At 60.6% G+C, this 57,671-nt stretch carries 44 protein-coding genes and 1 tRNA gene (1 of these 45 running past the window's edge); 12 read left to right on the forward strand and 33 right to left on the reverse strand.

The annotated features are described in order from the left end of the window. Window positions 1-71: 71 nt before the first annotated feature. From PW789_RS03920 to PW789_RS03935, 4 genes are read right to left on the reverse strand one after another with little or no spacing between them, the layout of a single operon-like run. Entirely contained in the window at window positions 72-329 is a 258-nt protein-coding gene (locus PW789_RS03920) for a hypothetical protein (RefSeq protein ID WP_299371679.1), read from the reverse strand. A 13-nt stretch (window positions 330-342) separates the two neighbouring features. Beyond that, window positions 343-2,067 carry a sodium:solute symporter family protein gene (locus PW789_RS03925; protein WP_299371682.1) on the reverse strand — a complete coding sequence of 575 codons (1,725 nt, stop codon included), beginning with the start codon at window positions 2,065-2,067 and terminating at the stop codon, window positions 343-345. A gap of 35 nt (window positions 2,068-2,102) precedes the next feature. After that, complete coding sequence (locus PW789_RS03930; protein ID WP_299371685.1) at window positions 2,103-3,683, reverse strand: ribulokinase; 1,581 nt, start codon at window positions 3,681-3,683, stop codon at window positions 2,103-2,105. Between the two features lie 13 nt (window positions 3,684-3,696). Next, a complete protein-coding gene (locus tag PW789_RS03935) occupies window positions 3,697-4,383 on the reverse strand; it encodes an L-ribulose-5-phosphate 4-epimerase (RefSeq protein ID WP_367182477.1) in 687 nt (228 codons plus the stop codon). Window positions 4,384-4,683: 300 nt separating this feature from the next. Between PW789_RS03935 and PW789_RS03940 the strand changes: the two genes are divergently transcribed. The 3 genes from PW789_RS03940 to PW789_RS03950 all read left to right on the forward strand — a co-directional run bounded on the left by PW789_RS03940 (window position 4,684) and on the right by PW789_RS03950 (window position 9,173). Continuing rightward, on the forward strand, window positions 4,684-5,055 hold the full coding sequence (locus PW789_RS03940; protein ID WP_299371688.1) for a DUF2946 family protein: 372 nt from the start codon (window positions 4,684-4,686) through the stop codon (window positions 5,053-5,055). A gap of 151 nt (window positions 5,056-5,206) precedes the next feature. Continuing rightward, complete coding sequence (locus tag PW789_RS03945) at window positions 5,207-7,714, forward strand: TonB-dependent receptor (RefSeq protein WP_299371691.1); 2,508 nt, start codon at window positions 5,207-5,209, stop codon at window positions 7,712-7,714. Window positions 7,715-7,775: 61 nt separating this feature from the next. Then, a complete protein-coding gene (locus tag PW789_RS03950) occupies window positions 7,776-9,173 on the forward strand; it encodes a PepSY domain-containing protein (protein ID WP_299371694.1) in 1,398 nt (465 codons plus the stop codon). Window positions 9,174-9,229: 56 nt separating this feature from the next. On the opposite strand, the gene PW789_RS03955 is transcribed toward PW789_RS03950, so the two are convergent. From PW789_RS03955 to purS, 8 genes are all read right to left on the reverse strand, one after another. After that, complete coding sequence (locus tag PW789_RS03955) at window positions 9,230-12,787, reverse strand: TonB-dependent receptor (RefSeq protein WP_299371697.1); 3,558 nt, start codon at window positions 12,785-12,787, stop codon at window positions 9,230-9,232. 196 nt (window positions 12,788-12,983) lie between these two features. Beyond that, window positions 12,984-14,588: an FAD-dependent oxidoreductase gene (locus PW789_RS03960; protein ID WP_299371699.1), complete on the reverse strand. Its 1,605-nt coding sequence runs from the start codon at window positions 14,586-14,588 to the stop codon at window positions 12,984-12,986. Between the two features lie 63 nt (window positions 14,589-14,651). Then, the gene (locus tag PW789_RS03965; RefSeq protein WP_299371702.1) at window positions 14,652-15,959 is read right to left on the reverse strand and encodes a helix-turn-helix domain-containing protein; all 1,308 of its coding nucleotides are present in this window, start codon (window positions 15,957-15,959) and stop codon (window positions 14,652-14,654) included. A 14-nt stretch (window positions 15,960-15,973) separates the two neighbouring features. After that, window positions 15,974-16,711, reverse strand: coding sequence for a GDSL-type esterase/lipase family protein (locus PW789_RS03970; RefSeq protein WP_299371705.1), 738 nt, complete (start codon window positions 16,709-16,711; stop codon window positions 15,974-15,976). A gap of 35 nt (window positions 16,712-16,746) precedes the next feature. Continuing rightward, window positions 16,747-18,162, reverse strand: coding sequence for a protoporphyrinogen oxidase (hemG, locus tag PW789_RS03975; protein WP_299371709.1), 1,416 nt, complete (start codon window positions 18,160-18,162; stop codon window positions 16,747-16,749). Continuing rightward, the gene (locus PW789_RS03980; protein WP_299371712.1) at window positions 18,159-19,166 is read right to left on the reverse strand and encodes a ferrochelatase; all 1,008 of its coding nucleotides are present in this window, start codon (window positions 19,164-19,166) and stop codon (window positions 18,159-18,161) included. Before PW789_RS03980 ends, hemG begins: the two co-directional genes overlap by 4 nt. After that, a complete protein-coding gene (gene hemE, locus PW789_RS03985) occupies window positions 19,163-20,263 on the reverse strand; it encodes a uroporphyrinogen decarboxylase (RefSeq protein WP_299371715.1) in 1,101 nt (366 codons plus the stop codon). The genes PW789_RS03980 and hemE overlap by 4 nt, the downstream gene beginning before the upstream one ends. Before the next feature lie 260 nt (window positions 20,264-20,523). Then, window positions 20,524-20,769: a phosphoribosylformylglycinamidine synthase subunit PurS gene (purS, locus tag PW789_RS03990; protein ID WP_299371718.1), complete on the reverse strand. Its 246-nt coding sequence runs from the start codon at window positions 20,767-20,769 to the stop codon at window positions 20,524-20,526. Between the two features lie 133 nt (window positions 20,770-20,902). Between purS and PW789_RS03995 the strand changes: the two genes are divergently transcribed. The 3 genes from PW789_RS03995 to PW789_RS04005 all read left to right on the forward strand — a co-directional run bounded on the left by PW789_RS03995 (window position 20,903) and on the right by PW789_RS04005 (window position 24,149). Beyond that, window positions 20,903-21,439 carry an inorganic diphosphatase gene (locus PW789_RS03995; protein ID WP_299371721.1) on the forward strand — a complete coding sequence of 179 codons (537 nt, stop codon included), beginning with the start codon at window positions 20,903-20,905 and terminating at the stop codon, window positions 21,437-21,439. Window positions 21,440-21,610: 171 nt separating this feature from the next. Continuing rightward, window positions 21,611-21,703, forward strand: a tRNA-Ser gene (locus PW789_RS04000). A 166-nt stretch (window positions 21,704-21,869) separates the two neighbouring features. Next, complete coding sequence (locus tag PW789_RS04005; protein ID WP_299371724.1) at window positions 21,870-24,149, forward strand: Tex family protein; 2,280 nt, start codon at window positions 21,870-21,872, stop codon at window positions 24,147-24,149. Between the two features lie 77 nt (window positions 24,150-24,226). Here the strand turns inward: PW789_RS04005 and PW789_RS04010 are convergent, their stop codons facing one another. From PW789_RS04010 to PW789_RS04060, 11 genes are all read right to left on the reverse strand, one after another. Further along, window positions 24,227-24,397 carry a hypothetical protein gene (locus tag PW789_RS04010; protein ID WP_299371727.1) on the reverse strand — a complete coding sequence of 57 codons (171 nt, stop codon included), beginning with the start codon at window positions 24,395-24,397 and terminating at the stop codon, window positions 24,227-24,229. 85 nt (window positions 24,398-24,482) lie between these two features. Further along, complete coding sequence (locus PW789_RS04015; RefSeq protein WP_299371730.1) at window positions 24,483-25,484, reverse strand: LysR family transcriptional regulator; 1,002 nt, start codon at window positions 25,482-25,484, stop codon at window positions 24,483-24,485. Between the two features lie 171 nt (window positions 25,485-25,655). After that, window positions 25,656-26,420 (reverse strand): ethanolamine ammonia-lyase subunit EutC, encoded by a 765-nt coding sequence (eutC, locus tag PW789_RS04020; RefSeq protein WP_299371733.1) that lies wholly within the window; start codon window positions 26,418-26,420, stop codon window positions 25,656-25,658. Then, the gene (locus PW789_RS04025; protein ID WP_299371736.1) at window positions 26,417-27,811 is read right to left on the reverse strand and encodes an ethanolamine ammonia-lyase subunit EutB; all 1,395 of its coding nucleotides are present in this window, start codon (window positions 27,809-27,811) and stop codon (window positions 26,417-26,419) included. The genes eutC and PW789_RS04025 overlap by 4 nt, the downstream gene beginning before the upstream one ends. Before the next feature lie 9 nt (window positions 27,812-27,820). Continuing rightward, window positions 27,821-29,167, reverse strand: coding sequence for an ethanolamine permease (eat, locus tag PW789_RS04030; RefSeq protein WP_299371739.1), 1,347 nt, complete (start codon window positions 29,165-29,167; stop codon window positions 27,821-27,823). 463 nt (window positions 29,168-29,630) lie between these two features. Further along, entirely contained in the window at window positions 29,631-30,785 is a 1,155-nt protein-coding gene (locus PW789_RS04035; protein ID WP_299371742.1) for a Gfo/Idh/MocA family oxidoreductase, read from the reverse strand. 14 nt (window positions 30,786-30,799) lie between these two features. Then, window positions 30,800-31,858, reverse strand: a complete 1,059-nt coding sequence (locus PW789_RS04040; RefSeq protein ID WP_299371745.1) for a sugar phosphate isomerase/epimerase — start codon at window positions 31,856-31,858, stop codon at window positions 30,800-30,802. Between the two features lie 101 nt (window positions 31,859-31,959). After that, complete coding sequence (locus tag PW789_RS04045) at window positions 31,960-33,543, reverse strand: acido-empty-quinoprotein group A (protein WP_299371748.1); 1,584 nt, start codon at window positions 33,541-33,543, stop codon at window positions 31,960-31,962. Window positions 33,544-33,579: 36 nt separating this feature from the next. Beyond that, window positions 33,580-34,350 (reverse strand): c-type cytochrome, encoded by a 771-nt coding sequence (locus tag PW789_RS04050; protein WP_299371751.1) that lies wholly within the window; start codon window positions 34,348-34,350, stop codon window positions 33,580-33,582. Window positions 34,351-34,539: 189 nt separating this feature from the next. Further along, window positions 34,540-35,385, reverse strand: a complete 846-nt coding sequence (locus PW789_RS04055; protein WP_299371756.1) for an IclR family transcriptional regulator — start codon at window positions 35,383-35,385, stop codon at window positions 34,540-34,542. Between the two features lie 48 nt (window positions 35,386-35,433). Then, window positions 35,434-36,489 carry an MBL fold metallo-hydrolase gene (locus PW789_RS04060; RefSeq protein ID WP_299371759.1) on the reverse strand — a complete coding sequence of 352 codons (1,056 nt, stop codon included), beginning with the start codon at window positions 36,487-36,489 and terminating at the stop codon, window positions 35,434-35,436. 185 nt (window positions 36,490-36,674) lie between these two features. Here PW789_RS04060 and PW789_RS04065 point away from each other — a divergent pair, with 185 nt between their 5' ends. From PW789_RS04065 to PW789_RS04075, 3 genes are all read left to right on the forward strand, one after another. Further along, entirely contained in the window at window positions 36,675-37,799 is a 1,125-nt protein-coding gene (locus PW789_RS04065) for a cellulase family glycosylhydrolase (RefSeq protein ID WP_299371762.1), read from the forward strand. Between the two features lie 298 nt (window positions 37,800-38,097). Continuing rightward, the gene (locus PW789_RS04070) at window positions 38,098-39,156 is read left to right on the forward strand and encodes a sensor histidine kinase (RefSeq protein ID WP_299371765.1); all 1,059 of its coding nucleotides are present in this window, start codon (window positions 38,098-38,100) and stop codon (window positions 39,154-39,156) included. Next, window positions 39,153-39,911, forward strand: a complete 759-nt coding sequence (locus PW789_RS04075; protein ID WP_299371769.1) for a LytTR family DNA-binding domain-containing protein — start codon at window positions 39,153-39,155, stop codon at window positions 39,909-39,911. Before PW789_RS04070 ends, PW789_RS04075 begins: the two co-directional genes overlap by 4 nt. 33 nt (window positions 39,912-39,944) lie before the next feature. Here PW789_RS04075 and PW789_RS04080 read toward each other — a convergent pair whose 3' ends face one another. The 7 genes from PW789_RS04080 to PW789_RS04110 all read right to left on the reverse strand — a co-directional run bounded on the left by PW789_RS04080 (window position 39,945) and on the right by PW789_RS04110 (window position 49,530). Beyond that, on the reverse strand, window positions 39,945-41,105 hold the full coding sequence (locus tag PW789_RS04080) for a phosphatidylinositol-specific phospholipase C1-like protein (RefSeq protein ID WP_299371772.1): 1,161 nt from the start codon (window positions 41,103-41,105) through the stop codon (window positions 39,945-39,947). 90 nt (window positions 41,106-41,195) lie between these two features. Beyond that, complete coding sequence (locus PW789_RS04085; RefSeq protein ID WP_299371775.1) at window positions 41,196-44,543, reverse strand: TonB-dependent receptor; 3,348 nt, start codon at window positions 44,541-44,543, stop codon at window positions 41,196-41,198. Between the two features lie 549 nt (window positions 44,544-45,092). Next, the gene (locus PW789_RS04090; protein ID WP_299371778.1) at window positions 45,093-45,953 is read right to left on the reverse strand and encodes an inositol oxygenase family protein; all 861 of its coding nucleotides are present in this window, start codon (window positions 45,951-45,953) and stop codon (window positions 45,093-45,095) included. 172 nt (window positions 45,954-46,125) lie between these two features. Beyond that, window positions 46,126-47,010 (reverse strand): subclass B3 metallo-beta-lactamase, encoded by an 885-nt coding sequence (gene bla, locus PW789_RS04095; protein WP_299371781.1) that lies wholly within the window; start codon window positions 47,008-47,010, stop codon window positions 46,126-46,128. A 48-nt stretch (window positions 47,011-47,058) separates the two neighbouring features. After that, window positions 47,059-48,081: a LacI family DNA-binding transcriptional regulator gene (locus PW789_RS04100; RefSeq protein WP_299371784.1), complete on the reverse strand. Its 1,023-nt coding sequence runs from the start codon at window positions 48,079-48,081 to the stop codon at window positions 47,059-47,061. A gap of 45 nt (window positions 48,082-48,126) precedes the next feature. After that, the gene (locus tag PW789_RS04105) at window positions 48,127-49,416 is read right to left on the reverse strand and encodes a GRP family sugar transporter (RefSeq protein WP_299371822.1); all 1,290 of its coding nucleotides are present in this window, start codon (window positions 49,414-49,416) and stop codon (window positions 48,127-48,129) included. A 9-nt stretch (window positions 49,417-49,425) separates the two neighbouring features. Continuing rightward, the gene (locus PW789_RS04110) at window positions 49,426-49,530 is read right to left on the reverse strand and encodes a translocated intimin receptor Tir (protein ID WP_299371825.1); all 105 of its coding nucleotides are present in this window, start codon (window positions 49,528-49,530) and stop codon (window positions 49,426-49,428) included. A gap of 319 nt (window positions 49,531-49,849) precedes the next feature. Here PW789_RS04110 and PW789_RS04115 point away from each other — a divergent pair, with 319 nt between their 5' ends. The 3 genes from PW789_RS04115 to PW789_RS04125 all read left to right on the forward strand — a co-directional run bounded on the left by PW789_RS04115 (window position 49,850) and on the right by PW789_RS04125 (window position 54,269). After that, window positions 49,850-53,167: a glycoside hydrolase family 38 C-terminal domain-containing protein gene (locus tag PW789_RS04115; protein WP_299371828.1), complete on the forward strand. Its 3,318-nt coding sequence runs from the start codon at window positions 49,850-49,852 to the stop codon at window positions 53,165-53,167. Window positions 53,168-53,272: 105 nt separating this feature from the next. Then, on the forward strand, window positions 53,273-53,608 hold the full coding sequence (locus PW789_RS04120) for a cupin domain-containing protein (protein WP_299371831.1): 336 nt from the start codon (window positions 53,273-53,275) through the stop codon (window positions 53,606-53,608). 7 nt (window positions 53,609-53,615) lie between these two features. Further along, window positions 53,616-54,269, forward strand: a complete 654-nt coding sequence (locus PW789_RS04125) for a carbohydrate-binding family 9-like protein (protein ID WP_299371833.1) — start codon at window positions 53,616-53,618, stop codon at window positions 54,267-54,269. On the opposite strand, the gene PW789_RS04130 is transcribed toward PW789_RS04125, so the two are convergent. The 3 genes in view from PW789_RS04130 to PW789_RS04140 are tightly spaced (at most 20 nt apart) and all read right to left on the reverse strand, a layout consistent with a single transcriptional unit that may run on beyond the window. Then, entirely contained in the window at window positions 54,264-55,697 is a 1,434-nt protein-coding gene (locus PW789_RS04130; protein ID WP_299371836.1) for an APC family permease, read from the reverse strand. The two genes, PW789_RS04125 and PW789_RS04130, sit on opposite strands and share 6 nt — an antisense overlap. 10 nt (window positions 55,698-55,707) lie before the next feature. Beyond that, on the reverse strand, window positions 55,708-57,213 hold the full coding sequence (gene argH, locus PW789_RS04135) for an argininosuccinate lyase (RefSeq protein ID WP_299371839.1): 1,506 nt from the start codon (window positions 57,211-57,213) through the stop codon (window positions 55,708-55,710). A gap of 20 nt (window positions 57,214-57,233) precedes the next feature. After that, a protein-coding gene (locus PW789_RS04140) for a TonB-dependent receptor (protein ID WP_299371842.1) crosses the window boundary here: on the reverse strand, window positions 57,234-57,671 show its final stretch. The gene runs 2,448 nt beyond the window's last position; the window shows 438 of its 2,886 coding nt (coding positions 2,449-2,886); the start codon falls outside the window, past its right edge; the stop codon is at window positions 57,234-57,236.

Genomic DNA, 57,671 nt, shown 5'->3' on the forward strand with positions numbered 1-57,671 from the left:
ACCAACTGAGATCCCATAAAAGCTGATTTCTAATACTGCATGCGGTCACGCATGGGTGGCGTAGCGCGTGCCTATGGCCTGAAGCGGATGGTGTAGAACCCGCCGAAGATCGTCAGCAGTGCGCCCCACCACAGCGTGGCATGCAGATTCGGTAACACGACAGCCGGCGGATGCGAGAGCTGGTAGATGCCGACAGGGATCAGCACCAGGCCATACATCAGGCAGAGGATGCCGACGAAGAACCAGATGGCGACCGGCTTCTTCGCGCTGGTGGGCGCGGTCACCGACGCGCTTGCGTCGTGGGGAACATGCTTGTGCGGACCGGACATCGGGCCTCCTTATTTACCAGAAGATCACGTTGAGGATGACGAAGACGACGGCGACGACGCCGGCCCAGAAGATCGGCTTCTGCAGCAGCCCGACGGAGCCGTCATCGGGGATCACGGTTGCGCCGTAGACCAGGCCATCCAGCTCGGCGTCGGTTTTGGGCTTGGTCATCAAGCTGACGATGACGGTGATGAGGATGCAGGCCAGCCAGCTCCATAGGGCGCGGTAGATGTTTTCGGCCATCGGCTTGGCATCGGGCGAGAGCGCGATGTAGCGCAGAGCCGAGGGATCGCGCTGCACCCAGATCCACATGCTGATGGAGGAGACGGTGCCGACCAGCAGTCCCCAGAAGCCGCCTGCACCGGTAGCGCGCTTCCAAAGCATGCCAAGGATGACGGTGCCGAAGAGCGGTGCGATGAAGAAGGAGAAGAGCGCCTGCACGTAGTCCATGATGGAGGCCGCGTTCATCACCAGGTAGGCGGTGCCCACGCTTGCCAGCATGCCGACGACGGTCGAGGCTCGCCCCATGAAGACATAGTGCTTGTCCGGGGCGTTCTTCCTGATGAAGGCGCCGTAGATGTCGTAGGTCCACACGGTGGAGAAGGCGCTGACGTTGCCCGCCATGCCGCTCATGAATCCGGCGACCAGCGCGGTGATGCCAAGGCCCAGCAGGCCGGGGCCGCAGTAGCGGACCAGCATCAGCGGCAGCACTTCGTTGTAGCTGTGCTGTCCAGTTGCGGCGGCAACGCTCTCCGGGACGAGGTGCATCAGTGAGCCGTCGGGGTTGCGCAGCACGGCGAGCGCGAGCAGGCCGGGAACGATGACGATAAACGGCACCGCCATCTTGAAGGCGGCGCCGATGACCGGAGCCATCTTGGCGGCGCGCAGGTTGTTGGCCGAGAGCACGCGCTGCACGACGAGGAAGTCCGTTGTCCAGTAGCCGAAGGCTACGACAAAGCCGAGGCCGAAGACGATGCCCGACCAGTGCACGCCCATCGGGTTCGAGGAGAAGCTGCCGAGCGTCGACCACATGTGGGTGTAGTCGTTGGTGCCGAGGTTGGCGGCGATCTGCGCCTTGAGGTTCGTCCAGCCGCCGGCTTCGATGAGGCCGACGATGGGGATCAGCGCGGCGCCCGCCCAGATCAGGACAAACTGCAGCACCTCGTTGATGATGGCCGAGCGTAGGCCGCCGAGCATGACATACAGGCCCACGGTCACGGCGCCCACCCAGATGGAGAAGTTGATGTTCCAGCCGAGCACGACCTTCATCACCAGTGCCATCGAGTACATGTTGACGCCGCTCATCAGCACCGTCATCAGGCCGAAGCTAATCGCGCTGAGCGCGCGTGCGCCTTCGCCGAAGCGAAGCTGCAGGTAGCCGGGGACGGAGTGCGTCTTCGAGATGTAGTAGAAGGGCATCATCACGATGCCGAGGAAGAGCATCGCGGGGATGGCGCCGATCCAGTACCAGTGCGTGGCGAGGATGCCGTACTGATACGCGGCGCCGGCCCAGCCCATCAGCTCCAGCGAGCCGAGGTTGGCAGAGACGAAGCTGAGACCGGCGATCCAGGCCGTCATCTCGCGTCCGGCGAGGAAGAACTCTTCGCTGGTATTCGCCGAGTCCTTCACGTAGAAGCCGATGAAGAGGACGACGACGAAGTAGAGCAGAAGAATCAGAATGTCGACACCCGAGAGCTGGGTGAGCTGGCGGCTGCTGGCAAGAAAGAACGCAAGGGTCATGAATTGGCTCGGAATTACATCGTGATCTTGAAGCGTTATTTGGAACTGCTATGGGCGATCGCTCTCAGCTCGGCCAGTACGTCGCCCAGGGGAACGGCCTTGGCGTCGACGGTGCCGAAGGCGAAGTATACCTTGCGATAAAGCTGATACAGGCGCTCGTAAATGCTGACGGCTTCAGGTTGCGGCAGATAGGTTTTGAACGGCAGGCAGAGCTTCTCCTGCGCGTCGGCGATAGAAGGATAGATGCCTGCCGCGACCATGGCGACGATGCCGGAGCCGAGGCTGGTGGGGATGCCGTCGGGCACCAGCACCGGCTTATTCAGCACGTCGGCGTAGATCTGGTTCAGCACCGTGTTGTTTTGCGGGATGCCGCCGCCGTTGATGATGCGTTCGACGGGTACGCCGTGCTCGGCCATGCGTTCGAGGATGATGCGTGTATGAAAGGCCGTGCCCTCGATGGCGGCGTGCAGCTCGTCCTGCGCGGTGTGGATCAGGTTCCAGCCCAGCGTCATGCCGCCCAGCTCAGGATTGACCAGCACGGTGCGGTCACCGTTGTCCCAGCTCAGGCGCAGCAGGCCGGTCTGTCCGGCATGGTATTGATCGAGTCCGGCGGCGAGGTCCTTCACCTTCATCCCGGCGCGACGTGCGATGGCTTCGAAGATATCTCCTACTGCAGAGAGGCCCGCCTCGATGCCGGTGAGCTTTGGATCGACGCTGCCGGGCACCACGCCGCAGACGCCGGGCACCAGCTCCGTCTTCTCGGCCATGGCGATGATGCAGGTGGAGGTGCCGACGACGTTGACGACATCGCCGGGCTTGCAGCCTGCGCCCAGCGCGTCCCAGTGCGCGTCGAAGGCGCCGACGGGAATGGGGATGCCAGCGGGAAGCCCCATCTTCTCGGCCCACTCCGCGGAGAGGCCGCCATAGATGTGGTCGGAGGTCAGATACTCTCCGCCGATCTTTGCGCGTACGCCTGCGAGAAGAGGATCAACCGCGACAAGGAATTCTTCGGAGGGCAGGCCGTCCCACTTCGGGTTCCACATCCACTTGTGTCCCATGGCGCAGACGGAGCGCTTGAGATCTTTGACGGAGGTGACGCTGGTCAGCGTGGCGGCGACCATGTCGCAGTGCTCGATGGCGGTGCCCAGTTGCGCGCGCAGCTCCTGCGGGCTGTTGCGCAGCCAGTGCAGCAGCTTGGCCCAGCCCCACTCGTGCGAATAGACGCCGCCGCACCATTCGATGGCCTCGAGGTTCAGCTCGTGTGCCTTGCGGGTGATCTCGCGTGCTTCGCGGTGAGCACGATGGTCGCACCAGAGGTAGTATTCGCCGAGCGGCTTCAGGCTCTCATCGACCATCAGCACGCTTGAGCCGGTGGTGTCGAGCGCAAGGGCCTGCACCTTGCTGCCATCGACGCCGGTAGAGGCGAGCACATCTCGCGTGGCCTTTACCAGGGCGGCCATCTGGTCGTCGTGCGACTGCGTTGCGTAGTCGGGATTGTCGCGGCGGCGATGCAGCGGATACTCCGCCGCTGCCGTGCCGAGCCGTCCCCGCTCCGAGTCCACCAGGGTCACGCGTACGCTCAGCGTGCCGAAATCTGCGCCTGCTACGATTGCCATCTTTTGAGCCTCGCTACTTCTGTCCGTAGGTTGCGCTGGCACCGTGCTTGCGGAAGTAGTGCCGGTCGAGCAGCGCATTGGAGACGCCGCTGTTGGGATTGAGCATCACGGTCATGAAGGCCATCTTTGCGACAGCCTCCAGCACGACGGCGTTATGCGCGGCGTCCATCGGTGTGCGACCCCAGGCAAATGGAGCGTGTCCCGCGACGAGGACGCCGGGGATGGCGAGGGGATCGATGCCTTCGAAGCGTTCGATGATGGCGACGCCTGTATTCAGCACGTAGTCGCCGTTGATCTCGTCGTCGGTCAACTCGCGCGTGCAGGGAACCGGGCCGTGAAAGTAATCGGCGTGCGTGGTGCCGAGCGCGGGGATATCGCGGCCCGACTGTGCCCAGGCGGTAGCGTTCTCCGAGTGCGTATGTACGACCGCGCCGATGCCGGGGAATGCCTTATAGAGAGCGAGATGCGTCTTCAGGTCGCTGGAGGGGCGAAGATCGCCTTCGACGATGCGGCCTTCAAGGTCGGTGACGACCATGTGTTCGGGGCGAAGCTGATCGTAGTCCACGCCGCTGGGCTTGATGACGGCCAGCCCCTGCTCGCGGTCGATGCCGCTGGCGTTGCCGAAGGTGTAGAGGACGAGTCCGCGATTGACAAGCTCGAGGTTCGCCTCAAGCGTACGGGCTTTCAATTCTTCCAACATCAGGCCGTTCTCTCCATGCGGGCTGCAGCGTTCGGATGCAGTCCGTCTCTGTGTTTGCGGTCGTTGGTGTGCGAGAGCTTCTTCAGCTGGAGGACGCGGAAGAATGCCTACTCCGAATAATGGTTAACGATCATAGCCGGTCTTAACAACGTTCCATAAGAGGGAATGTTTTGAATGCGATCCGCGCCGGTTTCCTGTGCAGTCTGCGGTGCCGTCTTACGAGGACGCTGGATGGGCTTCGGAGGGCGATCACCGTTTTGTATTTGCGGAAAACCGTGTGCGGGTGGTGAAATAAATCCAATGCGCAGACTCCTGTCCATTCTGCTGTTGGCCATTCTTGGCCTTCCGGTCGCTACGCCGCTGCTGGCGTCGACCCGGCAGGAGGAGTCGAGTCTGCCTGCATGCTGCCGGCGTGGCGGAGCCCATCACTGCATGGGAATGACGCATACGTTGTCCAGCAACTCGCCGCAGTGGGCTGCACCGATGGAACACTGCCCGTACAGCCCGGCTTCAGTCACGGTTGTGCACGGCGATGCCTTTGCCATGCCCGTCTCCGAGGCGGCGTATGCGGGGATCGTCAGCCATCCCGCAGTTCATGTGCAGACCGAGTCGCTGCGTCGCATCTCCCGCGATCGCTCCCGCCAGAAGCGCGGCCCTCCTACCCTCTCCTAGTCGAACTCTTTCCTGCTGTCTGTTTTATCGGCCTTCGTGTCGATGCGTGTCTCTTTCTCTCGTTTGGGAAGGATGAGCACCGCAGACGCAGGAATTCCTGATCGCAATCGCTGATTGCAGGTTCGTCTTTGCACAACTTGAGAGGAAAAAGATGTCCACGGTATGGAGGATGGGCGGCGCGTTCGCGTTGGTCGCCGCAAGTCTGACGGTAGGAGCGCAGAGCGCGGGAGAGGGCGTGCTGTCTGGACAGGTCACTGACCTGGGGAGCGCCGCGATCGTTGGTGCGCAGATCGAAGCGCACGCTGTTCACGGAGGCGCAGTGCTGCATTCGGTCAGCGATCAGCAAGGGCGATTCTCGTTTTCCGGTGTGGCTGCGGGAGCGTATCACCTGCGCGCCGCGCACGACGGTTTCCAGGAGAAGCAGCAGGAGATCGACGTCATCGCAGGCCAGGGGGCCGTGGTGAAGCTGGCGCTTCCCGTCTCCACGCTTACGCAGAATGTGACGGTCGAGGCGCAGCCCGCGCTGATGACCGAGACGCCTGCAAGCCAGACGCAGGCGCAGGTCAGCCGCGAAGACTTCAAGAACTCTCCCGCGACGACCATCGCTGACGTGCTCAGCCTGGTCCCCGGCGTCACCTTTGTGCAGGGCAATGGACCGCGCGATGTGGCGGTCTCGGTGCGCGGAGCCAGCAATCGTCAGATCTACGGCGTGCGTAATGTTCAACTGTTTGAAGATGGGTTCCCCGTCACCCAGCCCGACGGCCTGGGACGCACGGACCTCACCGATCCGCACGCCTACAGCAGCATCGACGTGGTGGAGGGGCCATCGTCGGCTCTGTACGGAAACTATGCGACCGGCGGCGCAATCAACTTTCACACGCGTAGCGGCTCGGAGATTCAGGGGCTCGAGGTGGGCGCTGACTTCGGCAGCTTCGGCTACTACAACGACTATGCGACGTATGGCGCAGGCAACGATCGCTACCAGTTCTCCGGCTTCGTCAGCAACGTTCGAGCCGACCAGGCGACGGTCAACAATCAATACAACACCGTCACGGTCAACCTGCTGGCCACCTTCGCTGCGACGCCGCGCGATCGCATGACCTTCAAGTTCATCAACAATGATCTCGACACCAATCTTTCGATTCGTCTCTCGCGCAATCAGTACCAGCTGAACCCTTACCAGCAGGGCTGCCAGGTCTACAACGCTGGCTTTGCCTCCAACGGTTGCTCCAGCATCAGCGTGTACGCCAACGGTTTCAACGGGACGACGCAGTCGCTGGGCGCAGCGCAGGCAGGGCTCAACCGGCACGACCGCCGCACCATCGTGGGTGCGCGCTACGAGCATGACCTGACGCACAACACCACATGGCAGACGCAGTTCGTCTGGGACAACCGCGATGCCAATCAGCCTACGTCGGCCTCGGCTTATCGTGGAACGCTGCCGTCCTTCAACGTCGTCAGCAACCTGCTGCGCCGCGGCCTCTTCGCGGGGAAGCAGTCGACGACTTATGTCGCGGGCTCGTTCAACTACGAGAACATCAACTCGCAGAGCGCGAACCTGATGCCCGGCGGGAAGGCGGCTCTCGGCGGTACGACACAGATCGTCGTCGGAACCCACAGCAACAGCGGCTTCCGCGTGCGTGAGGAGCTTGCGCTGGCCGAGCGCTGGGTGCTGGTTGCAGGACTCGGCGGTGAGTACACGGCGCTGAATGCGCTGGCGCAGAACTACACCTATCCCGTCGGCGGAACGCCGGCGATCTCGCCGGTGAACGCCGACCGAACCTTCTTCAATCTCGCGCCCGAGGTCGGCGTGCAGTTCCATCCGGATCGCGCACTGCGGCTGCATGCGCGTCTTGGCACGGGTTACGGAACGCCGCAGGCGACGCAGTTGTTTACCAATGCGCAAGGCCAGTTTGGCAATAACATCACGCTGAAGACGCAGCGCAACATCGGCGTCGATGGCGGAGCGGACTGGATGTTCGGATCATCGCTGCAGCTCTCCGCTGCGGTCTTCTACGAGTGGTTTCATAACGAGCAGGTCACGCAGTCGCCGGGAGTCAATCTGCAGAGCTATACCTTCAACGCTCCCGCCTCCGCGCATCGCGGTGTGCAGGCCAGCGTGGACTGGCACCCTCTGCCGCAGACGTTCTCCGGACTGCGGTTGCGCGCGTCGTACCTGTACGACAACCAGATCTACACCGACTACACTGAGCAGCTCACGACGGGCAGCGCAACCAACAGCTTCTCGCGGAGTGGGAATCGAATCCCCGGCGTGCAGCCGCATTATCTGAATGCGCGTGTGGTGTACGACCAGCCTTCGGGGCTGATGCGTGGCTTCGGCGCATACGTGGAGACGAACTGGCGCGCCAACTATGTGCTCGACAACGCGAATCTTCTCTCTGCACCGGGCTACACGCTCTGGAACCTGAGCACGCACTACGATCCACCTGCGGGTCACGGCGCGCTCTCGCGGCTGCGTTTCTTCTTCGATCTGCAGAACCTCACCAACAAAACCTACATCGCCTCGGCGGGCAACCTCACCAATTCGCTGAACGCGCAGGGACAGCAGAACGGCGCAGCGGTGTTGATGAATGCGTCGGGTTCGATCTATGCCGGAACGCCGCGTGCTTCCTACGGTGGCGTGAGGGTGCGCTTTTGACGACAGAAGACAAAGCAGTGGCAGGTGATCCCGGGAACATCCCCTTCTCAAGGAGAGCACGATGGGTACCATGACAACCGATCTGGCAGTGGAGGAGCAGTCGAAACGGATCTATCGCGCTGTCTGGCGGTGGCACTTCTATGCCGGGGTGTTCTGCATTCCGCTGGTGATCTGGCTCTCCTGCACCGGCTCCATCTATCTCTTCAAGCCGCAGATCGAGCGCTGGCTCGACCGGCCGTACGACCATCTTGCGCTGCATGGGCAACGGGCGACGCCGGAGCAGATCGCCAATGCCGCGATGAACGCCGTGCCGGACTCCAGCCTGCACTACTACGAGGTGCCTGCGAATAGGGACGGCGCGGTACGCGTCATCGTCGGCGTCGGGCAGACGGAGTATCGCGTCTACGTTCACCCGGAGACGCTGCGCATTCTGAAGGTCATCGACGAGGATAAGCGTCCCATGCGGCTGATCTTCCATCTGCATGGCGAGCTGCTGGCGGGCGACTGGGGCTCGCGCATCGTGGAGCTGGCGGCATCGTGGGCGATCGTGCTGTTGGTCAGCGGTCTCTATCTCTGGTGGCCGCGGCAGACGGAGAAGCTTGCAGGCGTGTTGTGGGTGCGGCTGGGAAGAGGGAAGCGCATCTTCTGGCGCGACCTGCATGCGGTGACGGGAGTCTGGGTCTCTGCGTTTGCGCTCTTTCTTCTGCTGACGGGACTGCCGTGGGCGAGTGGATGGGGCACGTACTTCAAAGCGATCCGCAAGATGACCGGCACGAACGTGGTGAAGCAGGACTGGACTACGGGCCGCTCCTCGGAGCTGGCTCAGCGCGCGGCGATGAATCGCCCCGCGGCCTCAGACGATGGCGGAGGCCACGCCGACCACATGGGGCACGTGATGCCGCGTATGACCTGGCAGGGAGCGTATGCGCCGCTTGATCGTCTCGTTCCGGCGGCGGATGCGCTGCACCTTGCAGCGCCCGTGCTGATCATGCCAGCGATGCGCATTGATGGGGCATGGACGGTGAAGTCCGATGCGCAGAATCGTACGCTGCGCACGACGGTGATGATGGATCCGCGCACGGCGACCATCATCAGCCGCGAAGACTTCGGCCAGCGCCACATCCTCGATCGCATCGTCGGCTTCGGTGTGGCCGTGCACGAGGGACAGTTCTTCGGACTCGCGAATCAGTTGCTGGGGCTGGCGACGGCGATGGGGCTGGTGCTGCTCTCTGTCAGTGCGCTGGTGCTGTGGTGGAGGCGCAGGCATGTCGGCGTGTTGGGCGCGCCGGTGCCGATGGAGCGGCCACGCTGGCCGGTTGCTGTAGTCGCGGTGGTTGTGGCGCTGGCGCTGTACCTGCCCGCGATGGCGGCGTCGCTGTTGCTGGTGATGGTGCTGGAGCGATTCGTCTTCTCGCGCATCGTGCCGGTCAGCCGTTGGCTGGGACTTGATTCCGCATAAAAATGGCCATGCCCAGAAGTGACATCTGGGCATGGCCTGGAGGAGACGTTTCTCTTTTAGAAGGTGAGTTTCAGAGCCGCCTGCACGTTGCGCGGCAGGTTGGCCTGCGCGGTGATGGCGCCGAAGGTGGAAGAGCCGAACTGGGTATTCGGCAGACCGAACTGCACCTTGTTGAGGACGTTGAAGGCCTCCAGCCGGAACTGCATGGCCAGGGTTTCGTGGATGGGGAAGTCCTTGATGACGGAGAGGTCGTCCTGAAATCCTGTCGGCCCGCGCAGACGGCCGGAGGAGCGCGGAACGTCGCCCAGTTCGAAGGCCTGCGAGAGACGGAAGGCCGCGGGGTTGAGGTAAGCCTGCATCTGGCCTGTCCCGCCGAGACGCTTGCGAACGTCGCCCGAGGTTAGAGGAGTAGCTCCCTGCACAAACGTGGGGCGAGAGCCGGAGAAGGCTTGTCCGCCCGTCTGTGTGATGCCCAGCGGGAAGCCGGACTGGATCGAGATGATGGTATTCAGCTTCCAGCTGCCGATCAGTTGATTCACGAAGCCGTTGACTCCACCACCGAATCTCTGCCCGCGACCGAAGGGAAGCGAGTAGTTGGCGTTGGCGACGAAGCGCTGCGGCACATCAGACGTCAGCACTGACCACTCGTGATCGCGGATGTGATAGCTGTTCTGAATATCGGGCGTTCCATTGGCGTTCAGGAAGCCGGTAAGCAGCGGCGACGTGTTGCCCATCAGCTTGGAGAAGGTGTAGCTGAGCGTGGCCGACAGGTTCTTCGATCGCTGAATCGTGATGAAGGCCTGTGCGCCATGAAACATCGATGCTCCGATGCCGTCCTGGTTAACCGTCAGCGAGGAGTTGTTCATCGCCGTATTGGAGACGTACTGCGGAAATGCTGCCAACAGCTGCGCACGCTGCACTGTGGTCGCCGCGAGTGGGCCGGTCGTGACCTTTCCATAGAAAGGGTTCGGTACGGCAGCCTGCAGGTAGGCGATCTGCGCGGCACTGCCTGGCGCTCCCCAGTACTGATCGCGCAGGTCGTTGGGGCGGAAGTTGATGGGAAGGTGAACGCCGTGGCTGCCGACGTAGTTCAAGTGCAGCACGATGCCGTTGGCGATCTGCCGTTCCACGCTGACGTTCCACTGCTGGGAGTACGACATCGGCGTGTCATATTGCACGCCCGCTACGCTGGTTCCTGTTCCGACCGTCACGCCGGCGGCTGACCCCGCGGGTAGCAGAACACCGTTGGGGAAGGGGTTGGTCATCGTCGTCGTAGGTACGTTGGTGGAGGCGAAGATGGTCTGTGTCGTTTGCGACGAGCCCAGTGTGCTCGACAGGTAGAAGCGCTGCGAGGTTGGTAAGTAAAGAATGCCGTATGCCCCGCGCAGCACAGTCTTGTCGTCGGCCTGGAAGGCGAGGCCGAAGCGCGGAGCGAACTTGTTGTACGAGGTCTTCCAGGTGCGTGTCGGGAAGTCGGAGCCGAGGTAGCGCGCGCCACCGGTGAAGGGAAGCGTCGAGGATGAGAGTGGGTTCGCTACATTCAGGTCAATATCGGCCCACTGATTATGCCGCTCCTTCATCCCGGTCTCGATCTCATAGCGCAGACCGAGATTCAGCGTCAGTCTAGGGTTGATCTTCCAGTCGTCCTGGAAGTACATGGCGTTGTACCACTGGTCATAGGCAGGCTTTACCTGGCGGGTGAGGCTGGCCGAGGTGAAGGTGCCCAACATGTAGGCGGCGAAGGCATCGAACTGCGACTGCCCTGAAGGGACGGCCCCGCTGACGGTCGGGCCGTTGGTCAGCGTCGTGTCGAAGGTGAGGGTGCCGGGACCGTTGCTTGCGCTCTGCTGGTGCTCAAGAATCAGCCGCCCGTCATAGCCAAAGGTCAGGGTCTGCTTGCCGCGCTGCCACACGGCAGTTGAGGCGAGCGAGTGGGTGTAGTGCTCCCAGCGATTGGTGTTTGCTGCATACGACATGTTGGCGTAGCCGTTGATGGAGACAAAGGGCAGGCCAGTAAGCTGCTGCTGGTTGTCGAGGTTTCCGCTGTAGCCGTAGTCCGACGCTGTGTAGCCGGTATAGTTCTGCGGAATCTGGAAGTTCTTCTGGTAGGAGAAGCCGTAAGCCGTCTGCACCAGAAAGTTCGGCGAGAGGGTCCAGCTGTCGCCCACGGCGAAGAGATAGCCATGAAGCTCCTGGTTGATGCCGCTCGGCCCGGTGGGCTGGTTGAAGATGTCGTTCTCGTGGTGGGTGTTTACGTCTCGTGTGCCGCGCGCGAAGACGCGCTGTGCAGCGGAGAAGTTATGGTCGACGCGGAAGTTGAACTGGTCTTCCTTGTCGATGTAGGTATTGGCATAGCTGTAGTTGTTCGCTGTGCCGCTGGCGTTGGGCAGCGGATAGAACTGCAGCAGCTTCAGCGCGGTGGAGTTCGGATTGGCGATTGCACGTCCGGCGGCATAGCAGGTGCCCGCGACGCAGGCCGGCGCCAGCAGCTGACGGGTGGAGCCTACTGTGGAATAGGGATCGTAGATGGGGTTGAGAGCCTCGGTGAAGACACCCTGCCGCATCAGCGTGGTGGGAACCGTCGCCGTGGTGAAGGCATTGGAGGTATTGCGGGTGGCCTCCCAGCCGAAGGTGAAGAAGGTCTTGTTCCTGCCGTCGTAGATCTTCGGCAGCCAGACCGGGCCGTTCACAAAGACACCGTACTGGTTGTAGCGATGCGGCAGGCGGAAGTCGTCGCGCCCGGGGATGGGGTAGATGCCGGTGCGCTTGGTGAAATAATTCGCAGCGTCCAGCTTGTCGTTGCGGAAATATTCGTACGCCGTGCCGTGAAAGTTGTTGGCTCCCGACTTGGTGACGATGTTCAGAATACCGCCCGAGGAGCGACCGAACTGCGACGATGGTACCGAGGTGATGACCTTGAACTGATCGACGACCTCGACCGAGGGCGTCAGGGCAGGCTGGCCCTGGCAGCAGACCGTGATCGGTACGCCGTCAAGCAGCACTTCGTTCGATCCGCTGGCTCCGCCGTTGGACTCGAAGTTGTTGGTTGCCGCTGCGACGACGGCTCCGCGCACTGTCGCCACGCCCGCGCCGAACGATCCTCCGGGGTTGATGCCGGGGGAGAGAGCGGCCAGCCCATATGGGTTACGGCCGTTCAGGGGAAGATCGCTCACCTGCCGGGCGCCGACGGTGTAGCTGATGGTCGCGTCGTTGACCTCGAGGTCGGCCATGCCGGCGGATTGCACATCGATCGTCTCGGTGCTGCTGCCGACCTCAAGCGAAAGGTCCACGCTGACGTTCTGGTTGACCGTCAGCGTGATCTCGGTGGTGGCGGTCTTGAAGCCGGCCTGTGTGACCTGCACGCGATAGGGGCCGGTCTGCAGGGACGGGAAGTTGTAAATGCCGTCCTGGTTGGTGACGCTCTTCTGCACGAGGCCGGTATCGGACTTGGTCAGCGTGACCTGGCCTCCCGGGATAATGGCGCCCGTATTGTCGGTAATGCGTCCGGTAATGGTGCTGTTCGCAACCTGGGCCTGGGCAAAGTGGCCTAGCAGCAAAAGCGAAATCACAATAGCAAACCGCCGGGAGAGAGTTTGCATTTTCTGGAGGTACATCGATGGGCCTCTTCCTGAGTTGAAAACTGCCTCCGAACGGAGCCTCGCTTTTTCACAACGCGAGACTTGCCGTTCGGATTTCGGCGGTAACTATCGTTTCGCCATCGATACCTCGTCCAGTTCCATGCTGTTACGTTACGTAACAGCATGTTTGTTTTCATGTAGATACGGGAGTTTCCGCGACGAAAACGTTCTGTTACTGCGCTGCCTGATCGAGGTGCAGGATGGCGCCGTGCTCGTTCAGGTTCTTCTGCAGCTCGGCCACGCTGATCTTCTGGACAGGTATTTTCGCGTGAACCGCCATTGCCGCAGCCACTCCCGCAGCCTGCCCGACGATCATGTACTGAGGCTCCATTCGCACCGAGGAATAGGCCACATGCGAGGCCGAAAGGCAGACCGGCACCAGCAGATTCTCCGCCTCCTGTGGCTTGGGGAGGATTGATCGGAAGGAGATCTCGTACGGGTTCACCGGCACCTGCACATCGCCCTCGTTTCGCACGGAGCCGTCGGGCATGGCGACGCGCTGAATATTGTGCGAGTCGCTGTTGTAGGAGCCCATGCCGACCGAGTCCGGCTTCGTGCGATCGGTCTGCAGGTCGGCCTGATGCATCACGTACTCGCCCACCATGCGCCGTCCCTCGCGGATGTAGAGCTGGTTGGGCCAGTGGTCGGTGTCGGCGAACTCGTCTTTGGCGCGTCCCCAACTATTTGTTTCAGCGCGCAATGACTCCGGCACGCTCGGGTCGGAGGACAGAAACCACAGAAAAGACTGGGTATAGAGCATGTGCGCGTCCCAGATGCGTTTGCGCTCGGCGTAGCTGGCGTCGGGATAGCTCCAGCTTTTTCCGATGTAGTCGGTCGAAAACGGGCCATTGTTATTAAAGTCGGCCTCGTGGTTGGGAATCGCGACCGGATTCATCACGTCGCCCAGCTTCGGCGCGCGGTTCATGTGCTCGGGGAACTCCTTCAGGTAGCGTGCCAGCAGGGCAAATCGCGCGGCGTTGTATCCGGCGGGCCTGGTCCAGGGAAGCCGGTTCGCCGGATCGTTGGTCAGGATCAGGCGAAGGTTATACGACTGCACCTTCTTGTCGCCCTCGCCGTTGTCTCCCATGGGGCCGGGATCGACCTCCGGCATCAGCTTGTGATGGTCGTCGTAGGGCGAGATCTTCCAGCGGAACTGATGCTGCGGCGTGTCCACGCGGACGCCAGCCAGGCTCTCGTCATAGACCTTGGTCGATTCGCGGCCGACGGTATAGGTGATCTTTGCCTGCGCCATCAGATCGCCCTCGTAGGAGCAGTCGGCGTAGACCTTCGCCTCCCAGCTCTTGCCGTCTTCGGTGGCAAGGCCTGTGACGTGCGTACCCGTCTTCGTGACGCCGCCCTTCTCCTTCAGGCGCTCGTGAAAGCGGACCTCGACGCCGGTCTTCTTCAGCCACTCGGTAAAGATGGCCTCGCCGACGTGGGGCTCGGAGAGCCAGTCGAACCGTTCATCGAGGGTCTCCGACTGCGGGCCGTAATGGGCTGCCGCCTGGCGATAGAAGTCGCGGGCATAACCGCCGATGACGTGAAAGTTGGCGGTATCGGTGGCAGACAGCCCGCCAGTCACCATGCCGCCGAGGTGCGTCCCCGGCTCCAGCAGGATCACGTGCAGACCCTCCCGCGCCGCGGCGTAGGAGGTCATCACACCGGAGGCCGTTCCTCCGTAGACGATCAGGTCGGCTTGCTGCGCGGGAGGTACCGCCGCAAAGGCCGAAGTGGTAACAGAAAATAGAGCAGGCAAAAGAATGCGTAAAGATCTCATGGCCGATGATGGTGCCATGCCGTAACCATGATTGGCACGTTTCCTGCGGTATGTTACGCGCTGTTACATCGAATTTGCAGGGGCTTGCGCGCGATAGGCGTGCATGGCGACCGGCCATGATCGCAGCGGTTTATTGCTCTCCACCTCGGTCTGGACGACCATCTCGAAGAAGGGTGGCGAGCCGTGCCGTCGCCACATCTCGTCGATCGAGTTCGACCCGGCCGACGAAGAGAGTAGAGTCACCATCGCCCCCGTACGTGCCGACTCCAACAGCAGTAGCTTCAGCCCGGGAGCCCGCCCCGGCAGCAGCGCGATGATCGATGGTTCAATGCTGCGTTGCGCTCCCACACTCACCCGGTCGTAGCGAGCCTGTTCCGACGGCGCCGGACTGGCGTTGGCCACCCAGCGTTCGTTCATCGACAGGGTGAAGTTCAGCGTCTGGAGGTAAGCATGGAATGGCTGCATCGTCTGATGCGTGCCCAGCATAATGACATTGGCCTCTTCGAGCACCATCATCGAGGAGTCGCGGCTCACGTCGAAGGAGACGCGCTGTTTGGCTCCCACCGAGTCGAGATAGCGTGCCATGTCGATCGCCGCCAGCGTATCCCAGGTGACGGTATAGGGCATCTCCACGCCCGGCGTCCCCAGGTTCTTGATCAGATCGCGAAATTGAGGGTCATCGTCGATGTGGCTATAGTCGTTGACCTTCGTCGAGCGAAGGCGGAAGGTGGGTGCTCCGGAGAAATGAAAGAACACAGGTGTCGGCAGGATGATCTTGATGGGCTCCTCGCCCTGCAGAAAACGCGCCCAGAAGGTGGTCGGCTTCGGCTGCTCGACGGCATAGCTCTTCTGCAGCGTGTGATATTTCCAACCCAGCAGGCCAACGGTGACCGCAAGCGCAAGGCATAATCCTGCGAGTACCGGAAGCAGGTATGGCCGCAGCCCGTCCGTCCACGATGTTTCGACAGGGAGCGCAATCTCTTCGGGCTCCTCGACCGTGGGCAACGGGTCGAGCGCCATCAGTTGATGGGTGCCGGTCGGGATGACCAGCATCTCCGTCTCACCCGGCTCGCTCTGGTAATAGTCCTTCAGCTTCCGGCGCAGGCGCGAGATGTGTACACGTACGGAGGCATCCACCGTGGAGTCGAAGCTGCTGTTTCGTCCCAGCGCCTCGGTCGCGATGGCGTATTCGCTGACCGTCTCACGGCGCTGCTCCCACAGGTACGCGAGCAGCTTGCGCTGCGTCTCTGCACGGGCAAACTGCGGGCTCTGCAGAATGTGCTGGACATGCGCCTCCAGGCCGTCGCCTGCCTCAGAGGGTCGTGCCGGACGTTGCATCTCCGAAGGTGGCGGTGTGGCGATGTCTGCCATGCACGGCATTCTATCTACTGTGCTGTACGACTGTCTCGGCCCGCTGTCCGCTCCTGATGGAAGAGCCGCTGCAGCTGCGCGGGATAGGTCTGTTTGCCTTCGGCTGCAACTCCCGGTGCCCTGACTCCGATACCGTACGTCAGGCTGTCGCCCATGCAAAGGACCGTATCGGTATCCCTCATCCGGGAGGGCAGCGCAGAGCGAACGGTCTCTGCGAGCAAAGCATAGCCCTTCGCCGTGAGATGAACGCCATCGGTGCTTAACTCGTCCGTCGGGCCTCCGGCGCGAATCAACGCTGCGTGGAAGTCAGCGACCGCCATTTTGTCTGTGTGCGCAATGTGCTCAAGCGCGTCATCGAGCCGCCTGATTCGTTCCTCCGGAGAGACATCTCCGTAGACGCTGGCGTTGTGCCGCTGCAGCAGCCGCTTCGTGTCGGGCTCGTGAACGAGCACGATCACAACCGTCGCGCCCGCATCCCGCGAGCGCTTCACCATCGAAGAGACATGCTCTGCCGTCTGCTTGACGGGGAGAAACTTCTTATCGTTGACCGCATCGTTCATGCCGACAAAGATCACGACAGCCTGCGGATGATATTGCGTGAGGGCCTTGTCCAAACGCAGATCGACCTCGGCGCTGCTCTCGCCCGGCACGCCATCATTCACGACGCGGACGGCGGCTTGTGAGGCACAGCAGAGAGCGGGAATGGCGCAGAGCGCAACAAGAGAGAGCGCGATGAACCGTCTTTTACGCACGCAACGACTCTAGCATCGTCGCGCAGTTCTTAATGTTATTGAACCGTCTGTGTCGTCAAGGCCCGCGCGGCATTGCGGGAGTCGCGGATCAGGTCGGGCAGACCGACGCCGCGATAGCCGTTGCCCAACAACACAAGATTGCCGATTGTGTCGATCCTGCGCTCCAGCTCGGCCATGCGCTCCAGATGACCGACGGCATACTGCGGCAGCGAGAGCGGAAGTCTGCGCACAACGGTGACGCGCGGCTCCGGCAGTGGCCCGAGGATGCGTGCCAGCTCCAGGCGGGCGACAGCGGCGATCTCGTCGTTGCCGCAGCGCATCAGCCGTTCGGCTGCGTGTCCGCCAAAGAAGGCGCGCAGCAGGCATCCGCCTTTCGGAATGCGTCCGGCGTATTTCTGATGCATAAAGGTACACGCCATCAGCAGCGTGTTCTCCGCTGATCCGGGAGGGACGAGGAAACCGAAGCCAGGTGGCAGTGTGATCTGCTTGCCATCTTCAAAGCCGAAGCCGACCACGACGGCTGAACTGGCCTCCTCGGGCATGAGCGGCTTGATCTCCGCATCAAGCGGAGTCAGAAGCTCACTGGCTACATGCACCGGAGTTGCCAGCAGTACGGTATCGAAGTGTTCCGTCTCTGTTGGTCCGTGGCTCACGGAGAAGCTGATCTGCCAACCGCTTTTGTCGCGCTCGAGTGCGGTCACCTTTGTGCCGAGCCGCACCCACGTCGGAGGAATCGCCGCAACCATACGATCGATCAGCGTGCCGAGACCGCTGCGCAACGAGGTGAAGATCGAACTCTTCTTTCCACTTCCAACTTTGGCGCGCAGTGCCTCGATGAGGCTGCCGTGTTCGCGCTCCATTGCGACGAAAGGGGCCATTACCGCGCGTACGCTCAACTTTGAGACATCGCCGCCCAGCACGCCGCTCAGCAGAGGTGCGCCGATCTTCACCAGCACCTCGTTGCCGAAGTGCCGTTCGACAAATGCGGCAACGCTTTCGTCATGATCCGGCGCCGCAGCTTTCAACTCTTCGGCGCGGTTCACTTCGTCGTGAAAGGCCGCGCGGGCCGTGTCGCTGAAGAGAGTGGTGGCATCCAGTGCTGCCAGGTCTGTCGGCACCATCATGCGCATGCCGTCGGGCACGGGTTTCAGCACGCCGTCGACCAGCACATATGTTCTGCGGCCCTCATCGCTGGAAGGGAGGAGTTCATCCTCAAGCCCCAGCTCTACCGCCAGCTCACGCGCCCATGGCTTCTCGGTCACCCATCCGTCTGGCCCGCCTTCGATCACGAAGCCGCCTTCACGGATCGTCTCAACAATGCCACCCAGCCGCGACGATGCCTCAAAGAGCGTGACCTTGATCTCGCCGCCATGATGACGACGCGAGCTTGCCAGCTCATACGCCGCTGCGACGCCCGCAGTTCCGCCGCCAATGATGGCGATTCGCTTCACGCGGACCTCGTTACAGATTCCTCAACGCTCACCTCGGCCTCGCGGACGATCTGTGCCAGCGCCTGCGTCAGCACCGGCGAATCGTTCAGGCTCTCGGCGCGCCATAGCTTCATGCCCATTCCGGAGGCCATCTCGCGGAAGGCGATATCGATGTCGTACAGAATCTCGACGTGATCGCAGAGAAAACCGATCGGCTGCATCACGACGCCTTCGTGGCCCTCTTCGTGCAGCGCCTTCAATGTGTCTTCCACGGTCGGCCCAATCCATGGACCGCCGCTGACGCCCTGGCTCTGAAACGCGAAGTACCAGTCAGAATCCTTGAAGCCGACCGCCGCCAGCCGCTCTGCGACCAGCTCCGCAGTGCGCTTTGCCTCGACGGGATACGGGTCCGGCGAGTCCTGCATCGGGGTTCCCGGGCGCGCTCCAGCAATAGAGGCCTCGCCGGTCATGATGGTGCGGCAGGGGACGCTGTGAGCGGTGAACAGCACCGGCACGCGGTGGCCGGTCTCTGCGCACGCCGTGGCCCATACCGGCCACAGCTTCTCGGCGAACGCCTGCGCCAGCAGCGGATTCTCCGCCCATCCCGCAACAAACTCGACTGTCATCTCCGTCGCGGCGCTCATCAGCGCACGGCGATAGAGACCAACACTGGTGCGAGAGTTCTGTGGCGCAAGGCAGATGGCGCGAATGTGGGTCACGCCGTCCTCGCGCATCTTCGCGACGACATCGGCTATATAAGGATGCCAGTTGCGCATCGCCGCGTAGACCGGCGCACCGTCCAGCTCCTCTGCGAGCAGACGGCGCTGCTCCAGCGTCCACCTGGTGAGGTGCGGCGGCTCCGTTCCCGGAGTCTCCTTCAAACCGATCAGCGCATAACGATGCTTTAGTTCGTCGACGACGGCATCGGGCAGGGCACGTCCGCCGGTCACCTTGCTTAGATACTCGGCCATCTCACCCAGAACATCCGGGGTCCCGTGGGCCAGCAGCAGGACGGCTTTGCTCATCGTGCGCCAAACTCCTTCACCCATTCGACTGTCTTAATTACGTTGTCGACCGGCGTGCCCGGCACGATGCCGTGGCCCAGGTTGAAGATGTGGCCCGGCCGTCCGGCGGCCGCATCCATCACCTCGCGCACGCGCTCCCGCAGAACATCCTCCGGGGCAAACAGCGCGATCGGGTCAAGATTGCCCTGCACGGCGCAGCCCTCGCCGACGGCCTTCCAGCCTTCAGCCAAAGGAATCCGCCAGTCGAGGCCGATCACGTCGGCTCCCGTCTCGCGCATCGTCGGCAGCAGTGAGGCAGTATCGACGCCGAAGTAGATGACCGGTACGCCGAGCGCGCGCACCCGTTGCACCAGCTCCGTCGTCGGCTTCAGGCAGTAGGCGCGATAGTCGGTGACGCTCAGCGCGCCTGCCCAGCTGTCGAAGATCTGGATGACGTCGGCTCCGGCCTCGACCTGTTGCGCGGCGTAGGCCACCAGCACCTCGACCAGCTTCTCCATCAGCAGCGGCCATGAGACGCTGTCGCCGTACATCATGCGCTTGGTCTCTATATAGTTGCGCGACGAGCTGCCCTCGATCATGTAGCTGGCCAGGGTAAACGGCGCTCCGCAGAAGCCGATGATGCCCAGCTGATCGCCGTCGGCCCGCGGACCGGCAAAGTGCTTCGCTACCTTGCTGATGGCCTCGGCGACGTAGCCAAGTTCGGCGACGCGGTTGGTCTGCAAGGCGCGAACCTGCTCGGCGGTACGTACCGGCGCGTGGACGACCGGGCCTTCGCCGGCAAGAAATTCGAAGTCGACGCCCATTGGCGTGAAGGGAAGCAGAAGGTCGGCGAAGATGATGGCCGCGTCCACGCCCAGCCGCTCGGCGGCCGTAATGGTCACCTCGGAGGCGATCTCGGGTGTCCGGCAGATCTCCAGCAGGGAGTGATGCTTGCGCACAGCCATGTATTCGGGCATGTAACGACCCGCCTGGCGCAGCAGCCAAACCGGCGTCCTGTCCACCGGCTGACGCAGGCAGGCGCGGACAAAACGGCTGCTGCCTGCCGGGTTTTTCTGTTTGCTCGTGGCCTGTTCCGGCGCTGTCGGGGCGTTGCTCAAAAGGCTCTCCATGACTCGTTCTTTTGAGCCTAGCATCTTGGCGGGGCGCCTTCCATTATGTCCGTTTATCGGCTTTGAATCGCCACTTCGCGCAGATAATCACCACAACGCGCCATGGGTGATGCTCTCCCCCGTCATGGCTGTACGCGACGCAGGCAGTGGCACGCCACCACGCATGCAGGCGTTTCCTGCATGCCGCTGGCGCGAATGTTCGAGACCGCGCTTTTGCGCCGAGTCGAAACGTCAGAATATCTTTATTTTCAGTCTTCCAGGCGGAAGGAGAATTCTTCGATGACGGGGTTGGTCAGAACCTCGCGGGCGATGCGTTCCACCTCGGTCTTCGCGGCTGCGGCATCAAGGCCATCTTCCAGCGTAAGAACGAAGTACTTCCCCTGTCGCACATCGGCGACACCCTGGTATTGCATACGCTTCAGTGCATCGGCAACCGTCTGCCCCTGGGCATCCAGCACCGTCCGTTTCAACGTGACATAGACATAGGCCTTCATCTTGCTTGATTATAGACATGGTGGTGCCTATTCGCTCCGCAACCGACGCAAGTGCCAGAGTTTCCTTTCTGTGTGCAGGCGGCCATGGCTTCCCCATCGATTCCATCTTTCGAAACGAGACGATTCCTAGCGTATGCCGAACTATCTTGAGCTTCCTGTTGGGCCCGGTTCGCCCGAAGTGATCAATGCCATCATCGAGATTCCGCTTGAGGGAATCAATAAGTACGAATACGACAAGGAGCTTCACGTCTTTCGTCTCGACCGCAACCTGTACTCGCCCGTGCATTACCCCGGCGACTACGGGTTCATCCCGTCGACCCTTGGGGATGATGGCGATCCGCTCGACGTGCTGGTGCTGGTCGATACCCCCAGCTTCCCCAGCTGCGTGATGGAGGTTCGTCCCATCGGCCTGCTCGAGATGAACGACCAGGGCCTCGGTGACGAGAAGGTTCTTGCCGTCGGCAAGGGCAATCCCCGTTACAAGGATGTCTGGAACTTCTCGGAGATTTATCCGCACATTCTCAAAGAAATTACTCACTTCTTCTCGATCTATAAGGATCTCGAGGGCAAGCGCGTTGAGGTGAAGGGTTGGCGCGATGCCTCCTACGCCCGCGCCAAGGTCGTCGAAGCGCAGCAGCGCTTCATCGACAACGCTGCCGCGAAGAAGTAGACACATCGCCGCCGCCGGGCCGGGTTCCACGAGGTCTGGCGGCGGTTTTGCTTTAAACGTCTGCGCAGAGCCGGCTTTTGGTATGTCGGAATTTACGAGACCGATACAATCGCTCACGAATTACGCCGCGCACGGTATAATCACCCAATACCCATTCCTCAACCGGGATGCGGAGAGTTGGCCGAGTGGCTGAAGGCGGCGGTTTGCTAAACCGTTATAGGGTCAAAAGCTCTATCGGGGGTTCGAATCCCCCACTCTCCGCCATAAAAAGTTGAAGAGTGACTTTAAAGATTCATCAAGACAGAAACCACCCGCCAAAAGCGGGTTTTCTTGTCTTCCACCCATCCTCGTCAACATCCATTTGTTCGACATCTCATGGGTTCTGAGTTCGGATTTCCTCGCTTCTTGCCGCTAAGATGGGCAAGGCACTATGAGTAAAAACAGATCCCTCTCCCCCGAACTCCTGTTGCACATCGCACAAACGCTGAATCTTCCCCTCCGTTCGATGGCTGTCGTGATCGAGCTGCTCGACGATGGCGGCACTGTGCCCTTCATCGCCCGCTACCGCAAGGAGGCGACTGGCAACCTGGACGAGGTCCAGATTCGCGACATTGAAGAGAAGCTCGCCTACTTCCGCGAACTGACCGATCGTCGCGAGACGATCCTGGCTTCGATCGCCGAGCAGGGCAAGCTCACAGATGAGCTGAAGGCGAAGATCGATGCCACCTTCGACAAGAGTGAGCTTGAGGATCTGTATCTTCCGTACCGTCCCAAGCGCCGTACCAAGGCGACTATCGCACGCGAGCGCGGCCTCGAGCCGCTGGCGCAGTATCTCTGGGCGCAGGAGACAGGGCCGACGTCACTGGCTGAGATGGCTGCGGCGCTGGTCAATGCCGAGCTTGAGGTCAACACCGCCGACGAGGCCCTCGAAGGCGCGCGGCACATCATCGCCGAGTGGATCAGCGAAGAGGCTGACCTGCGCAAGGCGCTGCGCCAGCTCATGTTCGATGAAGGCGTCGTCATCAGCCGCAAGGCGTTCGATGCCGTCGATGAGCAGGAAAAGTTCAAGATGTACTACGAGTTCCGCGAGCCGGTGAAGGCCATTCCTTCGCATCGCATGCTCGCCATCCGCCGAGGCGAGGGCGAGAACGTGCTGTACTTCCTCATCGAGCTGGAGGCGCCGCGCGCGATCGCACTGATGCAGTCGCGGATTCTGCGTCGCCAGGGCGAATGGACGCGTCAGCTGGAGCTGGCGATCGACGATGCCTGGCAGCGCCTGGTCAACTCCTCCATCCAGGGTGAGATTCGACTGGAACTGAAGAAGCGCTCCGACACGGAGGCCATCAATGTCTTCCGCGACAACCTCTACAACCTGCTGCTGGCGGCTCCCGCCGGTCCCATCTCCGTGCTTGGGGTCGACCCCGGCCTGCGCACCGGTTGCAAGCTCGCCGTCGTAGACGAGACGGGCAAGATGCTGGCGCACGACGTCATCAATCCCCACACCTCCAAGCATGCTGTCGGCGAGGCGGTGGAGAAGCTGGATCACCTGATCCGCCAGCACAACATCCGCGCCATCGCCATCGGCAACGGAACGGCCTCGCGCGAGACCGATACCTTCGTGCGCGAGGTGTTGCGCGATAAGAAGATCGCCGATGTCTTCACCGTTACGGTCAGTGAGTCCGGCGCCAGCATCTACTCTGCCTCCGACATCGCGCGGCAGGAGTTCCCCGATCTCGACCTTACGGTGCGCGGTGCGATCTCCATCGCGCGCAGGTTGCAGGATCCGCTCTCCGAGCTGGTCAAGGTCGACCCCAAGTCGATCGGTGTAGGCCAGTATCAGCACGACGTCGATCAGCGCCAGTTGCAGCAGTCGCTTGAGAGTGTCATCGAGAGCTGCGTCAACCGGGTCGGCGTCGACCTCAATACGTCGTCGTGGACGCTGCTGCGCTACGTCGCCGGCATCACCGAGCGCACAGCACTCAATGTCGTGAGCTACCGCAATGAGAACGGCCGCTTTCGTTCGCGCGAGCAGCTTTTGCAGGTTGCTGGCATTGGCCCCAAGACGTTCGAGCAGGCAGCAGGCTTCCTGCGCATCCGCGATGGGGAGAACCCCCTTGACGGCACCGCGGTGCATCCTGAGTCCTATGCCGTGGTGGAGCAGATCGCCAAGTCGGCAGACGTGCCCGTCTCCGAGATCATTCGCAATCCACAGCTGCTAAGTCGCGTCGATAAGAACCAGCTCAGCGCAGGAACGTATACGCTGAACGACATTCTCGAGGAGTTGCGCAAGCCGGGCCGCGATCCACGCGATACCTTCATTGTGCCCAGCTTCGATGAGAAGGTGCGCGAGATCTCTGATGTGCAGGACGGCATGGTGCTCGAAGGTGTCGTCACCAATGTGACCAAGTTTGGAGCCTTCGTCGATATCGGCGTGCACCAGGACGGTCTCGTCCACATCAGTGAGCTCTCCAACAAGTTCATTAAGGAGCCGTCTGAGGCGGTGAAGACGGGACAGATCGTGAAGGTGAAGGTACTCACCGTCGATGCGAAGAACAAGCGCATTGGCCTCTCCATGAAGGCGCTCATGGCTCCTGCAGGAGGTGGTGGGGGCAGGCCCAATCCGCGCCAGCCTCGTCCGCAGGTGCAGGCAGCGCCGGCGACGATGGATGAGAAGCTTGCAGCGCTCTCCAGCAAGTGGAAGGTTCGCTAGAGAGATCCAAGTCTGTAACGATTTAAATAAAAACGGCGGCAGGAGCTGATGCTCCCGCCGCCGTTTTGTTTTGCGGGTTAGAACGACAGCCTTGCCGTGAGGGAGATTGCACGGGGGCCAGCGTTGTCCTTGGTTTGCATGCTGGTGATCTGGCCGAAGTTCGAGGTGGCGATATCCAGCGAAGCCGGAACATCGAAGTCGCTGTCACCTGACAAGAAGAAGTTGACCGCCTCCACGCTGCACGACACCGTCTCCCTCGATCCTTACCTCAGGAGCGTCCATCCTGCTTCTCCATAACGTGATGCCCGTGCAAACCCACCAGTCTGCTCAGGCTCATACCGTCTCGGCCACCTGTGGCAGCGGTGTCTCCGCAACATGAAACGGTGCTTCGAACTTTGTAGGTGCGGGCGGTGTGATCCAGCGAAACGTGGCGGGATCGAATGACTTGATGCAATCCATCGTCGAATGAATGAAGGCCGCTACGCGCCTCGTCGTTCCGTTCGTTCCCGCGACAGCGAGAACGATATTTGCCGGTGGAACATCATCCACGATGGGCAGGCATACAACGTAGTTTCCGTCATAGCTGTGATCCAGCGCGGGGCGCACGTTCAGGATGGCGTATCCATAGCCCGATGCCACCAGGCCGCGTACCAGCTCAAAGTTACGAACCTTCTGACCGATCTTCGGCTGGCGGCCCAGCCCCTTGAACAGCGAGAGCAGGTATTCATCGTGATGTGGCCGATCAAATAGAACCAGTGGGTCATCGACCAGGTCTTTCAAGCATACGCAGGGCTGCTGAGCCAGCCGGTGAACCTTCGGCAGCAAGACATATGGCTTGAGTTGCAGGAGGGGAACTTTCTGAAAAGAGGAGTCGAGGTTGAGGTCGTACATCAGAGAGATTTCTATGATTCCGGATCGCAGGCGGCGCGTCAGACTCTCTGTGGTTCCGTCGAAGATGGTGGTCTCTACACCGGGGTATTGCCGTTCAAATAGCTCCAGGATACGAGGCAGAAAGAAGGGGCCGACGGTCGAAAAACATCCGATATCCAGTCTTCCTGTTACGGCTTCGCTCAGCTCCTTCGCTCGGCGTTTCAGGTTACTGGCCTTGGTCAGCACCTCGCGCGCCTCGGCAACAAAATCCTGTCCGGCGGCAGTCAGCGTCACCCCCTTGGCGTGGTGACGCACAAAACATTGAATGCCGAAGACCTCTTCGAGATGAGAGATCGCCGCCGAAACTCCTGGCTGAGATACATACATCGAACGTGCTGCAGCGGATACGCTTCCGTGATCTGCAACTGCAATCAAGTACCTCAATTGCTGAAGGGTATAGTCCATATGGCTAAATCCGTTCGCTTTGAAGATTATTTACTTGTGATGATGAAATGAATTTTTCGCTAGGAAGAGCAAGGTTATCGTAGCCGATCGATGCCTGGCATGCAATCAAAGACTGCAGCCGTAGGGGCTAGGCGCGGCAAGTATCTTCTGTTGCAACGTAGTTACAAAATCCTATGCACCCTGTAGTCCCAGCGCATTGTCGCTGTTGTCTTTAAGAGAGATGCCTGTGGCGCCTACGATTCTCGCCTGCCCCAGCAGATGCAGCAGCCGGAAGGCTGCCTGTTCGTAGCTCAGCCCTACCGGACGAATGTTGGACACGCAGTTCCGCTCCGAGTCCATCCTGCCGATCCTTGGCCGATAGGTCAGATATGCCCCCAGGCTGTCCGGCGACTTCAACCCCGGACGTTCGCCGATCAGCATCAGCACTGCTTCGGCCCCGCGAAGCTCGCCGATAGCATCGCCCAGCGCCACCCGCGCCTGCGTTGCCATCACGACCGGATCGAGCGTCCACCGCTGCAGGCCGTTGCGCAACATCTCCAGCAGTGGCAGCGCATGCGATGCGGGTGCCAGCGCCGACAGGCCATCCGCCACCACTACCGTCAGCACACCCTCGCGCTGCGTGTTGTCCGCACGCAGCGACGAGGCGCACTCCGGATCGAGCATCCGCCCAAGATCCGGCCTCCGCAGGTATTCTGAGCGGTCCTGCGCCCGGCTCCACGCGCGCAACGTATCGAAGCCCGCCTCAGCCAGCCGCTCACGCAGAGCCGATGTATCCAGAGGCATATGGATCGCGTCCCTGGCAAGGGCGTGATCGCTGTTGAACTCCAGCACCGACGCGGTAGGCATGCTCCCCCCCGCGCGGCCCAGCGCGATCCGCGCCGAGGTCCACTGCGTCAACGTATGCCAGGGCTCGCGTCGGACGGGGCTATCGCTCAAAAGCTGCTCCCCAGGCTGTCCGCAGGCAGCAGCCGCTCCAGCGAAGCACGTGAGAGCGTAAACCTGCCGCTGCCGTCGACAATCTGCATCGTTCGCAGCCACTGTTCGAACTCCGGCGCTCGCTTGAGCCCCAGCACGCTGCGCACATACAGTGCATCGTGGAAGGAGGTGCTCTGGTAGTTCAGCATGATGTCATCAGCGCCTGGCACGCCGATGATGAAGTTCACGCCTGCCACACCCAGCAGCGTCAGCAGCGTGTCCATGTCGTCCTGATCGGCCTCGGCGTGGTTGGTGTAGCAGACGTCGCATCCCATCGGCAGCCCCAGCAGCTTGCCGCAGAAGTGATCTTCCAGTCCGGCGCGGATAATCTGCTTGCTGTCGAACAGATACTCCGGCCCGATGAATCCGACGACGGTGTTCACCAGCAGCGGGCGGTGCGCTCGCGCTACCGCATATGCCCGCGCCTCGCAGGTCTGTTGATCGACGCCGAAGTTGGCTTCCGCCGAGAGTGCGCTCCCCTGGCCGGTCTCGAAGTACATGCAGTCCGAGCCGATCGTTCCGCGCTGCAGCGAGTGGGCAGCCTCCTCGGCCTCTTGCAGCAGGCCCAGCGTAATGCCGAAGCTGGTATTCGCCTTCTCGCTGCCCGCGATCGACTGGAAGACCAGGTCCACCGGAGCGCCCAGGCGCATCGCCTCCATCGTGTTGGTGATGTGCGTCAGTACGCAGCTTTGCACGGGAGCGTCGAATCGCGTGCGGAAGTCATCGAGCAGACGCAGCAGAGCGATCGCCGAACTGACGCTGTCGCTCGCCGGGTTGATTCCGATTACGGCATCGCCGCAGCCATACAGGATGCCATCGACCACCGATGCCAGAATACCCTTGGGATCATCCGTCGGATGGTTCGGCTGTAATCGTACCGCCATCGTCCCCGGCAGGCCGATCGTCGAGCGGAACCGTGTGACCACGCGCATGCGGCTCGTCGCAAGAATCAGGTCCTGGTTGCGCATCAGCTTCGAGACCGCGGCAGCCATCTCCGGTGTGATTCCGCGGCTTACTGCGGCAATCGTCTCCGACGTCTGCATATCGTCCAGTAGCCACTCACGCAGCTGCCCCACCGTCAGGTGCGCAATCGACGCAAAGGCGGAGACGTCGTGCGTGTCCAGGATCAGCCGCGTGACATCGTCGTTTTCATACGGAATGATGGCCTCGTTGAGAAAATGCTTCAACGGCAGATCTGCCAGCGCAAACCGTGCAGCTGCGCGTTCGATCTCGCTATCTGCTGCCACGCCCGCGAGCTGGTCGCCCGAGCGGCTCGGAGTCGCTTTCGCGAGCAGCGTCTTCAGGTCATCGAACCGATACGTGATGCCGTTGATCGTGTGTGTAAACGCCATGCCGTGTTTTCAGGCGGCCGACGTTCGACGCACGAGCCGCAATAAGAGATAACCACCGCCGACCAGACCGAAGAAGACCAGCGAGATGGTTCGGTTGTAGTAGATGATGCTTGCCAGGCAGATGGCAACTCCCAATAGCGTCCACAGAGGAGCAAAGGGATACATTCGTGCGCGAAACGGCCTCACCATGTCGGGTTCCGTGCGCCGCAGGCGAAACAGCGCCAGCATGCTGACCGCATACATTACCAGCGCGCCCAGCACCGACATCGTCACAATATTCGCCGTAAGCGGCTGGCCGCCGATTGTAATCAGCGAGTCGCTGTAGATCGCTGCGATGCCTACCACGCCACCGGCCAGAATAGCGATCCATGGCGTGTTCAGCTTTGGATGAATCCTGCTGAAGACATGCGGCAGATAGCCCGCCCTTGCCAGCGCGAAGATCTGTCGCGAGTAGCCGAAGATGATACCGTGCAGCGATGCGATCAGGCCGAACAGGCCCAGCCACACGAGCATGTGCAGCCATCCGCTCGCCGGACCGACGATCATCTTCATCGCCTGCGGCAGAGGATCGTTAATGTTCGCCAGCAGACGCCAGTCACCTACGCCTCCGGCAAACAACATCACCCCGATGGCCAGCGCCAGCAGCGTGCAGATCCCTCCGATATAAGCGATCGGAATGGAGTGCGTGGGGCGCTCCGCCTCCTCCGCAGCCATGGCTACGCCTTCGATGGCGAGAAAGAACCAGATCGCAAATGGTACCGCGGCGAACATGCCATGTAGCGATCCCATGGAAAAGCTGTTATGTCCTGCCCATCCGCCCGCTGCGAAGTGGCTCAGATGAAAGCCCGGCGCAACGACGGCCATGAAGACCAACAGCTCAATGATGGCGAGGATGGTGATGAACAGTTCGAAGTCGGCGGCGATCTTTACGCCGACGATGTTGATCGTCATAAACAGGAGATACGCCAGCACCGCCGCATGCTTCGGCGACAACGAAGGGAACTGGACATTAAGATACGCACCAATCGCAAGCGCGATCGCTGGAGGCGCGAAGACGAACTCGATCAGCGTCGCTGCTCCGGCCAGATAGCCGCCGAACTCGCCGAAGGCGCGCTCCGCATAGGCGAAGGGGCCTCCTGCACTGGGGATCGCAGTCGTCAGCTCCGTGAAGCTGAAGATGAACGCCGTATACATGGTGGCGATAAAGATGGTGGTGGTCAGGAAGCCGAGCGTGCCTGCGCTGGCCCAGCCATAACTCCAGCCAAAGTACTCTCCCGAGATCACGAGGCCGACTGCGATGCCCCATAACTGCCAGGTGTTCAGTGTCGCTTTCAGGTGCGAGCTGCTGTCGTCCAAGATGTCTCCCTTGGATCATTATGCGCATGCACTCCAGAATGAGTTATCGAAAATCGGCAACAGCGCATACGCATTCCGCCACTGAGAATGTCACACGCTTCTTTCGCCAGGATTGATCGGAGTTATTCAGGGGGCGCATTTCATCAAATGCCTGTCTTCATAGGCGCTCGAAATTCCGCCACAAAGATTGTGGCATCAGGTCTTTAGCGAAAGCCGAGACTCCGTGTGATTCAAGCCGGCCTTTGCTCGTGCGCTTTTGGCGTGGTTCCAGCGGGAGCAAATAAGGGAGCCATATTCTTTTCTTCAGACAAACGAATGGCTTTGTGAGTATCCGCCCATCGCGGTAGAGGTCGGAGAGGAGCCCCACCGAATTCCTCTCCGACCGTTCTTCTAGCGTATGTAGCCCCGTATGGTTTTACCGCGTGACGATAATTGATCCCACTCTTTATTTGCTGATGAATCGTTAGAGCGAGGTCCAGGCAGAGTTGTTTTTTGCCGAGCGCAGGACGGCATCGACGAAGCGCATGCCGGTCAGACCGTCTTCGACGCCAGGAACGAGGCATGCAACTGCGGGCGGTTGCTGCTGCAGGATGCGTGCTGTGATCTGGTCGGCGATATCGGTGTAGAGCTGCGCGAAGGCCTCGAAGTAGCCTTCGGGATGGCCGGAGGGAAGGCGGGTAGCATGCGTTGAGGCAGCAGAGATGCCGGGGCCGCCGCGGGTGATGATGCGCGGCTGCTCCTTGAGCGGAGTGAAGACGATGTGATTGGGATCTTCCTGCCGCCAGGTGAGTCCACCCTTTTCGCCATAGATGCGAAGCGAGAGATCGTTCTCTTCGCCGACGGCGATCTGTGAGGCCCAGAGCCCGGCCTTGGCGCCGTTGCTAAGGCGCAGCATCACCTGAATGTTGTCATCGACGCGGCGGCCGGGGACGAAGGTGGTGACGTCGGCGGCCAGCTGCTCGCAGGTGAGACCGGTGGTGAAGCAGGCGAGGTGGAAGGCGTGGGTGCCGATGTCGCCGAGGCATCCGCCGGGGCCGCTGCGTGCGGGGTCGGTGCGCCAGTCGGCCTGCTTGGCGCCGGTCTGTTCGAGTGGGGTGGCCAGCCAGTCCTGTGCGTACTCGGACTGGATCATGCGGATGGCGCCGAGCTCGCCGCCAAGCACCATCTCTCGTATCTGCCGGATCATGGGATAGCCGGTGTAGGTGTGGGTAAGGCCGAAGATGAGGCCGGTCTTCTGAACGAGCGTGACGAGTTCTTCAGCCTCGGCAACGTTGATCGTCATGGGCTTGTCGCAGATGACGTGGATGCCTGCCTCGAGAAAGGCCTTGGCGATGGGATAGTGCAGGTGGTTGGGGGTGACGATGGCGACGACGTCGATGCCGTCTTCGCGCGCGGCTTCGGCCTGCGCCATCGCCGCGTAGGTGGTGTAGGAGCGGGCGACGAAGAGATCGCGGGCGGCCTCAGCCGATTTCGTTGCATCGGAGGAGAGGGAGGCGGCGACGAGTTCGTAACGATCGTCGAGGCGGGCGGCTACGCGATGGACCGCGCCAATGAAGGCTCCGGGGCCTCCGCCGACCATGCCGAGGCGCAGGCGCCGATTGAGCTTTGTCTCTGCCATGTGCTGTCTGTCTCCTAACGCTTCAAACCGAGCAATTGTTGGATGGCGGCTTCATCGGTGGCTGCACCGGCGAAGTCGTCGAAGGCGCGGTCAGCCACCTGGATGATGTGTTTGGCTATGAAGGGCGCTCCCTCGCGGGCTCCCTGTTCCGAGCTCTTGATGCAGCACTCCCACTCCATGACCGCCCAGCCATCGTAGCCATACTGTGAGAGCTTGGAGAAGATGGCGCCGAAGTTGACCTGTCCATCGCCCAGCGAACGGAAGCGTCCGGCGCGGTTAACCCATGACTGGAAGCCACCGTAAACGCCCTGGCGGCCGGTGGGATTAAACTCGGCGTCCTTGACGTGAAACATCTTGATGCGCTCGTGGTAAAGGTCGATGTACTCAAGGTAGTCGAGCTGCTGCAGGATGAAGTGGCTGGGGTCGTAGAGGAGGTTGCAGCGCGGATGGCCATCGAGCAGATCGAGGAACATCTCGAAGGATGCGCCGTCGTGGATGTCTTCGCCGGGGTGGATCTCGAAGCAGAGATCGACGCCGTTCTCATCATAGACATTGAGGATGGGCTTCCAGCGGGTGGCCAGCTCTTTGAAGGCTGTCTCAACGAGGCCGTTCGGGCGCTGCGGCCAGGGGTAGACATACGGCCATGCCAGTGCGCCCGAGAAGGTGGCGTGGACCTTGAGGCCGAGATTCTGCGATGCCTTCGCGGCGAAGTGCAGCTGTTCCGTTGCCCAGGCCTGGCGCGCTGCAGAGTTGCCATGCACGGAGGCCGGCGCGAAGCTGTCGAAGAGGGAATCGTAGGCAGGATGAACGGCTACGAGCTGGCCCTGCAGGTGGGTGGAGAGCTCGGTGAGCTCGACGCCATGTTTTGCCAGCGTGGCTTTGAGGTCGTCGCAATAGGCGGAGCTTTCGGCGGCTTGCTTCAGGTCGATGAGGCGGGCGTCCCAGGTGGGGATCTGCACGCCTTTGAATCCGAGGGATGCGGCCCAGGCCGCAATCGTGTCCAGGCTGTTGAAGGGCGCCTGGTCTCCGGCGAACTGCGCCAGGAAGATTCCCGGGCCTTTGATCGTCTTCATTGCGTTGATGTCCTTTTCCTTCAGCGTTACGTGCTGCTATGAGCTTGTGTGGCAGTGCGTTCGTGCCACGGTGAAAGGGTACAACACCCTGCCCGTTGACTTCATCGGGCAGCGCGTGCTGTAGCGGGATGCGCTGTGGCGGTCTCCGGCAGGCGCCATGAAAAGACTACGCCGCCGCTGGTCATCAGGACGTACTGCTTCCCGTCGATCTCGTAGGTCTCCGGACCGCCGTTGATGGACGAGCCGGAGTATGCGTGCCAGAGGGTCTTGCCGCTCTTGCTGTCGAGTGCGAGGAAGGTGCCGGAGGAGTTTCCGGTGAAGAGGAGACCGGATGCGGTGGTGAGCACGCCGGACCCGGCAGCGCCTTCGCCAAGCTCGTGGCTCCAGCGGATCTTACCGGTCTGGTAGTCGATGGCTTCGAGCACGCCCTTGGACCATAGGCCGTAGTCGGCACCGGCCCAGCCATAAGTACCGTCGGCGGGTTTGGCAAAGTAAAGGCTGTAGCTGGGCGCCGCGCTGACGATAAAGAGGCCGGTCGCCGGATCGAAGCTGGGGGAGCGGTAGTTGGTCATGCCGCCTTCGTCCGGCGCGATGAGACGGCCGTCGGGCGCGGGCTCCTTGGCGGGATTCGGTATGGGGCGGCCATCCTTATCGATGCCGGAGGTCCAGTTGACGGGACCGTAGTTGGTGGTCAACAGGCTCTTACCGTTGGTGCGGTCGAGGACGAAGAAGTAGCCGTTGCGTGAGGCCTGCATCAGCATCTTGTAGGGCTTGCCGTGGAAGTTGCCGTCGACGAGCACGGGAATCTCGACGGCGTCCCAGTCATGGGTGTCATGCGGCGAGGGCTGAAAAGCCCAGACGAGTTTGCCGGTCTCGGGATTGAGCGCGACGATGCTGCAGGTGTAGAGATTGTCGCCGGGACGCACCTTGCCGTTCAGCACCGGCGTGGGGTTGCCCGTGCCCCAGTAGACGAGGTTCAGCTGGGGATCGTAGGTGCCGGTGATCCAGGCGTTGCCGCCGGTCGTCTTGTGTGGCGTACCTACGGGCGATGTCGCATCCCACTGCCACTGCGTGACGCCGGTATCGGCATCAATGGAACGGACGAAGCCCTGCAGGTTGTCGAAGTCACCGGAGGCGCCGACCATGACGTGATTGCCGACGATCAGCGGCGACATGGACGCCCACTGGCCCTTGGAGGCGTCGGCCACCTGGACCTCCCACTTGACGTTGCCATTACGCGCGTCGAGGCATTCGAGATGCGCGTCGGGGGTGAGGTAGTAGAGGTTTTCTTTGTATAGCGCGACCCCGCGGCTGCCGATGTGCAGTGCCTTCTTGGGGGCCTCGGTGTGTTGCCATACCTGGCGGCCGGTGCGGGCATCGACGGCCCAGATGTGGTCGGGAACGGAGAAGTAGAGGATGCCGTTGGCGAGTACCGGGGCGGATTTGATCAGCGCGGGCTGATTGGTCTGAAAGGCCCACGCGAGGGTCAGGTTGCGGACGTTCTGCGGCGTGATCTGGGTGAGAGAGCTATGGCGCTTGCCGGAGTAGTCGCCATGATAGAGAGGCCAACTGTCGGTTCGCGGATGAAGCAGCATATCGCTGCTGACCTCCTGCGACCAAAGCGCAGAGCAGGAGAGCGTCGCGGCGATGGCGGCTCCGAGGATGGCACGTCGAAACAAGTACATAACGATTAGGCCTTTCCGGGCGATGAGCGGCGCTGATTAGCGAAGCGTCTGGATGTATGCCATCAGGTTGTGGATGTCGTCGTCGGTGTATTTGTCGAAGAGTTCGACGTGAGCCTCGGCCGGGGCATCCACTTTGTATGTCACCTTATCCTTGCTCCAGGAGCGATAGCGGCCGTCGTCGTCGATGAGAGCGATGGTGAACTCATCCTGGAAGGCGAGCTTGCCGGTGACGGCGGAGCCATTGTGCACGGTCACGCTTACTCTGGCCTTGGTGTCGCGGGGAGCGAGCATCTGCTGCTCGAGCTTGAGGCCCTCGTAGCGTGAGGCGACACCGGCCAGGTCGCCGGTCGGGGAGTGGCATTTCGAGCAGGTGCCTGCGCCGTTGAAATACTTTTTGCCGGCCTCGACGTTGCCTGTCTGCAGGTCGGAGACATCGACACCCTTGCGGTCGCCGGTCTGCGACATCGCCTTGTCCTGTTGGGAATGAATGAAGGCGATAAGGTGTACGACCTCCGCATCGGCGAGGGCGAACTTCGGCATGCCCTTCTCCATTCTGCCGGTGCGAATTACGGCGCCGATGTCGTTGCCGTTCTTATCGCCTGTGACCAGCTTGGAGCGAGTGAGGTCGGGGCCGCTCTCGCCGCCCCCGGCATCTCGGCCGTGGCAGAAAGCGCAGTGCTGCTGGAAGAGGGAGCCGCCGTCTTCGATCTCGGCTGCCGTATAGACCTTATGCGCGGGGAGAGGGCCCTGAGCGCCAAAGACGGGCTTGGCTGCAGCCGAAGCACCTTGTCCATAGGCCGTCGGCATGGTGAATACGCTGCACAAAAGGGCGAGACACGCAGTCTGGGCGTGTCGCTGGAGATGAACCCAGCCACAAGTAGTTGGCATGAAGGAAGGCCCCTTTATTTCTGCCCTCAAAAATATTACAGCGGAGCCTCGATTGGCAAGGACGGTTGTCCTGCGCCCTTGCAAGGATGTGCGCAAGGCTTTGGTGGACTATTTCTTGCGTTTGCGAACCGGGGCGGGTTCTTCGGCCGGTTCCGGTTCGGTCAAGGCTCCCATGGCCTCGGAGATTTGGCGGCTGGCGCGCTGCAGGGACTCGATCACCTCGGTTGGGCTGATGTTATCTTCGATCCGCTTGACGTAGGGAACCGTGATACCAGCGATGGCATTGCCCTGCGCATTGAGGACGGGGAAGCTGATATTGATGATGCCGTTGATCTCATAGCTGGCGCGACGCTCGTAGCCGCGAGCGCGGATCTTCTCGAGATGATCGTCGAGGTCGGCAGGCTTCTTCTTCTGGGTTTCGAGGGACCACTCGTGGATGGCGCGAGCGCAGGCGTCCTCGTCCTGGTGCGCGAGGATGACGTGTCCTGTGGCGGCGTGCATCAGGTCGACCTTGGAGCCGACTTTGACGTAGAAGCCGGTCGATTCCGGCGAGTCCACCTGGGCGAGGATGACGACGTGGCTACCGTCAAGTACGCCGAGATGGCAGGACTGTCGCGTCTCCTGCGCCAGGGCGTGCATGATGGGAAGTGCCTCGGTCACCATGCGCTTGGTGGGGGGATGCTCCTGGCCGAGGCGGAAGAGGCGCAGGGTCAGGTGATAGCGCTCGCGGTTGGCCGATTGCGCGAGATAGCCTCGATGCTCGAGGCAGAGCAGCATGCGGAAGATCTCCGACATGGTGCGGTTCAGGCGCCGCGCCACCTCGCTGACGGTCATCCCCTCGGGCGTGCTGGCGAAGAGCTCCAGAATGTCCAGACCCTTTTCCAGGGCGGGTGTGGGATAGTACCGCTTCTCCTGCGGCTTCGTTATTGAGGGGCGAGAGGATGCCGGACGCATTTCACACAAGGTAACAAAAGCATTACGAGGTGTCGACGGTTCAAAGGCCTAGCGCGGTAGGCGCGCGGCATAGTGTCTGGTGGTTTGCGTGCGCGTATTGAGGATATCGAAGCTGCCATCTCCATGGCCGGTGAGCTCCAGAGAGTGGCCGGTGTCGGGACCGTCGAGGTTGGCGATGTAGTCATCGGCGGTGTTCCACTCGGTTCCCCCTTCCGGGGAAATGTGCAGCTGCCAGAGCGTTTCGAGGCCTGGGGCCGAGGCGATAGTCTTCAGCGCCGGCGCGGAGCCGCCCTTCTTCGCTCCGTTGTCCATCAGTGCAACCCGTGCCCCTATCGCTTTGACATACGCTGGGCTCGAGCTCATGAACATGCCGTGGTGCGAGACAATGAGCACGTCGACCGAGCCGATTTTATTAATCGGGCACATCAACTGCATCTCCTTGTCCCAGGTGAGATCGCCGAGATCGATCAGCGTCAGCTTGCCGAAGACGATCTCGATGCCGACGGAACGGCTGTTTTCGGTCGTATCGGGCGGCCGTACCTCGGACTCCTTGCAGTAGGGGTTCTCCTGGCCGCCGCGGGCCAGCGGCTTGTCGATCAACTCTCCGTCCGAGCTGATGACTGTGGCCTTCATGCCGACGATGGGCAGCACATCTCCGGGCTTTGCCGTGATGCGGGTCAGCTTTTGGGCGGCGATGGACTTTTCGTAAGCCGTATAGGCGCGCTGGGTTCCGGCGTCTTCCTCGCGGTTGGGGCCGTGGTCGATGAAGGCGCCGACAGGGATCTTTGCCAGCAACTGGGGAACGCCGCCGGTGTGATCGACGTGGTAGTGCGTCAGCAGCACGTAGTCGATCTTTGCAATGCCGGCTGCCTTTGCGGCGTCGACGATGCGGTCGGCGTCGCGAGAGTCGTTACCCGGCCAGCCGGTGTCGACCAGCAGGGATTTGCCTGCGGGGGTTACAAACAATGTTGCCTGGCCGCCCTCGACGTCGACGAGGTAGACCTTGAGATCTCCACCACCGCCCTTATGGCTTTGAGCCAGGGTAAATGAAGGAATCAGAGATGCGATCAAGGCTGCACGGCATAGCCGATTCTTCCACGTCATCGTGACAAGTGCTCCCCGTGAAGTTTCGTCAGCAATCGAGTTTGATGCAAATAGCGAGCGCCGATTCAATAGTCCGATCATCCTTCAAACCAAGGCGGTTCGTATAGTACATTTGAACCATTTTGCACTTCCGGCCAACGTTGTCTTTTTCAAACGTGTATTGAGCGAAGTATCATGGCTGCCACATGAGATCCCGCATATTCTGCCTTCTGATGGCATGCCTGATTGCGCTGCCTGCTGTTGCCCAGGAACGCTGGACGCCTGAAAAAGCCAACGACTGGTACGCGAAACAGCCCTGGCTGGTGGGTGCCAACTATGTTCCCTCGGACGCGATCAACCAGTTCGAAATGTTTCAGGCTGCGACCTTCAACCCGGCGATCAACGATCGTGAGCTGGGGTTGGCGGAATCGATCGGTATGAACACGATGCGCGTCTTCTTGCAGGACCAGCTCTGGCAGCAGGACCCCAAGGGATTTGTGCAGCGGCTCGATGCCTTTCTTAATATTGCTGCGAAGCACCATATTCGCCCGATGCTGGTGCTGTTTGACTCCTGCTGGGAGGCCGATCCGCATCCCGGTCCGCAGCATCCGCCGATCCCCGGCGTGCATAATTCGGGCTGGGTGCAGAGTCCAGGCGCGCATGAGCTCTCCGATCCGTCGTATGAGCCTAAGCTGAAGGAGTATGTGGTCGGTGTCGTCTCGGCGTTCGGCAAGGATGACCGCGTGCTGGCGTGGGACATCTGGAACGAGCCGGACAACATGAACGATAACCGCTTCGGCGAGGCGAAGAGCAAGCGTGAGCTCGTCGCGGCGATGTTGCCGAAGGCCTTCGCGTGGGCACGCTCTGCAAATCCGACGCAGCCGCTGACCAGTGGTGTGTGGCACGACAGCTGGTCCGATCCCGCGAAGATGAATGCTGTGACGAAGATTCAGCTGGCAGAAAGCGATATCATCACCTTCCATAACTATGAGTGGCCGGAGCAGTTCGAGGCGCGCGTGCGCGAGTTGATGCCGCTGCATCGCCCCATCATCTGTACGGAATACATGGCGCGCGGTGCGGGAAGCACCTTCGATACCATTCTGCCGCTGGCCAAACAGCTCCACGTCGGTGCGATCAACTGGGGACTGGTCGCAGGCAAGACGCAGACCTATCTGCCATGGGACTCGTGGCAGCACCCTTACGTGTTGTCACAACCAACGGTGTGGTTCCACGAGGTCTTCCGCAAAGACGATACGCCGTATCGCCAGCGCGAAGTCGAGCTGATGCGGCAGCTGACCGGACGCGGTACGACCAATCCAGGAGCGATGTAAAGCTTTCCATCTCCAGATGATTCTGTGACGAACGGCCCTGCAACTGTGACCAGTTGCAGGGCCGTTCCTTTTTAGCGTCCTGCATCGGCCGAAAACCGGAACCCGAGCGATAACGGAAGCGTATTCCTCTCAGTCCATTCGATATCGGGCTTGATTGCGTTGGTATGAGTGACGTCGAAGTATGTCCACAGAGAGGGAAAGCAATGGGAGGTGAATTCCTCTGACGTTTTCGCGCTGGAAGAACGAGACGCACCAACCGCTGTGGATGCATCCTCTGCTCTTTATTGGTGGAGCGACGTTGCTCGGTCTTTTGTTCGCATTACAGGAGTGGGTGAGCTCGAGCTTCTGGAACTATCACGTGAAGTTGAGCCTGCTACTGCAGGCGTGGGGCGCACAGTACTTCATCTGGGGCGTCCTGTGTTGGGTTCTGTGGTGGACAATGCGTTCGCAGATCTACACCGCGAGCCTGAAGAAGATCCTGCTCTATTTCTTCCCGTTGAGCATCCTGGTGAGTGTCGTGGAAGAGGCCATCTGGGTGTTGCTCTTCCCGCGACTTCCGATGGGTAAGCCTCCAATGCCGTTTTGGCAGCGGTTGTCGTTCCATCTTGACGCCGAGTTAATGGACAGCCTGGTTATTTTCTGGTCCGCGTTCTTTCTCTTTCGCGGCGTTGGCTATTATCTGCGGTTTCGCGAGAAGGAACGCATGACGCAGCAACTCCAGTCGCAGCTTGTGCATGCGCAGATGAGGGCGTTGCGCATGCAGCTTAATCCACACTTTCTGTTCAACACGATGAACAGCATATCGAGCCTGATGCGCACGGATGTCGGAGCTGCGGATCTGATGCTGGAACAACTCAGCCGCCTGCTGCGTATAACGTTGCATCGCGGCGATGCGCAGTTCATCCCATTAAGCGATGAGATGGAGTTCATCGAGATGTATCTTGCCATGCAGGACCGCAGATTTCAGGGAAGGGTCAGTCAGCAGGTGACTGTCGATCCGGGGCTGCACGATGCCCTGGTACCGTCCATGATTCTGCAGCCGATTGTGGAGAATGCCTACGCGCACGGGTTGACGCGTCTTCGTGCGCATGGACTCCTTTTTATAGAAGCCGACTCGCATGGGCCTGTACTGCGGCTTGCCGTAACCAATAACGGAGTGGGGCTGCTGCCGCCGGAGGAGAGCAACGGCGGTGGAGTGGGCTTGTCGAATGTGCGTGAGCGTTTGCTGATGCACTACGGCGGCGACCATACCTTCTCTATATCCCAGATCGATGACGACCGGGTTCGAGTCGTCATGACGCTGCCGCTGCGCTTTGCGGACAGCCCCCATGAGCAAACTACAGGGTACGGTGCATGAGTATGAAGATTCAGGCAGTTCTGGCGGATGATGAGGTGCTGGCGCGGCAGAAGCTGCGTCAGTTGTTGCGTGAGATCTCCGAGATTGAGATTGTTGGAGAAGGTTCGAGTGCGGCGGAGACGATCGACCTTGTTCGCACGGTTAAACCGGACCTTCTCTTTCTCGACGTCCGTATGCCGGATATGGACGGCTTTGAGGTAGTCAAAGAGCTCTCCAATGGAGGCGGTTACATGCCGTGCGTCATCTTCACGACCGCTTACGACCGCTATGCTTTGCGCGCCTTCGAGATCCACGCTGTGGATTACTTGTTGAAGCCGTTTACGCTCGAGCGTTTTCGTTCGGCGACGCAGCGCGCGGTGGAGCACATCAAAGCGGCACGGCAGAATCCTTCGGCTTCGGTGACGGCAGGACCGAACGGCACACCGTACACACAGCGCATCGTCTTCAAGTCAAAGGGGCGTATTCTCTTCCTGCCTGTTTCGGAGATCTGCTGGATCGGCGCGGAAGAGAACTATGTGCGCATCTGTACGCAGTCGGAGACGCATCTGCTGCGCGAGACGATGACGCATCTCGAAGAGAAGCTCGATCCGAATACCTTCCTGCGTGTACACCGCTCGTCGATCGTCAACCTGCAGTACGTCAAGGAAGTGCGGCCGGAAGTGGATGGTGAGTATGGCGTCCATATGACCAACGGGCAGAGGATTGCAATGAGCCGCGGCTATCGCGCACGCATAAAAAACTGGCTCGAGCGATAGCTCGAGCCAGCTGGTGTTGCATGGGATGGGCCGCTATTTCTTTGCGGAGGTTTCCGTCTTCGGTTCAAGGAGGCTGTCCACGCAGGTGGCTGGCTTGTTGATGGGATTGCAGCGTGCGATAAGCCCATCGGGCAGCGTGACGGAGTAGCCGGTCCACGTCGACGGCTCGGAGCCAGGATAGTCGGTGCTGATCAACTGCGCTCCGCTGGAGAGGGCAAGATCGCGCCTGCTGGTGTCGTTGGTGCGGGCCTGATCGGTGCTCTCATCAGTGCGGGTGCGGACGAGGTATCCCTTCTTCACCAATGCGTCGATGGTCTCCTTGCTGCCGTCGTTCTGTTCGATGAAGGCGGTCACCGGCTGGCCGGGATCGGAGTTGGTGAAGAGCACTCGACCCTTCAGCGAAGGATGGCCTTCGGCGTAGATCGGGGTGACCTTGTGCTGGTCCATCAGAAAGATCACCTTGCCGCGGGCTTTGGCGAGTGTGGGCCAGCCGTTGGCGAGGACAGCGGCTTCGAGGCTTGAGGCTTTGCCACGCACATCGTCGGGTGTGATGATCTCGCCTGGTTTGAACACGGAGCGGATCTCGGCATCGAGAGCGTCGAAGACTGCGGGCGTGAAGGGCTCCGTCTTGACGGCATCCGGAATCTCCTTCATGTCGCCTTCCTTGGTCTCGACGAGGATGAAGATGGGCAGATGCTTCGGGTGCTGCTGCGACCAGGTACGCACCTGCGTGAGGCAGATGACGAAGGTGTGGCAGGAGCTGCGCTGGTCAAAGTCCTGCATGTGCATCACCTTGAAGCCTGGCTTGTCCATCTCGTGATTCGGATCGAAGTCGGGATCGGCGGGAAGACCTGCGGCGACGGTGGCTTTATCGATCCTGGGATGAGCGAAGCGGCCGCCCTTGGCATCGGAGAAGACGTCGATCTCAATCTGGCGAACACCCCCGGTAAGCTGTTCGGCCAGCGGAGCGTGGCTGTAGTCCAGGCTACGAAGCGCGCGGGGATTCTTCATCTCGAGGAACTTGCGCTCACTGGGTGCAAAGCCTGTGTGATAGCTGTTGTGCGAGCCGATGACCTGGATTTGGTTGATGCGAACCGCACGGTCCTGTGCTGCCTGCGAACCTTGTGCCATGGCGAAGCCTGTCGCCGTCATGAACGCTGCTGTTGCGGTCAGCTGGATTGCCTTGTGAAGCATAGTGTCTCCTCTTGCTACAAAGTGTATCGATCAAAAGAGAAGGGCGCCGCAACTGTCGCGACGCCCTTGTTGGTTCAGGATTGCATTCGCTTAGAAGATGATCTTCGCCGCAAGCTGCAGTTGGCGTGCCGGGAAGGCAGTAGTGATCTGACCAAAGCTGGAACCGCCAAATGTGCTGTTCGGCGCGTTGTAGTTGGTCTTGTTGAGCACGTTGAAGGCCTCGGCGCGGAAGTCGAACTTCGACGACTCGTTCCAGAGAGCGAATGCCTTGTGAAGGCCGAAGTCGGCCTGATAGAAGGCATTCGCGCGTGCCAGGTTGCGGGTTGCACTGCCGAACGGATAGGACGTCGGCAGCGCGAATGCGGCGTTGTTGAAGACACCGCTGACCGTCGTTGCCGTCTTGGTGCGCGTCGTGCCATAGATCGGCACACCGGCAACGCGGTTGGGGCGATAAGTTACCAGGTCGGTGCCGTAGATGCCAGAGGCGCTCGACAACGAGTAGTTGATGTTGATGGGAGCGCCGCTGGTCATGCTGTTGATCAGCGTCATCTGCCAGTCGCCCAGTGCAGCCTCGACGAGGCGTCCAGCGCTGTTGCCCCAGCGACGGCCATGACCGTAAGGAAGGTCATACACGACAGAGAGGGTATCGGCCAGCGGCTGGTCATAGCCCGAAGGACCATAGCTTGCGCTGGGGTTGTTGAAGTCGACGCGCGAGTTATCGCCGTTGGCTGTCTCAAGATGACCGCCCGAGAGATCGAAGGCGCGGCTGTAAGTGAACGAGTTGAGCAGGTAGAGGCCGACCGAAGTCCGCTTCTCCACCTTCAGCTGCATGGAGTTGTAGTTGGTCGATCCGCCACCGTAGGCGATTTCGATGTCGCCGAAGCCCTGGACAGGACGACGCGAGGCGAGCGAACCGCAGGTCGTGGTCGAAGTGGCAACGCAGGGAGCGCCCTGGTTGTAGTCAGCCAGGATCTGGAAGTGCGTTCCCTTGTTGCCGACATAGCTTGCGTCAACCAGCCAGCCATGGCCGAGTTGCTGTTGGATGCCAATGAAGTAGCTCTGCAGATAGCCGGTCTTGAAGTTCTTCGGAATGTAGCGCGACGTCACATTGGCGGGGTTGAAGTTAGAAGGAGCGGTCAGGATGTTGCTATAGCCCTGCTGCGTCTGACGGAAGCAGGTCGACTGCAACTGCGTATCGTTGGTGCAAAGCGACGAGGCCGTCGGAGCTACCTGCGTGATGCTGGCGTTGACGACGTTCGGACCGTTGTAGGTCAGGTTGTTTTCGCCACCGGCACGGTTCCACTGGGTGTAGCCGATGCCGTACCCGCCGCGGAGCACGGTGTTTTGCGCCGCCTGGTAGGCAAAGCCGAAGCGCGGAGCGAAGTTGTTCATCGGCGTGTTGACCAGGGCACGGTTATAGGTGCTTCCGTCCTTTGCCGCGATCAGGGTCTTGGTGACCGGGTCAAAGTTGGAGAGCTTGTTGTCGCGCTCCCACTGCGGTGTCACGATCTCGTAGCGCAGGCCAGCATTGATCGTCAGCTTCGGCGATACTTTGAAGTCGTCCTGCACATACATAAAGTTGTAACGCTGGCGAAGGTTTACCACGGCGTAGGTCGTCAGAGAGTATGACGAACGGTTGCCGAAGTAGAAGTCGGCCAGGTTGCGGGCCTGCTGCAGCTGTGAGGTATACGCAGCCTGCTGCGTCGTGCTCAGGTTGGCGATGGCGGCAGGAAGGCCGTTGTTGGAGTACTGGCCGGCGTAGTTATCAGCACCGTAGCTCGGGTTGAAGTCGTTGACCTGGGTATTGACAGCCTGGTACTCGTAGCCGAACTTAAGGCTGTGCTTGCCCTTCAGCCAGGTGAAGTTCACCTTGGGGTTGAAGATGGTGGGGTTCTGGAACTGAGGGTTGGAGGACAGCGCGCCAAACTGGCTGAAACCGGTGACGCTCTGTGCGTTCAGCGGACGAACGACGTTGGGGTCGGTCGGAAGGCCATCGGTGATGCCGCTGGCAACCAGCAGCGAAGGTTGACCGGCGCCTACGGGGGTCTTACCGCCCTTGTTTTCGCTCCAGCCGAAGCGGGCATCGAGCAGCTTGTTTGCGGAGATCGCCCAGGTGACGCCTCCTGCGATGGCCTTGTTGGTGATGCTGGTGTTGCCGTTGCTGTTACCGCCTGCGGGGCCGGGGATGCTGGGCGGATCGAAGATGTATCCGGCGTGTTGGCTGTAGCGGCCGAAGACGCTCAGGTTCTGACTGAAGTTGTGGTCGACGCGCGCATCGCCCTTGTCGTCGTTGATGATGCCGCGGGGCGTGATGGTGTAGTTGTTCGACAGACCCGAAGCTGTGGGCGTAGGAAGCGCGGTGATGACGTTGCGGGCTAAGAGCGTCCACTGTGCATTGGGGATGCTGCCGGTAAACGTGCGACCGGTGATGGGATCCTGCAACGGAATCGCGTTCGCCGGGTTCGAGGCGTCATCGTTCAGGTAGAAGAGGCCATTGCGCTGGTTGTTGGTGGGGATCACCGAGGACGCAGAGGGGTTGTTGAAGATCTGGCGGACGCCCTCATAGTCGGCGAAGAAGAAGGTGTGATCCTTCCAGATAGGACCACCGAAGGTGCCGCCGAACTGGTTGCGGATGAACTTAGGCTTGGTTGCGCCCGTCGCGAGGAACGGTCCGATCGCGTTGAACATCGTGTTGCGGTCGTAATCCCAGGCACGACCGTGGAACTTGTTGGTGCCGCGGCGCACGGTGGCGTTGATGACGGCGCCGACGTTACGGCCATACTCGGCCGAGTAGTTGTTGGTCTCTACGCGGAACTCGCTGATCGCGTCCGGCGAAGGAGGAATATTTTCGTTCGCAAAGCCCTGGTTCGAAGTGCCGTAGTTGTTGTTGTCGAGACCGTCGAGCAGGAAGTTGTTGAACGCCGAACGGATGCCGTTGACGTTGAAGGAGCCCTCGCGGCTTGAGGTGGTCTGGGTCTCGAGTGCGCTCTTACGTACGCCGGGAGCCAGCAGAGTGAGATCAGCGTACGAACGTCCGTTGAGAGGAAGGTTCTCAACCTCGCGGGTGCCGATGACGGTGGAGTGAGAGCTGGTCTCTGTCTCAAGCATCTGAGCCGCGGAGGTCACAGTAACCTCTTCGGAGACCGAACCGGTCTTCAGCGTTACGTCCACGCGCTGACGGGCATTGGTTTGTGCCGCGAACGTCTCGGTGCGAGTCCGATCAAAGCCGGTCGCTTCCGTGGAGATCTGATAGTTGCCGATCTGCACGCTCGGAAACTCGTATTTGCCTTCGTTGTCGGTCTGCTTGGTTTGAGCGATTCCGGTGGCCACGTTGGTCAGGGTTACGGTGGCATTCGGAACAGCTGCGCCGGAGTTGTCGTGCACATATCCCAGCACCGATGCGGTATCGAACTGCGCTTGTGCATTACGACCACTCATCAGCAGGGAGAAAACCAATATCAACAGAGTGATCCAAGACCTGGGGGATAGTTCATGCTTCTTCATGGAAGCAGGAAAAGCGTTATCTGCGTTCATACTTAGCCTCTCGATTTAATACATCGTCCGCTTGTGTCTAAAGTTCATCAGTCAGAAGACGGTCGTTGTTTCTTCGTGGAAGTCGGTAACCTATCTTTCAAACCGGCGAAAACACTACTTACCGTTGCGTTGCACTGTCAACAGAAAAGCAGTTACGGTACCGATAACGTAAAACTCAGCTCGCGATGGAACAACATGTTCAAACAAATGGACTTAAGTAAGCTAATACGTCAGGTTAGCGTCAACGTGGTTTGGCTTGGGAGATGCCTCTCCTACGTTGAATCCTGACGAATAACCGTAAGTCCGTAAGGCTATCTTGCTGAGTCAAGATCAACGGCAGGTAAATAAGGCTGACTCTTTTGAGTCGAAAAATGTGGAATTCCAGCAGAAATAGCGAAAAGGCCCCGGAGAGCTTTCTCCGGGGCCTTTTGATTTGTTATCGAGCGTTAGCGGTTACCAGGCGAGTTTTTCGGGAAGGAACTCTGCGAAGAGGTCGTCGTAGTAAGGCTTCAGCTCTTTCATGTCCGGCTTGGTGTGTCCCTTGGAGTAGAGATCGTAGGGATTGAACTTGTTCACCCAGTGCAACATCTCTTTATCCTTCTCGTTCATGAGGTGCTCATACGCGCCGTGGCGGTGCCAGGGATAGAAGGAGTGATAGCGCAACATGGCCAGCGACTCCTGCGGAAGATACGGCTTCATGACCTCGTAGATATAGCCGTCATGTCCGAACGACATGTGTACGTTGTCGAGGCCGCAGTTTGGCTCGTAGATGCCGTATTTGGTGCTGTAGATCGGGTGATTCAGATCCGGGTTCGCCTTGAAGTACTCGGGGAAGACGATGTCCTTCGAATAGGCGCAGCCCACGGGGAAGGTGTCTCCGACGACGCCCCACTGCGGTTCGCCGTAGAGGCACAGAACCTTGCCGAGGTCGTGGACGAAGCCGGTGAGGACGAACCAGCGGGGATGGCCGTCCGCGCGGATTGCTTCCGAGGTCTGAAGGAGATGCTCGATCTGGGTGAGGTCGGTGTCCGGGTCGCTGTCGTCTACCAGCGTGTTGAGAAACTCGGCAGCCTCCCAGATGGTCTTCATGCCTTTGTTCAGGCTGAAGTACTCCTTCTCCTTCTGCATGACGTAGTCATAAGTCTGGAACTGGTGATTCAGACGGTAGAACTCGGCAACGCTGGGGGTAGCCTTCTCGTCGTACTGGCGAAACTCCTCTTCGCTCTTGCCCTCTTTGTAGCGGCCTTCAAGAAAGTCATCCCATTCATCCATGTCCTTCAAAGGAGCATCTACAGGAATTGTCGTCGTTGCCATTGTCTTCCCTCCATACGGAACATCCCGTAAGTTACCGCTAACTATAGGTAGCATTCGCGACGGCTGGCAAGGGGAAAAGCAATGAAAATTGTTAATTTTTTCAAGGATGCCGAGACATGTTGGAGGCATACCTGCTAGAGACGCCCCTGTTTCTGTAAGCTGCTGATTTTATTCAGCGAGCTGCTGCCGCTGTCTGTCGAGCGAGCTCCTCCTGAAACTTCGCTTCACTGCGGATGACGAACTGGCGGTAGCCCTCGGGATCGACAAATGCGGTCAGGTCGCCCTTCTTGAGGCGGGCGTACTTTGCCTCCAGGTTGTAGTACTGGCCGTGGGCACCGAGAAAGATGTCGCAGTGCAGCGATTTGAGGACATCGAAGGTGTATTCGAAGTTGTGGACGATGTCCGGGTACTTCGGATTATTGACTAGCTTGTAGCCGGTGTTGACGTAGGGGCTGCCGACGATGACGACATCGAAGGCGTGGTTTCCCAGCTTCACCTGCATGGTCCAGGTGGTGCAGCCCTTAGTGTGGCCGGGGGTCTTATGGGCGACGAGCGTCATTTCGCCGAGTTTGATGACATCTCCGTCATGCAGCACGCGGTCAACCTTGGCTGGTTTGTACCAGGAGGATTTGTCCTTGCCGTAGTAGAAGTCGCTGCGGCCGCCGTCTTCGATGACGGGTACGTCGTCGTCCATCACCAGGTACTTCGCGCCGGTTTGCTGAATGATGGTGGCGCTGCCGGCGGCGTGATCGTAGTGAGCGTGGCTGATGAGCAGGATCTTTGTGTCGCTGTACTTGAAGCCTAGCTGCTCGATGTTTTTGCGGATCATCGGGACCGTGCTATCAAGGTCCGAGTTGATGAGGATGTTGCCCTGAGGCGTCACGATCAGGAAGCTGGCGAGCTCCTTGGTGCCGACGTAGTAGAGGTTGCCGATGATCCTGTGCGGCGGAAACGGCTCGGACCATCCCGGTGGCTGCGCATGGGCGCGGGTTATTCCCGTGGAGAAAGAGACGAGCAGAAGAAACAGGAGAGCAAACGGCGTGGCGTGGCGGGTCATGCAAAAGGATGGCATTGTTCGAGCGAATTTTGTGCTGTGAACCAGCGACTATGTTGCCTGGACCGCGGGCCGGGTGGATGCGCGAACTACCAGCGTAGGCGGTACAAGAATATTCTTCGGGGGCTGCTCGGGGCTGTTGACCAGGTCGAGCGCAAGCTCTCCGGCTCGTCGGCCTAGTTCGGAGGTTCCGTGGTCGATGGAGCTGAGCGGCACCTTAAGGTAGTCGTTGTAGGGCATGTTGCCGCAACCGACGATGGCGATGTCTTCGGGAACGCGCAGACCGGCGGCGAGGACGGCTTCGATGGCGCCGATGGCGGTGAGATCGTTGTAGCAAAAGATGGCGTCAGGTGGCTCAGGCAGCGCGAGGAAGTGCTTGATGGCCTCTGCCGCAACCTTGTCGCCGGTCTCTTCGAGGCGGCTGCCGGTGAAGACGTAACTGTCGGGGGTGGGGAGGCGGGCGTCGATCATCGCGTTGCGGTAGCCGCGCAGGCGATCGAAGGCAGGGCTGGTGCCCTGTCCGGCGATGTGCGCGATGCGTTTACGGCCGGTCTCGATGAGGTGGTTGGTGGCCATCTCGCCGACCAGGACGTCATTGGACCCGACGAAGTGTGCCGCGAGGTGCGGGAAGTTGCGGTCGAAGAGGAGGTACGGGGTGCGGTCGTCGCCGATCTCGTAGAAGTTGCGCAGGCTGGACTGGCAGGAGGCGATGAGAAGCACATCGATGCCGCGATGCAGCAGCGTGCGAATCTCCTGGCGCTCGATCTCGGGATCTTCTTCGGAGGAGGTGATGATGAGTGCGCGGCTGCTCTCGCGCAGGACGGCGCTGAGCGACTTGGCGAATTCGGCGAAGAAGGGGTGGACGAGGTCGGGGACGACGAGGCCCATGGTGTAGGTCTTACCGCTGGCGAGTCCGCGGGCAAGCATGTTGGGCTGATAGTTCAGCTCCTTCATACGCTTGAGGACGCGGCGGCGCGTCTCGTCGCCGATGTCCTTGTTGCCGCGGAGAACTTTGGAGACGGTGACGACCGAGACGCCGAGATCGCGAGCGATGTCCTTGAGCCTAACTGCCATTGCACCACCATCCTACAGTGTTGATCCGGAGTCGCGAACCCGGCGTTAGCTGAAACGTGTGCGATGCCAGAGGGTCCATCCGCCGATAACAAGACTGACGAAGAGCACCACTCCCAGGACGCCGACCCACATCATGTTCATGGCGATAGGTGGGACAACGGCGCTGAGGCCCAGCCAGAGGAAGACCGCGGTAGCGGTAGCCACGATGAGGTAATCCCACCACCGGCGGCGCTCGCTTCGGTCTCCGAACTCGTCGCCGGCCTGGGCGGCGAGGGTGCGGACGTAGTCGAGGCCGTAGCGGTCGCACTCGCGGAGAACGACCTCGTTGTGGGAGGTGTGCTCGCGGGCAGAGGCGACGGCGGTTCCAATGGCAAGGGCGCCGAGGATCATGATGACGGAGCCAGCCAGCACCAGGAGGCGGTGTTTTGCATCAGCGCCGGTGAGTTCGCCGAAGACCAGCGCGCCCCAGGCGAGTCCCCAGAGCTGGTTGGTGTTGGAAAGAGGGATGCCGCGGCCGATGCCCAGGTACTTGGCGGCAAACTGCTGGAAGAGATCGCCGATGACCCAGACGAAGCCTCCGAGGAAGAGCCAGAAGACGAGTCCGCGATGGTGGAAGAGGTTGAACGAAGGCGAGTGCATCCCGCCATCGAGCGCGAGCGTCAGGGCGAGGACGGTGCCGAGCTCGCCGATGGTGAATGCGGTGACGAAGGAGAGCGGATTCATGCCGCTGATGTAGGCCTTGCGATAGGGAACGTACATGGTTCCCCACATGAAGCTGGCGCCGATGGCGGCGAGGATGCCGCGCCCGGCGTGCGCTGCTGCCGCTGTGTCGCCGTGGAGGGTGCTGAAGCCAAGCATGACCGCGGCGATGACGATCGCTACGGCGCCGAGGACGACCTTGCTGATATTGCCCGCGCTGGCCCCGGAGAGTTCTTTAAAGAGGACGCGTCCCCAGAAGAGGCCGATGAGCGAGTTGGCGTTCCAAAGAGGAAAGGCGACGGCGAGTCCGACGTCGCGGATGGCGAAGACGGTGAGCGTATTGGCGACGGCCCAGAGCGCCCCGGCCAGCAGCGCCCAAACGATCAGGTGCTTCCTTTCCATCAGGTCGCGGAAGACGTAGCCGGTGCCCTTGAGGAGCGTGGGAAAGGTCCAGCGTGCAGTAAAGACGCCGGCGACCATGCATAGCGAGACGGCAAAGGGGGAAAATCCGACGGTGACCAGCTTCGTGGGGGCTTCGGCTGCCCCTAGCCATACGCCTGCCGTGAGACCGCAGATGACCCCAAGGCCATGCAGCGACAGAGCATTTTTCTTTGAACTTTGAGCGACGCCTGCCATCGGTTCTCCTTAGTGCAGTACGACCAGCAGGACGATACCTGCCAGCAGCACGAAAAACGGAACCAGGAAGTGGCTGTCCGTAACGATGGCTTTTGTCATCTGGGCGAATTTCATCGAGCGTCCTTGAACTGGGAGAAATGCTGAAAGTAAGCGGTTACGTTACGGGAATAAACCCTATATGCCGGTAGAAACGCTGTCAACGGTTCGGCATTAGGGGCGATCGCTTGCCGCACCGGGGGACGGGGGCAGGCGTATCGCAGAGGGCGTACCCGCATGGTCCTATGGTCGCATATCGTCGCGTGTCATGCGTCATCGCATCGGTCTTCTGCCCCATGTCGGTTGACTGCAATTGGGCTAAACTCCTCGTGGTTCTTTTGCCCACCTAAACCTGTCCATCTGCCGGGGAACCGGCTGCAGCCAGAAGGAGTCAGCCTTGATCCCGCTTCCTCGTGTTTTGAAGACTACGTTTTCCGCGTTTTGCGCGCCGCTGCTTGCCGCGACGCTTTGCACCACCTCTGCCATTGCACAGATCAATCATGCTCTGAATGCAGAGGGCATCACGAAGACGCTGCCGCCAGCCTCGCAGAAGACGCTGGATCGGCTGGGCTCGTTCAGTGAGCTTCCGGCCGCGGAGTGGCGTTATCACGCGGGTGATATGGCGCATGGAGAGGACCCCGCGCTCAACGACTCCTCGTGGGAGGTCGTGAAGCCGCACAGCAAGGCACCCAACGAGGCGGTATGGTATCGCCGCCTGATCGAGGTACCGAAGGCGCTGAATGGCTACGATCTGACGGGGGCGCGCATCTGGTTCCAGTTCCGCGCGGGCGCGAACGGGCCGATGCCGGAGATCGTCTACTTCAATGGCCGCCGTGTGGCCCTCGGAGAGGATCTCGAGCCGATCGTCTTGTTCGATAACGCCAAGCCCGGTGACAAGATCCTGGTTGCGGTGAAGCTGTTGCAGACGGTTGATACGAAGTCGTTCAACGGCGTGACGGCAAACGTGGACTTTGCGCAGGGACGGCCGAACCCTTCGGACCTGCGCCTGGAGTTCCTGTCGAGTGCTGTGCTGGTGCCTTCGCTCTCGAAGAACGTTGCGGCGGATATGGCGACGGTGAACCAGTCGATAGCGATGGTGGACCTGTCGGCGCTGGACAACGGCAACCAGATAAAGTTTGACTCGTCGCTGGATGCTGCGCGGCAGAAGCTGGATGTACTGCGTCCCATGCTGCAGCAGACGACGTTCCACCTGACGGGCAACTCGCACATCGATGCGGCATGGCTGTGGCCGGTGACGGAGACGGTCGACGCGGTGAAGCGGACGTTTTCAACCGCGCTGCAGCTGATGAATGAGTATCCGGACTACACCTATACCCAGTCGGCCGCGGCTTACAACGACTGGATGGCAACAAAGTATCCGGCGATCAATGATCAGATCAAGAAGCGCATCAAGGAAGGCCGCTGGGAGATTGTAGGCGGCATGTGGGTGGAGCCTGATCTGAATATGCCGGACGGCGAGTCGCAGGTGCGTTCGCTGCTGATCGGCAAGCGCTGGTACCAGAAGGAGTACGGCGTCGATGTGCGCATCGGCTGGAACCCGGACTCGTTCGGCTACAACTGGCAGCTGCCACAGATCTACAAGCGCTCGGGCGTGGACTACTTCGTCACGCAAAAGATGGCGTGGAACGATACGAACGAGATTCCCTTCAAGCTGTTCTGGTGGAAGTCGCCGGATGGATCGCAGGTGCTGACCTACTTCCCTCACGACTATGCGAACCGAAACCTGAACCCGGTTCGTCTCTCGTCGGATATGGAAGTGGCGCGAAAGTATGCGCCGGGTATGGACGAGATGATGGATCTGTATGGCGTGGGCGACCACGGTGGCGGACCGACGCGTGCGATGTTGGATGAGGGAGTGCACTGGGCCAACTCGGGGATGATCGTTCCCAACTATAAGTTCGGTACGGCGCAGAGCTACTTCGACAACGTGGAGAAGCGGCTGAGCTCGAACTCGCCGGAGTGGAACTACCTGTCGATCGCCAGGGGCTACAAGGCTCCAGCCGCCGAGGCCGGCAAGATTGCGATTCCGACGTGGGACTCGGAGCTGTATCTCGAGTATCACCGCGGCGTCTTTACCACGCAGGCCCAGCACAAGCGCAACATGCGCGAGAGCGAAGAGCAGACGATCAACGCGGAGAAGTATGCTTCGCTGGCGTGGCTTTCGGGCTACAAGTATCCCAACGATCAGTTCACGGATGCATGGAAGAAGATCGCCTTCAATGGCTTCCACGATCTCGCAGCAGGCTCGGGTATTGCCGTGATCTATAAGGAAGCGCAGGCGGAGTTCGACCAGGTTCGCCTGGAGACGGGCGAGATCTCGCAGGATTCGCTACACCTGCTGGCCTCCGGCATTAATACGAAGGCTGCGGGCGAGACGCCGGTGCTGGTCTTCAACCCGCTGGCATGGTCGCAGACGGGCGTGACGACAGTCTCGGTGCAGCTTCCTGCGGCAGCGAGCAGCATCTCGCTACTGGATGATCACGACAAGGTGCTGCCGTCGAAGGTGCTTTCGAGCGATGCGAAGAACGGCAGCTATAAGCTGCTGGTGCAGGTACCGAATGTGCCTTCTATGGGGTACACGGTGCTGCATGCGGTTGCAGGGCAGAAGACATTCCCGACCGATCTGAAGGCCAACGGAACATCGATGGAGAACGAGTTCCTGCGCGTCGAGGTCGATCCGAAGACGGGCTGCATCACCAGCCTCTACGACAAAAAAGCGAAGTTCGAGTCGCTGGCCAAGGGGGCATGCGGCAACCAGCTGCAGACCTTCAAGGATCTTCCGAAGGACTACGATGCGTGGAACATCGATCCGGGCACGTATGACCACATGACGCCGATTGAGCAGGTGGATTCGGTGCAGCTGGTGGAGAAGGGGCCAATGCGCTCCGTCATCCGTGTCTCGCGGACCTGGCAGTCATCGAAGTTCGTGCAGGACATTCAGCTATATGCGGGAAGCGATACGGTCGATGTGATCAATGACATCGACTGGCACGAGACCCATGTACTGCTGAAGGCGGCGTTCCCCCTGGCGGCTTCAGGGCCGATGGCGACGTACGAGATTCCGTATGGCTCGATTGAGCGCCCGACGACGCGTAATAACAGCTGGGAGAAGGCGCAGTTTGAGGTGCCTGCTCTGCGCTGGGCCGACCTGGGCGATGAGCATCATGGCTTCTCGCTGCTGAACGAGGCGAAGTATGGCTACGATGCAGAAGGCAACACGCTGCGTCTGACGCTGCTGCGTTCGCCGACGTGGCCCGATCCTGACGCCGACAGGGGGCATCAGCATTTCAGCTACGCTTTGTATCCACACGCCGGAACCTGGAAGCAGGCGAAGACGGAGCGGAGAGGCTACGAGTACAACTACGAGCTGAAGGCGCAGCAGGTAACTCCTCATGCCGGCGCGCTTCCGCTGGTGCACTCGTATGCTTCGGTAGAGCCGGAGAACGTCGTTCTGACCGCGATGAAGAAGGCAGAGGACGACAACGGCCTGATCTTTCGTGTGGTGGAGTGGGCAGGCAAGCAGGGCGACGTGACCTTTACGGTGCCGCCGGGCGCGACCGCGGCGACGGAGACCAACCTGATGGAGAAGTCGACGGGATCTCCGCTGAAGCTGAGCGGCGATAAGGTCACGGCGCACATCGGACCGTACGAGATTCTCTCGGTACGTGTGGACTATCCGGCCTCGTCAAAGTAAGACAAGCCGCATTTGCCGAACGGAGCTGCCCGCAAAGGTAGCTCCGTTCGCTTTTGCAATAGCCATCGGCTCGGATAAGCTAAACCAGCACCACCGGAGTACGCGATGAACTTTGTCAAAACGCAGGACCCAGAGACCTTTACGCCTGAGCCGGGCATGCGCCGCCAGGTGCTGGCCAATACGGATCAGCTGATGTTGGTTCGCCATTATTTTGAAGCAGACTGGGTTGGTGCGAAGCACAGCCATCCACATCACCAGCTGGTGTACGTCGTCAAAGGCGCGATCCGCGTCGATGTTGGCGGCAAGGTCTTCGATGCGCATGCGGGAGACAGCTTCATCGTCGATGGCGGCGTCGAGCACCAGGCCTGGGCGCTGGAGCCGGCAGAGGTGCTGGATGTCTTTACGCCGACGCGCGAAGACTATCGCGCGCTGGTGAAGTAGAGAGTTGATGGCAGATGTGGGTGGATCGTTGAAAGAGATGTCAGCGGTGTATGCGCCGGAGGATGTGCCTCTGTGCACGGACGCGGAGTCATCCTTTTGGAAGCAGACGCTGCCTGTTTTCTTTTGCACGGACAACTACGGCCGCGCCATTGAAGGGGACGCGACGCAGGTCTTCGCGCGGTGGACACACGGCAGTCTTTATCTACTATCTGCCTGTCCATATAGGGAGCTGTGGCTGAAGCCTGATCCGCAGACGGCCTGTGCGACGCCGCAGTTATGGGAGTGGGATGTCGCGGAACTCTTTATCGGTTGCGATGCGGAGAGTGCTCGACACTACAAGGAGTTCGAGATCTCACCGCAAGCTGAATGGCTTGATCTGGATGTAGATCTCGAAGCGCCGGGACGGACGCGTGATGCGCAGTGGGCCTCGGGTTTTGAGGTGAAGTCGACTGTCGATCAGGAACGCAGTATCTGGTACGGATCTATGCGGATTCCTTTTGAGGCGCTCGGGGTATCGTGCCCAAAGGTGGGCGATCGCTGGCGCATCAATCTGCTTCGCAGCCAGGGGCCGGAGCATCAGCTGCTGGCGTGGCAGCCGTCGATGTCAGAGACGTTCCATGTTCCGGAGCGATTCGGAGAGCTCGTGCTGAAGTCTTTATAGAGCGTTGGGCTTTGTGCCTGTGGAGAGGTGTTGCACGGCGAAGACGATTGCTCCGAGCAGCAGAATGATTCCTGCAGTTCGCATCTCCGTGAGAAAGTGTGGACGCGAGACGAGGATGAAGACGAAACCTCCAAGCGCCAGCAACACAGGCAGGGGGTAGAGTGGCATGCGGAAGCCGCGCTGTTTACGTTCGCGCCTGTGCTTGGGCAGCAGCACGGCAATGCCCTGCAGCAGGAACTGGAAGAGGATGCGAATGACCACAAGCGTGGTGATGACCTCCTGCAGGCGAAAGACGCAGCAGGCCAGGGTGACGGCACCGAGCGCAAGCAGCGCATGATGCGGGATGCGGTGGCGCGGGTGAATGGCGCCGAACCATGCCGGGAAGTTCCCGTCGCGTGCGGCAGCGAAGGGGATTCTGGAATAGCCGAGCAGAAGAGCAAAGACTGAGGCCAGTGCCGCAAGCGAAATGAGGATCACGATAACCGCGGCTGCCTGGTGACCGTAGAGCTTCTCCATGAAGACTGCCATGGTGAACATGCGGGCGTGGCTGTCGGCATTGTCTGATGTCATCTCGCGCCAGGGCAGGACGCCGAGCACGCTGATGTTCATCAGCAGGTAAAGCGTTCCGACGATGGCAATGGCTCCGAGTACGGCGCGCGGAATGGTTCGTTGCGGATCGCGGACTTCGCCGCCGAGAAAGCAGACGTTGTAGTAGCCCCAGTAATCATAGGCAGAGATGAGCATGCCCGCCCCAAGGCCGATGAAGAAGCCTCCGTTGAGGTGGAACGCTCCTGCCGGGAAGTCGAAGGCCAACTTCGGATTGAAGTGCGTCAGGCCTGCGACGATGACGAAGAGAAGTGTGGCGCCGACGATGAGTCCGAGCCAGCGAGCGATCTTGTCGATGACGATGATGCTGCGATAGAGGACGATGAGCGCGACGACGCAGGCACTCATGGCGATCAGCGTCTGTTGGCTGAACACGATGGGTACGCCGAGAAAGTGTGTCGCGAAGAAGGGATGGCTGGCGTTGGGGAAGAAGAAAGAGAGGTACTGTGAGAAGCCGATACAGCCGGAGGCGATGGAGAGCGGCGCGCTGAAGAGCAACTGCCAGGCGTAGAGAAAGGAGAGTCCACGCCCGGCGCCTCGTTCGCCGTAGAGATGCTTGAGGAAGGCGTATGAGCCGCCGGCTTCAGGATAGGCGGTGCCGAGTTCGCTCCAGACGAGACCGTCACAGAGGGAGAGCAACGCTCCGACGAGCCACCCCAGCATGGCCTGCGGGCCACCCATAGCGGTGACGATGAGGGGAAGCGTCACGAAAGGGCCTACGCCGACCATGTCGATGACGTTGAGGCCGAGCGCTGAGGCTGTGGAGAGCCCACGCTCAAGCTCGGGCTTGCTGGGGGGAACCGGACGTTTCGGCTCGGTCAAAGGAAAGCGGCTAGTGTCCATGAACCTGCCGCGAAAGGGAGCTTTGCTCCTGCTCGATGCAAGTCTTGGCAGCGGCGAGTCGTCGCAGACGCTCAGTCGACCATGCCTGGTCGCTGTTCAGTTGTTCTCGTGCGCGCAGCAGCTCAGGCTCCAATGCCGCTTGCGCGGGGCCACCGGGGATCGAGCGTACAGCAACGAAATTATCTGCACGTAGCGCGCTGCGAATCTCGCTGCGACTGATGTTTGTGGCGTTGCCAATGAAGGTCAGCTCGCGCAGCACGATCTCGGTCATCGTCTCGGGATCGTAGCCGGTGGGCATCGCACGCACGGCACGGCTGACGATGCCGTGTGCAGCGTGAAAGCTGAGGCCGGTGCGCCGCACAATGGTATCGGCCAGCTCGGTAACGGGAAGAAAGTTTGCGTCGGCTGCTGCTGCCATACGTTCCAGATTAAACTGTGCCTCGCTGAGCGCGCCCGCGAGCAATTTCAGACTGCGCTCTGCGTTGTCGAATGCCGTGTATACGAGGGGCTGCAGATCGTCTTCGGCATCATTCATGTCGGCGAAAGGTGTATTGTGCAGGCTGCCGGTGACGCTGTTGGACTCAAAGAGTGCACGGCTGGCGAGGACGCGCACATGCTCCAGCGGAACAGGGTTTCGCTTCTGCGGCATGATGCTGGAGATCTGCACATAGGCATCGCTGAGGCGAAGGTAGCCAAACTCGGCAGTGCTCCACAGCATGAGATCCTGCGTGAAGCGGCCGAGGCTGACCATCGCAGTCGCGAGCACGCCGCAGCTCTCAACCAGGTAGTCGACAGCGGCGATCGCTCCGTAGGAATTCACCTGTAGGCCATCGAAGCCAAGGAGACTTTCGGTGAAGTATCGGTCGATAGCGAAGCCGGTGGTCGTGATGGCGCAGGCTCCGAGCGGACTGCGATTGACGCGTGTAAACGCCTGGCGCGTGCGCTCGGCGTCACGTTCAAGGATTTCGATGTAGGCCATCAGGTAGTGGCCAAGCGTGGTGGGCTGCGCAGGCTGATTATGCGTGTAGGCAGGCATCAATGCTGCACGATGTTCCCACGCGATATGGAGCAGAACCTGGCGTAGTTGGAGCTGTGCCTGGTATAGCTCCAGCAGCCGGAGGCGCAGAACCATGCGGTACATGGTCAGGTCGATATCGTTGCGACTGCGCGCGGTGTGCATCTTGCCGGCGACCTCTTCGCCGCATGCTGTGGCCAGCTTCTTTTCGATGTAGAAGAAGAGGTCTTCGAAGCTGCCGTCGTAGCGCACGGTACGAATGGCTTCACGATCGAGTGCGTCGAGCGCTGCGAGGCACTGTGCGGCTTCACCTGCAGGCATGATGCCCTGACGCGCCAGCATCAGCGTGTGCGCGTATTCAATCTCGAGCAGAGGCTCAAGGAAGTATCGCTTGGCGTCGGCGAAGACCGGGGCGAGCACGGTGTCACGATAGATCGGCGCAGGGAACGCCGATCTATCTTTGTGGTTGGGGTCCGTCATACGTTCCTTCAGCTCTTAGTCTAGAACTCGACCTTGAGGCCGAACTGAAGAATTCTTGCCTCGAGTACCGAACTGGTAGGGGCCAGGGTGGGTGAGGTCAGAATTGTTCCGATCGGCGCTACCGCGGCGTTGGTGGAGACCGTAGCGGTGGTGTTGATCGAGGTCACGTTGGAGCGGTTAAGCAGGTTGTTGGCTTCGATCAGGAGCTGCGGCTGGAAGCGCTCGAAGTATTTGCCGAAGGTGCGCGTATAGCGGGCATCGTACTGGAAGATGTTCGGTGCCCGCAGGGTGTTGCGGCCGACGAAGAGAGGTCGGCTCGTGGCTGTGCTGTCTCCGTTGAGAGCCTGGCTGACGACCATGCTCTGCTGGTCGCCCGTGGAGAAGTTGGTCAACACTGCCAGGTTGTTACCGTTGGCGAAGCCATTGGCAAGGTGGTTGGCAAGGTGAAAGGTCGGCGC

This window comes from Edaphobacter sp. (assembly GCF_028283685.1).
Classification (GTDB): Bacteria; Acidobacteriota; Terriglobia; order Terriglobales; family Acidobacteriaceae; genus Edaphobacter.

Coding starts and splice junctions, on each gene's coding strand:
- PW789_RS03920 (WP_299371679.1), bottom strand. CDS start 329: ATGTCCGGTCCGCACAAGCATGTTCCCCACGACGCAAGCGCGTCGGTG.
- PW789_RS03925 (WP_299371682.1), bottom strand. CDS start 2,067: ATGACCCTTGCGTTCTTTCTTGCCAGCAGCCGCCAGCTCACCCAGCTC.
- PW789_RS03930 (WP_299371685.1), bottom strand. CDS start 3,683: ATGGCAATCGTAGCAGGCGCAGATTTCGGCACGCTGAGCGTACGCGTG.
- PW789_RS03935 (WP_367182477.1), bottom strand. CDS start 4,383: ATGTTGGAAGAATTGAAAGCCCGTACGCTTGAGGCGAACCTCGAGCTT.
- PW789_RS03940 (WP_299371688.1), top strand. CDS start 4,684: ATGCGCAGACTCCTGTCCATTCTGCTGTTGGCCATTCTTGGCCTTCCG.
- PW789_RS03945 (WP_299371691.1), top strand. CDS start 5,207: ATGTCCACGGTATGGAGGATGGGCGGCGCGTTCGCGTTGGTCGCCGCA.
- PW789_RS03950 (WP_299371694.1), top strand. CDS start 7,776: ATGGGTACCATGACAACCGATCTGGCAGTGGAGGAGCAGTCGAAACGG.
- PW789_RS03955 (WP_299371697.1), bottom strand. CDS start 12,787: ATGTACCTCCAGAAAATGCAAACTCTCTCCCGGCGGTTTGCTATTGTG.
- PW789_RS03960 (WP_299371699.1), bottom strand. CDS start 14,588: ATGAGATCTTTACGCATTCTTTTGCCTGCTCTATTTTCTGTTACCACT.
- PW789_RS03965 (WP_299371702.1), bottom strand. CDS start 15,959: ATGGCAGACATCGCCACACCGCCACCTTCGGAGATGCAACGTCCGGCA.
- PW789_RS03980 (WP_299371712.1), bottom strand. CDS start 19,166: ATGAGCAAAGCCGTCCTGCTGCTGGCCCACGGGACCCCGGATGTTCTG.
- purS (WP_299371718.1), bottom strand. CDS start 20,769: ATGAAGGCCTATGTCTATGTCACGTTGAAACGGACGGTGCTGGATGCC.
- PW789_RS03995 (WP_299371721.1), top strand. CDS start 20,903: ATGCCGAACTATCTTGAGCTTCCTGTTGGGCCCGGTTCGCCCGAAGTG.
- PW789_RS04005 (WP_299371724.1), top strand. CDS start 21,870: ATGAGTAAAAACAGATCCCTCTCCCCCGAACTCCTGTTGCACATCGCA.
- PW789_RS04015 (WP_299371730.1), bottom strand. CDS start 25,484: ATGGACTATACCCTTCAGCAATTGAGGTACTTGATTGCAGTTGCAGAT.
- PW789_RS04025 (WP_299371736.1), bottom strand. CDS start 27,811: ATGGCGTTTACACACACGATCAACGGCATCACGTATCGGTTCGATGAC.
- PW789_RS04035 (WP_299371742.1), bottom strand. CDS start 30,785: ATGGCAGAGACAAAGCTCAATCGGCGCCTGCGCCTCGGCATGGTCGGC.
- PW789_RS04040 (WP_299371745.1), bottom strand. CDS start 31,858: ATGAAGACGATCAAAGGCCCGGGAATCTTCCTGGCGCAGTTCGCCGGA.
- PW789_RS04045 (WP_299371748.1), bottom strand. CDS start 33,543: ATGTACTTGTTTCGACGTGCCATCCTCGGAGCCGCCATCGCCGCGACG.
- PW789_RS04050 (WP_299371751.1), bottom strand. CDS start 34,350: ATGCCGACGGCCTATGGACAAGGTGCTTCGGCTGCAGCCAAGCCCGTC.
- PW789_RS04055 (WP_299371756.1), bottom strand. CDS start 35,385: ATGCGTCCGGCATCCTCTCGCCCCTCAATAACGAAGCCGCAGGAGAAG.
- PW789_RS04060 (WP_299371759.1), bottom strand. CDS start 36,489: ATGACGTGGAAGAATCGGCTATGCCGTGCAGCCTTGATCGCATCTCTG.
- PW789_RS04065 (WP_299371762.1), top strand. CDS start 36,675: ATGAGATCCCGCATATTCTGCCTTCTGATGGCATGCCTGATTGCGCTG.
- PW789_RS04075 (WP_299371769.1), top strand. CDS start 39,153: ATGAGTATGAAGATTCAGGCAGTTCTGGCGGATGATGAGGTGCTGGCG.
- PW789_RS04080 (WP_299371772.1), bottom strand. CDS start 41,105: ATGCTTCACAAGGCAATCCAGCTGACCGCAACAGCAGCGTTCATGACG.
- PW789_RS04085 (WP_299371775.1), bottom strand. CDS start 44,543: ATGAGTGGTCGTAATGCACAAGCGCAGTTCGATACCGCATCGGTGCTG.
- PW789_RS04090 (WP_299371778.1), bottom strand. CDS start 45,953: ATGGCAACGACGACAATTCCTGTAGATGCTCCTTTGAAGGACATGGAT.
- bla (WP_299371781.1), bottom strand. CDS start 47,010: ATGACCCGCCACGCCACGCCGTTTGCTCTCCTGTTTCTTCTGCTCGTC.
- PW789_RS04100 (WP_299371784.1), bottom strand. CDS start 48,081: ATGGCAGTTAGGCTCAAGGACATCGCTCGCGATCTCGGCGTCTCGGTC.
- PW789_RS04105 (WP_299371822.1), bottom strand. CDS start 49,416: ATGGCAGGCGTCGCTCAAAGTTCAAAGAAAAATGCTCTGTCGCTGCAT.
- PW789_RS04110 (WP_299371825.1), bottom strand. CDS start 49,530: ATGAAATTCGCCCAGATGACAAAAGCCATCGTTACGGACAGCCACTTC.
- PW789_RS04120 (WP_299371831.1), top strand. CDS start 53,273: ATGAACTTTGTCAAAACGCAGGACCCAGAGACCTTTACGCCTGAGCCG.
- PW789_RS04125 (WP_299371833.1), top strand. CDS start 53,616: ATGGCAGATGTGGGTGGATCGTTGAAAGAGATGTCAGCGGTGTATGCG.
- argH (WP_299371839.1), bottom strand. CDS start 57,213: ATGACGGACCCCAACCACAAAGATAGATCGGCGTTCCCTGCGCCGATC.